The 57,671-nt window shown below is 67.6% G+C and carries 52 protein-coding genes (1 of these 52 cut by a window edge); 26 read left to right on the top strand and 26 right to left on the bottom strand.

Annotated elements, in window-relative coordinates; all coding sequences use genetic code 11:
• Both OO67_RS02040 and hisC read right to left on the bottom strand, forming a co-directional pair.
• A protein-coding gene (locus OO67_RS02040) for a cytochrome ubiquinol oxidase subunit I (RefSeq protein WP_033296808.1) crosses the window boundary here: on the bottom strand, nucleotides 1-352 show its 5' end (the start). Its footprint begins 1,157 nt before the window's first position; the window shows 352 of its 1,509 coding nt (coding positions 1-352); its start codon is at nucleotides 350-352; its stop codon lies beyond the left edge, outside the window.
• Between the two features lie 294 nt (nucleotides 353-646).
• Nucleotides 647-1,726 (bottom strand): histidinol-phosphate transaminase, encoded by a 1,080-nt coding sequence (gene hisC / locus OO67_RS02035; RefSeq protein ID WP_033296807.1) that lies wholly within the window; start codon nucleotides 1,724-1,726, stop codon nucleotides 647-649.
• Nucleotides 1,727-2,125: 399 nt separating this feature from the next.
• On the opposite strand from hisC, the gene OO67_RS02030 reads away from it, so the two are divergent.
• The 3 genes from OO67_RS02030 (at nucleotide 2,126) to OO67_RS02020 (ending at nucleotide 5,478) form a co-directional block, all read left to right on the top strand.
• Nucleotides 2,126-3,238, top strand: coding sequence for a LacI family DNA-binding transcriptional regulator (locus OO67_RS02030; RefSeq protein WP_063746127.1), 1,113 nt, complete (start codon nucleotides 2,126-2,128; stop codon nucleotides 3,236-3,238).
• A 174-nt stretch (nucleotides 3,239-3,412) separates the two neighbouring features.
• Nucleotides 3,413-4,468: a metallophosphoesterase gene (locus OO67_RS02025; protein WP_033296805.1), complete on the top strand. Its 1,056-nt coding sequence runs from the start codon at nucleotides 3,413-3,415 to the stop codon at nucleotides 4,466-4,468.
• A 185-nt stretch (nucleotides 4,469-4,653) separates the two neighbouring features.
• A complete protein-coding gene (locus tag OO67_RS02020) occupies nucleotides 4,654-5,478 on the top strand; it encodes a hypothetical protein (RefSeq protein WP_033296804.1) in 825 nt (274 codons plus the stop codon).
• Between the two features lie 90 nt (nucleotides 5,479-5,568).
• Here the strand turns inward: OO67_RS02020 and thiC are convergent, their stop codons facing one another.
• Entirely contained in the window at nucleotides 5,569-7,407 is a 1,839-nt protein-coding gene (gene thiC / locus OO67_RS02015) for a phosphomethylpyrimidine synthase ThiC (RefSeq protein WP_033296803.1), read from the bottom strand.
• Between the two features lie 197 nt (nucleotides 7,408-7,604).
• On the opposite strand from thiC, the gene OO67_RS02010 reads away from it, so the two are divergent.
• On the top strand, nucleotides 7,605-8,960 hold the full coding sequence (locus tag OO67_RS02010; RefSeq protein ID WP_033296802.1) for a YibE/F family protein: 1,356 nt from the start codon (nucleotides 7,605-7,607) through the stop codon (nucleotides 8,958-8,960).
• 63 nt (nucleotides 8,961-9,023) lie between these two features.
• Here the strand turns inward: OO67_RS02010 and OO67_RS02005 are convergent, their stop codons facing one another.
• From OO67_RS02005 to OO67_RS01990, 4 genes are all read right to left on the bottom strand, one after another.
• Complete coding sequence (locus tag OO67_RS02005; protein WP_033296801.1) at nucleotides 9,024-9,461, bottom strand: SsgA family sporulation/cell division regulator; 438 nt, start codon at nucleotides 9,459-9,461, stop codon at nucleotides 9,024-9,026.
• Nucleotides 9,462-9,562: 101 nt separating this feature from the next.
• Nucleotides 9,563-10,330, bottom strand: a complete 768-nt coding sequence (locus OO67_RS02000) for an IclR family transcriptional regulator (RefSeq protein WP_208860941.1) — start codon at nucleotides 10,328-10,330, stop codon at nucleotides 9,563-9,565.
• 287 nt (nucleotides 10,331-10,617) lie between these two features.
• Complete coding sequence (locus OO67_RS01995) at nucleotides 10,618-10,827, bottom strand: DUF5326 family protein (protein WP_033297010.1); 210 nt, start codon at nucleotides 10,825-10,827, stop codon at nucleotides 10,618-10,620.
• Between the two features lie 157 nt (nucleotides 10,828-10,984).
• Nucleotides 10,985-11,302: a cupin domain-containing protein gene (locus OO67_RS01990; protein WP_033296800.1), complete on the bottom strand. Its 318-nt coding sequence runs from the start codon at nucleotides 11,300-11,302 to the stop codon at nucleotides 10,985-10,987.
• Nucleotides 11,303-11,380: 78 nt separating this feature from the next.
• On the opposite strand from OO67_RS01990, the gene OO67_RS01985 reads away from it, so the two are divergent.
• The 4 genes from OO67_RS01985 to OO67_RS01970 all read left to right on the top strand — a co-directional run bounded on the left by OO67_RS01985 (nucleotide 11,381) and on the right by OO67_RS01970 (nucleotide 14,647).
• Entirely contained in the window at nucleotides 11,381-11,758 is a 378-nt protein-coding gene (locus OO67_RS01985) for a phage holin family protein (protein WP_033296799.1), read from the top strand.
• A 65-nt stretch (nucleotides 11,759-11,823) separates the two neighbouring features.
• The gene (locus OO67_RS01980; RefSeq protein WP_033297009.1) at nucleotides 11,824-12,948 is read left to right on the top strand and encodes a cystathionine gamma-lyase; all 1,125 of its coding nucleotides are present in this window, start codon (nucleotides 11,824-11,826) and stop codon (nucleotides 12,946-12,948) included.
• Nucleotides 12,949-13,218: 270 nt separating this feature from the next.
• Complete coding sequence (locus tag OO67_RS01975) at nucleotides 13,219-14,115, top strand: LysR family transcriptional regulator (protein WP_033296798.1); 897 nt, start codon at nucleotides 13,219-13,221, stop codon at nucleotides 14,113-14,115.
• Between the two features lie 52 nt (nucleotides 14,116-14,167).
• Entirely contained in the window at nucleotides 14,168-14,647 is a 480-nt protein-coding gene (locus OO67_RS01970) for an NUDIX domain-containing protein (protein WP_033296797.1), read from the top strand.
• 390 nt (nucleotides 14,648-15,037) lie between these two features.
• Here OO67_RS01970 and OO67_RS01965 read toward each other — a convergent pair whose 3' ends face one another.
• Nucleotides 15,038-16,276 (bottom strand): MFS transporter, encoded by a 1,239-nt coding sequence (locus OO67_RS01965; protein WP_033296796.1) that lies wholly within the window; start codon nucleotides 16,274-16,276, stop codon nucleotides 15,038-15,040.
• Nucleotides 16,277-16,416: 140 nt separating this feature from the next.
• Between OO67_RS01965 and OO67_RS01960 the strand changes: the two genes are divergently transcribed.
• The 3 genes from OO67_RS01960 to OO67_RS01950 are packed head-to-tail and all read left to right on the top strand — an operon-like array spanning nucleotide 16,417 to nucleotide 18,562.
• Entirely contained in the window at nucleotides 16,417-16,875 is a 459-nt protein-coding gene (locus tag OO67_RS01960; RefSeq protein ID WP_033296795.1) for a MarR family winged helix-turn-helix transcriptional regulator, read from the top strand.
• Nucleotides 16,876-16,903: 28 nt separating this feature from the next.
• Entirely contained in the window at nucleotides 16,904-17,356 is a 453-nt protein-coding gene (locus OO67_RS01955; protein WP_033296794.1) for a GNAT family N-acetyltransferase, read from the top strand.
• Between the two features lie 42 nt (nucleotides 17,357-17,398).
• Nucleotides 17,399-18,562: a winged helix DNA-binding domain-containing protein gene (locus OO67_RS01950; protein ID WP_033296793.1), complete on the top strand. Its 1,164-nt coding sequence runs from the start codon at nucleotides 17,399-17,401 to the stop codon at nucleotides 18,560-18,562.
• Nucleotides 18,563-18,628: 66 nt separating this feature from the next.
• On the opposite strand, the gene OO67_RS01945 is transcribed toward OO67_RS01950, so the two are convergent.
• Together OO67_RS01945 and dnaB are read right to left on the bottom strand one after the other, a co-directional pair.
• Nucleotides 18,629-20,008 carry a serine hydrolase domain-containing protein gene (locus OO67_RS01945; protein WP_033296792.1) on the bottom strand — a complete coding sequence of 460 codons (1,380 nt, stop codon included), beginning with the start codon at nucleotides 20,006-20,008 and terminating at the stop codon, nucleotides 18,629-18,631.
• A gap of 207 nt (nucleotides 20,009-20,215) precedes the next feature.
• On the bottom strand, nucleotides 20,216-21,694 hold the full coding sequence (gene dnaB / locus OO67_RS01940) for a replicative DNA helicase (protein WP_033296791.1): 1,479 nt from the start codon (nucleotides 21,692-21,694) through the stop codon (nucleotides 20,216-20,218).
• A 458-nt stretch (nucleotides 21,695-22,152) separates the two neighbouring features.
• Here dnaB and OO67_RS01935 point away from each other — a divergent pair, with 458 nt between their 5' ends.
• The gene (locus tag OO67_RS01935; RefSeq protein ID WP_033296790.1) at nucleotides 22,153-23,490 is read left to right on the top strand and encodes an MATE family efflux transporter; all 1,338 of its coding nucleotides are present in this window, start codon (nucleotides 22,153-22,155) and stop codon (nucleotides 23,488-23,490) included.
• A 104-nt stretch (nucleotides 23,491-23,594) separates the two neighbouring features.
• Here the strand turns inward: OO67_RS01935 and rplI are convergent, their stop codons facing one another.
• From rplI to rpsF, 4 genes are all read right to left on the bottom strand, one after another.
• Nucleotides 23,595-24,041: a 50S ribosomal protein L9 gene (gene rplI / locus OO67_RS01930; protein WP_028441692.1), complete on the bottom strand. Its 447-nt coding sequence runs from the start codon at nucleotides 24,039-24,041 to the stop codon at nucleotides 23,595-23,597.
• Between the two features lie 18 nt (nucleotides 24,042-24,059).
• Nucleotides 24,060-24,296, bottom strand: coding sequence for a 30S ribosomal protein S18 (rpsR, locus tag OO67_RS01925; protein WP_003967857.1), 237 nt, complete (start codon nucleotides 24,294-24,296; stop codon nucleotides 24,060-24,062).
• 42 nt (nucleotides 24,297-24,338) lie between these two features.
• Complete coding sequence (locus OO67_RS01920) at nucleotides 24,339-24,971, bottom strand: single-stranded DNA-binding protein (RefSeq protein ID WP_033296789.1); 633 nt, start codon at nucleotides 24,969-24,971, stop codon at nucleotides 24,339-24,341.
• A 71-nt stretch (nucleotides 24,972-25,042) separates the two neighbouring features.
• On the bottom strand, nucleotides 25,043-25,333 hold the full coding sequence (rpsF, locus tag OO67_RS01915; protein ID WP_006604399.1) for a 30S ribosomal protein S6: 291 nt from the start codon (nucleotides 25,331-25,333) through the stop codon (nucleotides 25,043-25,045).
• Between the two features lie 286 nt (nucleotides 25,334-25,619).
• Between rpsF and OO67_RS01910 the strand changes: the two genes are divergently transcribed.
• From OO67_RS01910 to OO67_RS01900, 3 genes are all read left to right on the top strand, one after another.
• Nucleotides 25,620-25,976 carry a hypothetical protein gene (locus tag OO67_RS01910; protein ID WP_033296788.1) on the top strand — a complete coding sequence of 119 codons (357 nt, stop codon included), beginning with the start codon at nucleotides 25,620-25,622 and terminating at the stop codon, nucleotides 25,974-25,976.
• A gap of 183 nt (nucleotides 25,977-26,159) precedes the next feature.
• Entirely contained in the window at nucleotides 26,160-27,278 is a 1,119-nt protein-coding gene (locus OO67_RS01905) for a lipid II:glycine glycyltransferase FemX (protein ID WP_033296787.1), read from the top strand.
• Nucleotides 27,279-27,358: 80 nt separating this feature from the next.
• Nucleotides 27,359-28,390 carry an alanine racemase gene (locus tag OO67_RS01900; protein ID WP_033296786.1) on the top strand — a complete coding sequence of 344 codons (1,032 nt, stop codon included), beginning with the start codon at nucleotides 27,359-27,361 and terminating at the stop codon, nucleotides 28,388-28,390.
• A gap of 9 nt (nucleotides 28,391-28,399) precedes the next feature.
• Here OO67_RS01900 and OO67_RS01895 read toward each other — a convergent pair whose 3' ends face one another.
• Nucleotides 28,400-29,905, bottom strand: a complete 1,506-nt coding sequence (locus OO67_RS01895; protein WP_033296785.1) for a glycosyltransferase family 87 protein — start codon at nucleotides 29,903-29,905, stop codon at nucleotides 28,400-28,402.
• A 167-nt stretch (nucleotides 29,906-30,072) separates the two neighbouring features.
• Complete coding sequence (locus OO67_RS01890; protein WP_033296784.1) at nucleotides 30,073-32,769, bottom strand: transglycosylase domain-containing protein; 2,697 nt, start codon at nucleotides 32,767-32,769, stop codon at nucleotides 30,073-30,075.
• A 386-nt stretch (nucleotides 32,770-33,155) separates the two neighbouring features.
• Between OO67_RS01890 and OO67_RS01885 the strand changes: the two genes are divergently transcribed.
• From OO67_RS01885 to OO67_RS01875, 3 genes are all read left to right on the top strand, one after another.
• Nucleotides 33,156-33,860 (top strand): PadR family transcriptional regulator, encoded by a 705-nt coding sequence (locus tag OO67_RS01885; RefSeq protein WP_033296783.1) that lies wholly within the window; start codon nucleotides 33,156-33,158, stop codon nucleotides 33,858-33,860.
• Nucleotides 33,861-33,922: 62 nt separating this feature from the next.
• Nucleotides 33,923-35,005, top strand: a complete 1,083-nt coding sequence (locus tag OO67_RS01880; protein WP_033296782.1) for an inositol-3-phosphate synthase — start codon at nucleotides 33,923-33,925, stop codon at nucleotides 35,003-35,005.
• A gap of 93 nt (nucleotides 35,006-35,098) precedes the next feature.
• Nucleotides 35,099-36,388, top strand: coding sequence for an MFS transporter (locus tag OO67_RS01875; RefSeq protein WP_033296781.1), 1,290 nt, complete (start codon nucleotides 35,099-35,101; stop codon nucleotides 36,386-36,388).
• Nucleotides 36,389-36,550: 162 nt separating this feature from the next.
• Here OO67_RS01875 and OO67_RS01870 read toward each other — a convergent pair whose 3' ends face one another.
• Complete coding sequence (locus OO67_RS01870) at nucleotides 36,551-37,993, bottom strand: CCA tRNA nucleotidyltransferase (protein WP_033296780.1); 1,443 nt, start codon at nucleotides 37,991-37,993, stop codon at nucleotides 36,551-36,553.
• Nucleotides 37,994-38,173: 180 nt separating this feature from the next.
• Between OO67_RS01870 and OO67_RS01865 the strand changes: the two genes are divergently transcribed.
• From OO67_RS01865 to trxA, 7 genes are all read left to right on the top strand, one after another.
• Complete coding sequence (locus OO67_RS01865) at nucleotides 38,174-40,471, top strand: DUF6049 family protein (protein ID WP_033296779.1); 2,298 nt, start codon at nucleotides 38,174-38,176, stop codon at nucleotides 40,469-40,471.
• 49 nt (nucleotides 40,472-40,520) lie between these two features.
• Complete coding sequence (murJ, locus tag OO67_RS01860) at nucleotides 40,521-42,680, top strand: murein biosynthesis integral membrane protein MurJ (protein WP_033296778.1); 2,160 nt, start codon at nucleotides 40,521-40,523, stop codon at nucleotides 42,678-42,680.
• Between the two features lie 129 nt (nucleotides 42,681-42,809).
• Entirely contained in the window at nucleotides 42,810-44,504 is a 1,695-nt protein-coding gene (locus tag OO67_RS01855) for a protein kinase family protein (protein ID WP_033296777.1), read from the top strand.
• A gap of 26 nt (nucleotides 44,505-44,530) precedes the next feature.
• On the top strand, nucleotides 44,531-45,235 hold the full coding sequence (gene sigM, locus OO67_RS36135; protein ID WP_078597550.1) for an RNA polymerase sigma factor SigM: 705 nt from the start codon (nucleotides 44,531-44,533) through the stop codon (nucleotides 45,233-45,235).
• Nucleotides 45,232-46,149 (top strand): anti-sigma factor family protein, encoded by a 918-nt coding sequence (locus tag OO67_RS01840; protein ID WP_033296774.1) that lies wholly within the window; start codon nucleotides 45,232-45,234, stop codon nucleotides 46,147-46,149. Before sigM ends, OO67_RS01840 begins: the two co-directional genes overlap by 4 nt.
• A 126-nt stretch (nucleotides 46,150-46,275) precedes the next feature.
• The gene (gene trxB / locus OO67_RS01835) at nucleotides 46,276-47,247 is read left to right on the top strand and encodes a thioredoxin-disulfide reductase (RefSeq protein ID WP_033296773.1); all 972 of its coding nucleotides are present in this window, start codon (nucleotides 46,276-46,278) and stop codon (nucleotides 47,245-47,247) included.
• A gap of 43 nt (nucleotides 47,248-47,290) precedes the next feature.
• Nucleotides 47,291-47,626 carry a thioredoxin gene (gene trxA / locus OO67_RS01830; protein ID WP_033296772.1) on the top strand — a complete coding sequence of 112 codons (336 nt, stop codon included), beginning with the start codon at nucleotides 47,291-47,293 and terminating at the stop codon, nucleotides 47,624-47,626.
• Nucleotides 47,627-47,706: 80 nt separating this feature from the next.
• Here trxA and OO67_RS01825 read toward each other — a convergent pair whose 3' ends face one another.
• The 9 genes from OO67_RS01825 to rpmH form a co-directional block, all read right to left on the bottom strand.
• Nucleotides 47,707-48,324, bottom strand: coding sequence for a GNAT family N-acetyltransferase (locus OO67_RS01825; RefSeq protein WP_033296771.1), 618 nt, complete (start codon nucleotides 48,322-48,324; stop codon nucleotides 47,707-47,709).
• A 305-nt stretch (nucleotides 48,325-48,629) separates the two neighbouring features.
• Nucleotides 48,630-49,730 carry a ParB/RepB/Spo0J family partition protein gene (locus OO67_RS01820; RefSeq protein ID WP_078597548.1) on the bottom strand — a complete coding sequence of 367 codons (1,101 nt, stop codon included), beginning with the start codon at nucleotides 49,728-49,730 and terminating at the stop codon, nucleotides 48,630-48,632.
• A complete protein-coding gene (locus OO67_RS01815) occupies nucleotides 49,727-50,821 on the bottom strand; it encodes a ParA family protein (RefSeq protein ID WP_078597546.1) in 1,095 nt (364 codons plus the stop codon). Before OO67_RS01815 ends, OO67_RS01820 begins: the two co-directional genes overlap by 4 nt.
• A gap of 306 nt (nucleotides 50,822-51,127) precedes the next feature.
• A complete protein-coding gene (gene rsmG / locus OO67_RS01810; protein WP_051709068.1) occupies nucleotides 51,128-51,844 on the bottom strand; it encodes a 16S rRNA (guanine(527)-N(7))-methyltransferase RsmG in 717 nt (238 codons plus the stop codon).
• 99 nt (nucleotides 51,845-51,943) lie between these two features.
• Nucleotides 51,944-52,453 carry a Jag family protein gene (locus OO67_RS01805; RefSeq protein ID WP_033296767.1) on the bottom strand — a complete coding sequence of 170 codons (510 nt, stop codon included), beginning with the start codon at nucleotides 52,451-52,453 and terminating at the stop codon, nucleotides 51,944-51,946.
• A 14-nt stretch (nucleotides 52,454-52,467) separates the two neighbouring features.
• On the bottom strand, nucleotides 52,468-53,736 hold the full coding sequence (yidC, locus tag OO67_RS01800) for a membrane protein insertase YidC (protein WP_033296766.1): 1,269 nt from the start codon (nucleotides 53,734-53,736) through the stop codon (nucleotides 52,468-52,470).
• Nucleotides 53,737-53,739: 3 nt separating this feature from the next.
• Nucleotides 53,740-54,099 (bottom strand): membrane protein insertion efficiency factor YidD, encoded by a 360-nt coding sequence (yidD, locus tag OO67_RS36130; protein WP_078597544.1) that lies wholly within the window; start codon nucleotides 54,097-54,099, stop codon nucleotides 53,740-53,742.
• Complete coding sequence (gene rnpA / locus OO67_RS36125) at nucleotides 54,096-54,467, bottom strand: ribonuclease P protein component (protein ID WP_078597541.1); 372 nt, start codon at nucleotides 54,465-54,467, stop codon at nucleotides 54,096-54,098. Before rnpA ends, yidD begins: the two co-directional genes overlap by 4 nt.
• 19 nt (nucleotides 54,468-54,486) lie before the next feature.
• Complete coding sequence (gene rpmH, locus OO67_RS36120) at nucleotides 54,487-54,624, bottom strand: 50S ribosomal protein L34 (RefSeq protein WP_003967884.1); 138 nt, start codon at nucleotides 54,622-54,624, stop codon at nucleotides 54,487-54,489.
• A gap of 381 nt (nucleotides 54,625-55,005) precedes the next feature.
• Here rpmH and dnaA point away from each other — a divergent pair, with 381 nt between their 5' ends.
• Entirely contained in the window at nucleotides 55,006-56,790 is a 1,785-nt protein-coding gene (gene dnaA / locus OO67_RS01795) for a chromosomal replication initiator protein DnaA (RefSeq protein ID WP_078597539.1), read from the top strand.
• Nucleotides 56,791-57,671: the final 881 nt, after the last annotated feature.

The raw sequence follows: 57,671 nt of genomic DNA, 5'->3' as shown, positions 1-57,671 counted from the left end.
TCCACAGGCCGATGAAGGTGGACTCGAAGAAGAACGCGATCAGCGCCTCGAAGGCGAGCGGGGCGCCGAAGACGTCACCCACGAACCGCGAGTAGTCGGACCAGTTCATCCCGAACTGGAACTCCTGGACGATGCCGGTGACCACGCCCATGGCGATGTTGATCAGGAACAGCTTTCCCCAGAACTTGGTGGCCCTGAGGTACTTCTCGTTGTCCGTGCGCACCCAGGCGGTCTGCAGGCCGGCGGTGAGCGCGGCGAGAGAGATCGTCAGGGGGACGAACAGGAAGTGGTAGACGGTGGTGATGCCGAACTGCCATCGCGCCAGGGTCTCTGGTGCCAGAGCCAGCTCCACGACTCTTCTCCTTACGTCGCCGTGATCACAGCCGCAGATGCCCAGTCAATCCACCCGATCATGGGAGGAAACGGGGCGCGCTTGTGAACGCGTTCACATTCACAAGCATTATGGCGCACAAGTCTTCGAAGGCATCGAGTGGGGGGTGCTTTCCGGCCGACCCGGCCGAGACAGCCGAAACCGGACAGGTCTCCGAGGCACGGGGCGGCACCGCCCCGCACTGAAAACAGGTGGCCCCGGACCTCGGTGATCGAGGTCCGGGGCCACCGGAAGTCCATCGGACGCGGACCGGGGCTACTGCTCCCTGCGGAAGGACTCCGCCACCTTCAGGAACACGTCGTTGGCCTCGGCCTCCCCGATCGTGACCCGCACACCCTCACCGGCGAACGGCCGCACGACCACACCCGCCCGCTCGCAGACCCCGGCGAAGTCGAGCGTACGGTCCCCGAGCCGCAGCCAGACGAAGTTCGCCTGGGACTCCGGAACGGTCCACCCCTGCCCCACGAGCCCGTCGTACACCCGGGCGCGCTCGCCGACCAGCGATCCGACCCGCCCGAGCAGCTCGTCCTCGGCGCGCAGCGAGGCGACCGCGGCGTCCTGGGCGACCTGGCTGACGCCGAAGGGGACGGCCGTCTTGCGCAGCGCCGCCGCCACGGGCTCGTGCGCCACGGCGAAGCCGACCCGCAGGCCCGCGAGGCCATAGGCCTTGGAGAAGGTCCGGAGCACCGCGACATTCGGCCGGTCCCGGTAGATCTCGATGCCGTCCGGCACATCGGCGTCCCGGATGAACTCCTTGTACGCCTCGTCGAGCACCACCAGGACATCGTCGGGGACGCGGTCAAGGAAGCGTTCCAGCTCCGCCCGGCGGACCACCGTGCCCGTCGGGTTGTTCGGATTGCAGACGAAGATCATGCGCGTCCGGTCGGTGACCGCGCCGGCCATGGCGTCGAGATCGTGCACCTCGCCGCCGGTCAGCGGGACCTTGACCGATGTGGCGCCGCTGATCTGCGTGATGATCGGATAGGCCTCGAACGAGCGCCAGGCGTAGATGACCTCGTCACCAGGGCCCGAGGTGGCCTGGAGCAACTGCTGGGCGACACCGACCGAGCCCGTACCGGTTGCGAGGTGGGAGACCGGCACGCCGAATCGGTCGGCCAGTTCGTTCATCAGACCGGTACAGGCCATGTCCGGGTACCGGTTGAAGGTGGCCGCCGCGCCGAGAACCGACTCCATGACACCGGGCAACGGGGGATACGGGTTCTCGTTGGAGGACAGCTTGAAGGCAACCGGTCCCTCCGCGGAGGCCGGCTTGCCCGGCACATACGCAGGGACGCCGTCCAGCTCGGCGCGCAGCTTGGGGCTCGTCTCGCTCACCGCAGGTCCTCCTCGACCGTCCGTACACATCAATACTGCTCACCTTATGAGGATTGGGCACCTGTGCGAATGTCAAGGTTCCGAAATCGCGGCCCGCCGGGAATCGTCCGCCGTGCCCCTCTCCGGCGGACCCGGAGAGGGGAGCGCCGCGCATCTCGCCGCGCGCCGGTCGCTCACTCCGTGGCGCGCATCCCTCGAACAGGTGAGTTGAGACCACTTCGAGACATGGACCATCCAGCAGGTTCGCGTGCGTCGATGCAGGGCACATTGACCTGGGCACCCTCAACGCCCTTGTTTTGCAAGGCATTTACACTCTTATGATCTTGCAGAAACGTGCCTGTCAACGGGCGCATATGCGTCCGTCCCGATCCGGCGTCGGAGCCCTACTATCGGCTCGCCATGACAGCAGCAGGGAAGCACCAGGTGAGCCGGACAGAGACCCCCCGGCGCGGCGGCCGACAGGGACGGGCGGGGATCCGGGACGTAGCCGCAGCGGCCGGGGTCTCCATCACGACCGTTTCCGACGCCCTCAACGGCAAGGGCAGGCTCCCGGACACCACCCGCCGCCATGTCCGCGAGGTCGCCGAGCGGCTGGGCTACCGCCCGTCCGCAGCGGCCCGGACCCTGCGGACCGGAAAGTCGGGGCTCATCGGCCTGACCGTGACCACATACGGGGATGAACCTTTCACCTTCACCGAATTCGCGTACTTCGCGGAGATGGCGAGAGCCGCCACTTCGGCCGCGCTCGCCCGTGGCTACGCCCTCGTGATCCTTCCCGCCACCTCACGACACGACGTCTGGTCCAACGTCGCCCTCGACGGGACGGTGGTCATCGACCCGTCCGACCAGGACCCCGTGGTCACCGAACTCGTACGCCAGGGCCTCCCGGTCGTCTCCGACGGACGGCCAGCGGGGACACTTCCGGTCACGGCCTGGGTCGACAACGATCACCGGGCGGCCGTCCTCGACCTCCTGGACCACCTCGCGGCCGCGGGAGCGCGCCGTATCGGGTTGCTCACCGGCACCACCACCGACACGTACACCCGCCTCTCCACCACCGCCTACCTCCACTGGTGCGAGCGGGTCGGCCAGGATCCGGTCTACGAGTCCTACCCGGCCCACGATCCCCGCGCCGGCGCGGTCGCCGCGGACCGCCTGCTCGCCCGTCCCGACCGCCCGGACGCCGTCTACGGGCTCTTCGACCCCAACGGCACCGATCTGCTCGCCGCCGCGCGCCGCTACGGCCTGCGGGTCCCTGAGGACCTCCTGCTCGTCTGCTGCAGCGAATCGACCGTCTACGCGTCGACCGAGCCCCCCATCACCACGCTCTCGCTGAAGCCCCGCAGAATCGGCACGGCGGTCGTCCAACTCCTCATCGACGCCATCGAGGGGGTCGAACACGACGGCCCGGTGGAGCAGGTGATACCTACGGAGCTCATCGTCCGGACGTCCTCGCAGCGGCGTCCGCCGCGCACCACGGTCAGCGCTCCGCGGTCCCCTGCCGGGGACTGATCGGATTAATCCGGACCAAACGGCCGACGAACCAGGTGTGCGCACGGATTCACCACCCCTGGTGCGTCACACAGGACGATCCGCATTCCTATGATGGGCGCACGACACCGCGGACCACCTCTACCAGGCAGGGCCCGTCAGGTGTACGGAGGCGCGACGGTGGTGGAGGGGTCGATGACTCAGGGGGCCGGTCAGGAACCCGTAGTGCGGACAGCGACGTTGCGTGACTTCCGCGTACCGCCGTATGCGCAGGTGCCGATGGACCCGCCCTTGCCGCACCCCGGCAACGTCGCGGTGGGCGACGAACCGCCGGAGGGGTACACCCCCACCGAGCGCGATCTGCCCGTGATCAACCGCGGCGACACCGTCCAGGTCCAGGCCGTCCCGGAGGGCCGTCCCTCAGGTGAATCCGGCCTCGGTCCGCTGTTCGTCGTCGGCGACGTCCACGGCTACCTGGACGAGCTCCTGGCCGCCCTGTGTGAGCAGGGCCTCGTCGACGCCGACGGACGGTGGGCGGCCGGGAACGCCAGACTCTGGTTCCTCGGCGACTTCACCGACCGCGGCCCGGACGGCATCGGTGTCATCGACCTCGTCATGCGCCTCTCCGCGGAGGCCGCGGCGGCCGGCGGGTACTGCAAGGCCCTCATGGGCAACCACGAACTGCTGTTGCTGGGCGCCAAGAGGTTCGGCGACACCCCGGTGAACTCCGGCGCCGGGACGGCCACCTTCCAGGCCGCATGGCTGCTCAACGGCGGCCAGAAGACGGACATGGAACGGCTCCAGGACGTCCACCTCCAGTGGATGGCCCGGCTCGACGCGGTCGTCGAGGAGGACGGGCACCTGCTGATGCACTCCGACACGACGGCCTACCTCGACTACGGATCCACCATCGAGGACGTCAACGACACGGTGCACGCCATCCTCACGCGGAACGACGCCGATGAGTGCTGGGACCTCTTCCGCAAACTCACCAAGCGGTTCGCCTTCCGCGACGAGGGCGGCGCACAGGCCGTTCGCGAACTGATGTCGACGTACGGCGGGCAGCGCGTCGTCCACGGTCACAGCCCCATCCCCTATCTGCTGGGCGAGGTCGGTCCCGAGGAGGGCGAGGACGCGGCACGGCCCGTGGTGGACGGCCCCCACGTCTACGCCGAAGGGCTCGCCATCGCCATGGACGGTGGTGTGACGATGGCCGGAAAGCTGCTGGTCGTCCAACTTCCCCTGCATTGACAGAGGGCCGGCGGGAAGGACGCATCAGGTCACGACACCGTCGACGGCCGGGCCTATTTCCGGAAACCCCCTGTCACGCCGTGCCGTAGGCGCTCTACCATCGGCGTATCAGTAGCAGGCTCTCCTCCGTTTCCGCCCGACCGCCCGGCCCGCACGGTCGGTCAGGCCCTACGGAGCATCGGGGGATGCACATGAAAAGCGCTCCGCACCTGCTGGCCGAGGACCGCCCCGAGTACGAGCGGATCCTTGCCGACGCACTGCGTCATGCTCACGAACGACCGGATCTGGACGGAGTCGGCGACCGTCTCAACACGGAACAGCTGCGGACGATGGCGCTCGACGCCACGCCCCTGATCACCGCGGCGGCCGCCACCGAGTACGACCACTACGTGAGGGCCCGCGGCGAGCTGCGCGGACCGGTCGACCCGGATGCGCACGCGTCGGTCCTCGGCCCCGCCGCCGGCGACGCCGACCCCACAGGCGCCGGCACCCTCGCGGTGATCGCCGTACTGGCACCCGTCCTCGCGGGCACGGCCGCTCTCATATTCCTGCTGATCGGCTATCCCCTCAAGGCGCTCGACCCCACCCCGGCCTTCGCCGGGACCATGGTCGCCGCGGGGTGGTTCTTCGCGGCCGTCGCCGCTGCGGCCATCCTCGTCGCCGCTGTGGGGCTCCTCGTCACCGCCCTGCGCAACGGTGCCACCGCGCTGCCCGCCCTGGACGAGGAGGAGGAGCTCCCGGAGGACGTGGCACGCGCCCGCGAGGCCTGGCGCCACGCCCTTCTGGAACGCGGCATCCTCCCGTTCCTCCGGGACGCGCTGGCCGACCCGACGGCGGGGCCCGCCTCGCGGACACCACACCGCTCGGCCCATCGGATCCCGAAGATCGGCTACAGCAGACCCGACTTCTCCGGGCCGGAGGACGGCTCCTCCGCCGGCCCGCGCCCGACCTTCACCAGCCCTGACTTCACCAGCCCGGATTTCGGCGGGCCCGAGCATCAGCCGGAATGAGCGACATCAGGACCCACCGGCCGGAGCGGGCGGCGTCGTCCCGGCCGGCCGGGGCCGGGACGACGCCGTGACCGCCGCGGGCCGCCGACGTCAGTCCGCGATCGGCAGATAGACCCTGTTGCCCGCCGCAGCGAACTCCTTGGACTTCTCGGCCATCCCCGCCTCGATCTCGGCCTGTTCGTCCCCGTGCTCCCGCCGGATGTCGTGGGAGATCTTCATCGAGCAGAACTTGGGACCGCACATCGAGCAGAAGTGAGCCGTCTTCGCCGGCTCGGCCGGCAGCGTCTCGTCGTGGAACTCCCGCGCCGTGTCCGGGTCGAGCGCCAGATTGAACTGGTCCTCCCAGCGGAACTCGAACCGGGCGTCCGACAGGGCGTCGTCCCACTCCTGCGCCCCGGGGTGCCCCTTGGCGAGGTCAGCCGCATGAGCGGCGATCTTGTACGTGATGACGCCCGTCTTCACGTCGTCACGGTTCGGCAGCCCCAGGTGCTCCTTGGGCGTGACGTAGCAGAGCATGGCCGTCCCCCACCAGGCGATCATCGCCGCACCGATGCCCGAGGTGATGTGGTCGTACGCGGGCGCGACATCAGTCGTGAGGGGGCCCAGCGTGTAGAACGGGGCCTCTTCGCAGATCTCCTGCTGGAGATCGATGTTCTCCTTGATCTTGTGCATCGGGACGTGCCCCGGACCCTCGATCATCGTCTGGACGCCGGCCCGCTTGGCGACTGTGTTGAGCTCACCGAGCGTGCGGAGTTCGGCGAACTGCGCCTCGTCGTTGGCATCGGCGATGGAACCGGGACGCAGCCCGTCGCCGAGCGAGTACGTGACGTCGTAGGCCGCGAGGATCTCGCACAGCTCCTCGAAGTGCTCGTAAAGGAACGACTCCTTGTGGTGGGCCAGGCACCAGGCCGCCATGATGGACCCACCGCGCGAGACGATGCCGGTCTTGCGGCGCGCCGTCAGCGGGACGTACGGCAGCCGCACTCCGGCGTGCACCGTCATGTAGTCGACGCCCTGCTCCGCCTGCTCGATGACGGTGTCCTTGTAGATCTCCCACGTCAGCTCCTCGGCCCGGCCGTCGACCTTCTCGAGTGCCTGGTAGAGGGGGACGGTGCCGATCGGCACGGGGGAGTTGCGCAGGACCCACTCCCGGGTGGTGTGGATGTTGCGGCCGGTGGAAAGGTCCATGACCGTGTCGGCGCCCCACTTGGTGGCCCAGGTCATCTTGTCCACCTCCTCCTCGATGGAGGAGGTCACGGCGGAGTTGCCGATGTTGGCGTTCACCTTCACCAGGAAGCGCTTGCCGATGATCATCGGCTCGATCTCCGGGTGGTTGACGTTGGCCGGCAGGACCGCCCTGCCCGCCGCGATCTCCTCGCGCACCACCTCGGGTTCGACGTTCTCCCGGATCGCGACGTACTCCATCTCCGGGGTGATCTCCCCCCGGCGGGCGTACGCGAGCTGTGTGACCGGCCGGCCGTCGCGGCTGCGACGGGGCTGTCGCGGGCGGCCCGGGAAGACCGCGTCGAGGTTGCGCAGGCCCCCGCGCGGCGAGGTGTGCCTGAGCCCGTCGTCCTCGGGGCGCGCGGGGCGGCCCGTGTACTCCTCGGTGTCGCCGCGGGCGATGATCCAGCCTTCCCGGAGCGGGGCGAGCCCTCGACGTACATCGGTGTCGGTGGCGGGGTCGGTGTACGGCCCGGACGTGTCGTACAGCGTCACGTCCTTGCCGTTGGTGAGGTGCACCTGACGGACCGGAACCCGGAGATCCGGGCGTGAGCCCTGGACGTACCCCTTGTGCCAGCCGATGGACTTCCCGGCCCCGTCGTTCCCCGCACTGGCGGTGGCCGCGGTGGCCGCCGTCTCAGCCGAGGGCTGCGCATTCTGCGCATTCCGTATCGAGGCAGGCGTGCGTGCGTCCGCTGTGGTCATGAGACCTACTCCCTACGCCGGCATTACCCGGTAACAGGTTCGGCGGTCGGCGCAGCGTGTCCCGTATCGACGTACGGAGGTCAGCGCCCTCTCAGCCCGGTGCTCCGAGCTCCCGCGTGTACAAATGTGCCTCCACGCTAGCCTCCCTTCTGGCGTGCTGACCAGAGGGCCTCCCCACTTCTTGGGATGATCGTGGGGTGACGTCCCCCGGAAGCGCCCCCGAACCCCACGGCCCCGCATCAGGCAGCACGCAGAGTCATGCGCACGGCCACTCCCACAGCCACGGTCCTGCCGCACCCGTGTCCCAACACCTGCGTAAGGTCATCGCGGCCGTGGTGATCCCCTTCGCGACCGCGGTCCTGGTCGGTCTCGTGGCGTTCTGGCCCGGTGGTGCCCCCGACCACGAGCGCACCGGTGTCGGCTTCGACCGGCAGACCCAGGACGGGCGGGTGACGAAGGTCCTGTCGGTCGACTGCGCCGACGTCAACGCCTCGCAGGTACCACCGACGGGTGACACCTCCACCCCTTCGGGCCGCGAGGCGGTCAACGAGCAGTCGGGCCAGTGCAAGAAGGCCACGGTCGAGGTCACGACCGGTAAGGACAAGGGCCGTACGTTCGTCGAGGTCGTCCAGCCCGACGCCCCCCGGCAACTGCGCGAGGGCCAGGGGGTCGTCGTCGCGTACGCGCCCGACGCGCCCCGGGACCTGCAGTACTCGGTGACCGACGTGGACCGTTCGGTCCCGATGGCGCTGCTCGCCGGAATCTTCGCCCTCGCGGTGGTCGTGGTGGGCAGACTGCGCGGGCTGATGGCGCTCATCGCTCTCGCCGTCTCCTTCGCCGTACTGACCCTGTTCATCCTGCCTGCGATCCTGCAGGGCTCGAATCCTCTGGTCGTGGCGGTGATCGGTGCCAGCGCCATCATGCTGATCGCCCTCTACACCTGTCACGGCCTGACGGCCCGCACCTCCGTGGCCGTCATCGGCACGCTCATCTCGCTGTTGCTGATCGGGCTCCTCGGCTCCCTCTTCATCGGCTGGGCCAGCCTGTCAGGCAACACGGACGACAACACCGGGCTCATCCATGGGCTGTACCCGGAGATCGACATGAGCGGCCTCCTACTGGCCGGTGTGATCATCGGCTCGCTCGGAGTCCTCGACGACGTGACCGTCACCCAGACGTCGGCGGTCTGGGAACTGCACCAGGCCGATCCGACGATGGGCGTGCGCGGGCTCTACCGGGCAGGCATCCGGATCGGGCGCGACCACATCGCCTCGGTCGTCAACACGCTCGTGCTCGCTTACGCGGGCGCGGCGCTCCCGCTGCTGCTGCTCTTCTCGATCGCTCAGAGCAGCGTGGGCACGGTGGCCAACAGCGAACTGGTCGCAGAAGAGATCGTCCGGACCCTGGTCGGGTCGATCGGGCTGGTCGCCTCGGTGCCGGTGACGACGGTGCTCGCGGCCCTGGTGGTCTCCGCGGACCGCACGGGGCTCGGCACGGAAGCCGGAGCTCCTGCACCCGTACGGACCGGGAGGGGCCGGCGCCGCAAGGCGTGAGCCAGGGCACCGGACGCATGGACGTGGACGGCCGGTGTTCGGTGTTCAGCCGGACCTTCCTGTTCAGCCGGCGTTCTGTTCCTTGGCGAGGATGCGGCCCAGCGCCTCTTCCAGGCTTCCGTCGAAGTCACCCAGCGTGTGCTCCTGCCCCAGTGGCACCAGCTTGTCCGTCCGGTCGAGAAAAGCCACGAGAGGTGCCGTGCCGGCCCTGAAGAGCGCACGGTCAGCGCCCACCTGAAGGCGGATATGCACGTCCGACAGACCTTCGGGCTCGGTCGGGCCGATGTGGACATCACCGTCACCACTGGGGCTGTTGAGGCCGTCGAGCAGCAGCTCACGGCCGAATGCCCAGGTGACGGGGGCGTCACCTGGCAGGTGGAAGGTCATCCGAATCGCATACGGATCGCTGACCTCGTACCGGAGCTCCACCGGAATACGGAAGGAAAGCTCCTCGGAGACGAGGAAGCTCATCATGACCTCTGCTTGAACCGACTCGCGCATCGTTCAACCCCGCAGTAGATGAATCTGGCCAGGAATGATCCCCCGTGGCCCTATTGACGCCATCGTGGTGCACGCGATAGCAGATCACAAGGAGTGATTTTTCAGATACTGATAGAGAACACGAACGAGCGCAAGAGGGTGGTCACTTCGCAGCGTAGTTGTTCGACTGCGGGGAGCAACCGTTCTTCTTGGTGCAGGGGGAGAGAAACAGCCATCGCCGCCACGGCGGAACCGACAGTGATCGGAATGGCGGCACAGACCGTCCCCAGGACGTACTCCTGCCGTTCGACGACAGGTTCCGTACGTTCCATCGATCTCAGCCGGTGCAGGAACGCCTGACGGTCTCTTACGGAGTAGCGCGTGAGCGGCCGGACAGGGTGCCGGTCCAGATGATCCTCACGCGCACGCTCGTCGAGCTGGCCGAGGAGACACTGCCCGAGGGCGTGGGCATGTCCGGTCTCACGGAACGACGCCCATTCGCGCACGGCGGGGACAGCGGGAGTCTCGGCCACCGCGACCATCTCGATCTCGCCGTCCTTGTACAGGGCGCAGTACACGGGCGCCCCGATGACGTCCGCCCAGTGGGCGAGCGACTCCACGATCACTCCGGGCCGCGGAGTCGCGGGACCTCCGCCCAGCCGCTCGGCTGCGGCTCCGAACAGGAAGACGCCGTTCTCCCTGCGGAGATACCCCTCATGGGTCAGGGTGCGCAACAGGTGATAGGCGGTGGGGAGGGGAAGCCCGGCCTCCCGGGCGAGCTGCTTCGCCGGGGCACCGTCCCGATGGGTGCCCACAGCCTCCATAAGTCGCAACGCCCGCTGAACCGATCCGATCAACGTCGGGACAGCGGTACTCGATGCCGTGGTCACAGGTCACCCCCAGGCATGGTGACGGGCTCTCAGCCCTCCCGAGGGGGCCGCCCCCACGGGCCCGCCGCGAGCCTGGGGTCCGGAGACCGGACGGTCGCACAAACCACTGGGCAGGATGGTGACGGACCGTCATTTCCAAGCTGGCGGCAGCGGTACGCCACTGTATCGGCACGTTCCGTCACGAGTGAGGTTTCGTCCTGGACTTAGCTCAGCTGGGCTAATCCGCGAAATCGCCGACCCTTCACGCGGGCCCCCGGACTCCGCGTGACCGGGCCCGCCCGCCATGACTACCAGTCGCTGCGCTCGGAGGAGGAGAGGAACTTCCGCACGACGAAGATCAGACCACCGACGAGGACGACGAACACCAGCACCTTGAACAGCAGTCCGATGACGAACCCGACCACGCTGGCGATCAGGCCGCCGAACACGACGATCGCGATCAGAGGCACCGCGACCCACTTCACCCACCAGGGCATCCCCGCGAAAATCTGCCGCACCGACATCGCCGTTACCTCGTCTCTATGAGTTCCTGCTTCGATGCTAGAGGCGTGGGGGTGCCCGACGGGCGCCCGGGATCCCTTGAAGTCCCCTGAGTGATCCCCTAGGGAACCCCGGGGGCCAGGTGAGTCCGGCGGCGGTGGAACCCCTGGGCGCTCAGCCCTCCGGCGGCGAGAAGATCACCATCACCCGGAGGTCCTCGGTGATGTGGTGGAACTTGTGGGCGGCCCCCGCCGGCACGTACACGACGCTCCCCCGCGCGACCTGTGTGGTCTCCGTGCCGACCGTGAGTGAGGCGCGACCGCTGACGACGAGGTACACCTCGTCCTGCTTGTGCGGCTGCTGGGGGTCGAGCGCGCCGGCGTCGAGGGCGTACAGCCCGACGGACATGTTGCGTTCCCGGATGAACTGCAGGTAAGCGCCGTCGTTGGCAGCGCGTTCCGCCTCCAGCTCGTCCAGTCTGAATGCCTTCATCGTCCGTCCGCCCCTCGCGCCCGTGCTGATCAGTCCCGCCGGTGACCGCCACCGGTCGTGTCTGCCACGATCAGACACATGAAGAATTTCGTAGTCAAGACGATCGCCAACGCGGGTGCGCTGGCCGTCGCCATCTGGTTGCTTCAGGACATCACGCTGACTGGTGACGACACCGGGCGCAAGGTGCTCACGCTGATCGTCGTGGCTTTGCTGTTCGGCGTGGTGAACTTCGTCGTCAAGCCGGTGGTGAAGCTGCTCACCCTGCCTCTGTTCATCCTGACGCTCGGGCTGATCACACTTGTGGTCAACGCTCTGATGCTGATGCTTACCTCCTGGCTGGCCGGGCTCTTCGACCTGGACTTCCATGTCGACGGCTTCTGGACCGCGGTCCTGGGCGGTCTGATCATCGCGGTCGTGTCCTGGGCGCTCAACGTGGTGCTCCCCGACGAGGACTGATCCGCCCCCTGATGACACAGTGCACAGCGGACCGGTGAACACCGGGGAGAGACGAGGGAATGAACATGAGCACCACGGGCGACGGGACACGGGCCGTACGGGCAGGCCTGCCCGAACCGGAGCAGTACGAGCCCACACTTCCCGGTCCGGTCTTCGCCGCGCACTTCCATCTGTCCGGCGAGCCCGTCGGTCCCTACACCTACGGCCGGGAGACGAATCCCACCTGGACCCATCTCGAGCGCGCCATCGGCGAGCTGGAGGCGCCGGGGGAGCAGGTCGAGACCACGGTCTTCGCCTCGGGTATGGCCGCCATCTCGGCGGTACTGCTGTCACAGGCACGCACGGGTGACACCGTGGTCCTGCCCGACGACGGCTATCAGGCGCTTCCTCTGGTGCGGGAGCAGCTGGAGGCGTACGGCGTCGAGGTACGGACCGCGCCGACCGGCGGCGACGCCCAGCTGGAGCTCCTCGACGGGGCGAAGCTGCTGTGGATCGAGACTCCCTCCAACCCCGGGCTCGACGTCTGTGATGTGCGCAGGCTCGTCGAGGCCGCGCACGCCGCGGGAGTCCTGGTCGCGGTCGACAACACCCTCGCCACCCCTCTCGGCCAGCGGCCCCTCGAGCTGGGGGCGGACTTCTCGGTGGCCAGCGACACGAAGGGCATGACCGGGCACGGGGACATCCTCCTCGGCCATGTGAGCTGCCTCGACCCGCGGCTCTCGGCCGGAGTGCGGCGCTGGCGCAAGGTGGTCGGAGCCATTCCGGGCCCCATGGAGGCCTGGCTGGCGCACCGTTCGCTGGCCACGCTGCAGCTGCGCATCGACCGCCAGTGCACGACCGCGCTGGCACTCGCCGAGGCCTTGGCCGAGCGCACGGACGTGACAGGGCTCCGGTATCCGGGGCTGCCCGACGACCCTTCGTACCCGACCGCGGTCCGGCAGATGCGGCGCTTCGGCTCCGTGGTCTCGTTCGTCCTGGCGGACAGGGCCACCGCGGAACGTTTTCTGGCGGGGCTGCGCCTCGTCGAGGAAGCGACGAGCTTCGGCGGCGTACGGTCCACGGCCGAGCGCCGGGCGCGCTGGGGCGGGGACGCGGTGCCGGAGGGTTTCGTCCGCTTCTCGGTCGGCGCCGAGGACCCCGAGGACCTGCTGGCAGACGTGATGCGGGCGCTGGACGCGTCCGGGCGCTGACCACTCCCCTACGGGCCTGGCAGGACCGGCCCGGGACGGGCGTCCCCGTCCACCGGGCCGGTCCTGCGCGGGACGAGCGGTCCGAGCCTCCCCCCTCATGACTCGGACCGCCCCGGTTCTTGCGCTGAGAACCGTCTGGACAAGGCTAGTTGACTCTGCGTCAGTGTCCAATCACAGTATCGACAGCGACCTATCGACATTTTTATCGTTGGGCGTTCACGAGGGGACGGTGCGGGACGGCGCATCGTCGCGGAGGTTAGGGGGCGAGCCGTGGACCTGGCCCTGCTGCGCACGTTCGTCACGGTGCACCGGGCCGGTTCATTCACCCGGGCCGCCGCCCTGCTCGGGCTCTCCCAGCCGGCCGTCACCTCGCAGATACGCACGCTGGAGCGGCAACTGGGCCGCCCGCTCTTCCTTCGCAGGGCCCGTGGAGTGACCCCGACCACCGTCGGCGACGAGCTCGCCCACCGAGCAGCCCCTCACCTGGACGCTCTGGTCGACATCGTCGAGGCGGGACTCGACGAGGGTTCGGGGACCAGGACACTGCACCTGGCCGGGCCCCCCGAGTTCACCTCCGTACGGGCGCTGCCCGCCCTCACCCCGCTGATCTCCCAAGGGCTGACGCTGCGCAGCACCTTCGCCGCGAACACCGAGGAATCGCTGGACGGGCTGGCCGCCGGACATCACGATCTGGCCATCACGACCGCCCGTCCGCGGGGTGGGCTCCTGATATCGACCACCCTCTGCGACGAGGAGCACGTCCTGGTCGCAGCCCCGCGCTGGGCGGGACGCCTGGGACCCGGGGCGCTGCGGCACAAGGGTTCCGTACTGCTGGAGCAACTGCCGGTGGTCGAGGTCCACGAAAGCCTTCCCCTGGTCTCCCGCTACTGGGCGACGGTCTTCGACAGCCGTCCGGCCGCTGCCGCCGCCGTGATCGCACCGGATCTCCGCGCGGTGCTGGAGTGCGCGGCAGCGGGCGCGGGCCTCGCCGTTCTTCCGCGCTACCTCTGCGAGAGCGCACTGGAGCGAGGCGAAGTAGTGGCGCTGCTCGACCCCCCGGTACCGCCGTTGCGCACGTACTTCCTCGTCGCGAGGACCGGCACACTCGGACTCCCGCACATTGCGCGGGCGCACGAGTGGCTGGTGCGTGCTGCGGTGGACTGGTGACCGGCCGGCCGCCACGCGTTTCAGATGGGGTTTCCCGGGCCACTCTCTTGCCATGACCGAACGCCCCGTGGTCAAGCGCACAGCACGCGCCGTCCTGCTCGACGGCGATGACCTCATCCTGATCAAGCGCACCAAGCCCGGAGTCGACCCGTACTGGATCACGCCGGGCGGTGGCGTCGAGCCGGAGGACGCCACCGTGGTCGACGCACTGCACCGGGAGGTCGACGAAGAGCTCGGTGCCAAGGTCGTCGATGTCGTGCCCTGCTTCGTCGACACCGTCGAGCACATCGCCGGCGGCGGCGTAAAAGGCGTGAAGGTGCAGCACTTCTTCGTCTGCCGACTCGCTTCGATGGACCTGACGCGTCGGCACGGGCCCGAGATCGACGAGCCCTGTGGCGAGTACGAGGTGGTCCGTGTGCCGTTCAGCCGCGTCGGAATCGCGGCCGTACACCTCGTCCCCCTGTCTCTTCGGCACTATCTGGATGCCAACATCGAGGGTGTACGCGCGATGCACGCGCCCGATCTGGGCTGACGCCTGTCCTCGGAGCGAGGCGATACGAGGAGCAGGCCCGGCACGCCGCGTACGCCGAGGCACAGGTAGCCGTGGTTACTCCCGCGGTCGGATGGCCGCGTCCTCCGTGGCCGCCATCGTGTTTCACGTGAAACCACTCAGGCGTCCTGTTCACCGAAGCATCCTCGCCGCTCACATAGTGCTTTCCCTTGCATCGGCCTGCCGCTGCCACTCGGCGCCCCGTGGGCCTGGTCAGGCACCGCTGGGTCTGGACGAAGCTCTGGCTGACCATGATCACCACTGGACTGTCGATCTTTTCGCTCCGACCGGGCATCGAGGCCGCGGCCCGGGGGACGACCCGCGTCGATCTGGTCGTCGCACCCTCGGTGGCCGCGGCCACGTACGTCTTCATCACCGCGATATCGGTGCTGAAGCCGTGGGGACCGACTCGCCGGGGCCGGCGCCTGAGGCAGGGCCGGGAGAGGCAACCGCCTGGTCACCGTTGACCGTCCGGCGCTCGAGCGCACCGGAGAGCACTGCCAGGAGCAGCGCGGAGGCTGCGAGTACGGCGCCGACCCAGTTGGGGGCGGTGTATCCGAGCCCGGCCGCGATGACGATGCCGCCGAGCCATGCGGAGAGCGCGTTCCCCAGGTTGAAGGCACCGATGTTGACGGCCGAGGCCAGGGTGGGCGCACCGGCTGCCTGGTCCAGGACCCGCTTCTGGAGCGGCGGCACGGTCGCGAAGCCAAGAGCTCCGATGAGGACGATGGTCACCGCGGCGGCGAGCTTGTTGTGCGCGGTCAGCGTGAACAGGGCCAGAACAGCGGCGAGTGCGCCGAGCGACACGTACAGCATCGGCATCAGATGTCGGTCGGCGAACTTGCCACCGAGCAGATTTCCGCCGACCATGCCGAGCCCGAAGAGGACCAGCAGCCACGTGACCGACGACGTCGCGAAGCCGGCGGTCTCCGTCATCATCGGGGTGATGTAGGTGATCGCCGCGAAAACGCCTCCGAAGCCGAGGACCGTCATCGCCATGGCGAGCAGGACCTGCACGTTGCGGAACGCTGCGAGCTCGTGACGGATCCGTACTCCCTCGGGCTTCGGCTGCTCGGGAACGAGCTTGGCCACACCGAGAAGCCCCAGGACCCCAAGTCCCGCGACGACGAAGAACGTGACGCGCCAGCCGAAGTTCTGGCCGACGAAGGTCCCCAGCGGGACCCCGACGACGTTGGCGACGGTGAGGCCGGTGAACATCATGGCGATGGCTCCCGCCTTCTTCTCCGGCGCGACGAGATCAGCGGCCACAACCGAGCCGATACCGAAGAACGCACCATGGGCGAGTGAGGCGATGACCCGTCCGGCAAGCATGACACCGAAGACGGGTGCCAGTGCGGAGACCACGTTCCCCACGATGAACAGCCCCATGAGGAGCATCAGCATCCGTTTTCTGGTCACGCGGGTACCCAGGACGGTCATCAGCGGAGCGCCGAGGACCACACCCAGGGCATAGCCCGTGACCAGGAACCCTGCGGCGGGGATCGAGACCTGGAAGTCCACCGCGACGTCGGGAAGCAATCCCATGATCACGAACTCGGTGGTGCCGATACCGAATGCCCCAATGGCAAGGGCGAGGAGCGCGAGTGGCATGGGTGTCACCTTCCCTAAAGGTTGCATCTGCGCCTTACGGGCGCCCACAATAATTGCAGACGCTTATTAAATGCAAGCGCGGGCTATTGCGTACGTGCCCTATCCTGGAGGCAAGCAGCTCCCGCACGGAGGAGAGACCTATGACAGCGACAGATCCCGCCCTCACCGCGCTCGCGCAGAGCTGGTGCGCCCTCTCCCTGCTCCACGGGAAGATCGAGGCCCGCATCGAACGTGCCCTTCAGTCCCGTCACGGCCTCAGCGCGCGTGAGTTCTCCCTGCTCGACGTCCTGAGCCGCCAGCACAGCGGCACGGGCGGCCACCTGCAGATGAAGCAGGTGGCGGACGCCGTGGTGCTGAGCCAGAGCGCCACCACCCGTCTGGTCACCCGCCTCGAGGACCGCGGGCTGCTCACCCGGTACCTGTGTGACACAGACCGGCGGGGCATCTACACGGACGTCACGGAAGCGGGTCTCACGCTGCTGAGCGAGGCAAGGCCGACCAACGACACCGCACTCCGCGCCGCTCTCGACGAGGCTGCCGAGAACCCCGAGCTGGCCCCCCTGGTGCGGACTGTCGAGGCTCTGAAGATCCCCGCCTGAGCCGGCGGGCTTGCGTAGTCTGCCGATCATGAGCGATCTCGACATACGTCCGGCAGCACTCGCCCACCTCCCCGCCATCGTGGCCATGCTCGCCGACGATCCGCTGGGTGCGCAGCGCGAGTCCCCAGGCGACCTCGCCCCGTATCAAGCCGCCTTCCGGCGGCTTGCCGACGACCCCAATCAGCACCTGGTCGTGGCCGTGCGCGAGGACCGTGTCGTGGGCAGCCTCCAGCTGACGATCATTCCTGGGCTGTCCCGGCGTGGTGCGACCCGTTCCGTCATCGAAGGCGTCCGTGTGCACGCGGATGAGCGCAGCAGCGGCCTCGGCACCCAGCTGATCCAGTGGGCGGTCGACGAATCCAGGCGTCAGGGTTGCCAGCTGGTGCAGCTGACGTCGGACGCCACGCGTACGGACGCCCACCGCTTCTACGAGCGACTCGGCTTCACCGCAAGCCATGTGGGGTTCAAACTCAGCCTCTGAACCGTGGAGGTCCGCACAACTCCGCACGACGGGAGGCATCACGTGTACCGCGTCGATGACGAGCAGCGCAGGACCAGGCTCGGCCGACGGCATCTGCTGGCCCCGTCCGTGCGGACCGCCTCCGCTGTCGCAGTGGCCGACGCCGTCGTCGCCCTGCACGCGACGGATGCCGCCACGGTCCACCTCTCCGTCTGCGCGCGGCTGACCGACCCCGGCGCCGCAACCGTGGAGCGAGCCCTCTACGAGGACGTTTCCCTGGTGCGGCTGCTCTCCATGCGGAACACGCTGTTCGTTGTGTCCAGGGACCTCGCACCTGCCGTCGACGCGTCGAACGCACGGGCCGTGGCAGCCAAGGAACGGCGGAAGCTCCTCAAGCATCTACGTGAGGACGGCAACGGCCTGGACGAGCGGTGGCTCGCCGATACCGAGCGGCAGACGCTCGCCGTTCTGACCGCTCGGGGTCACGCCACAGGGAGCGACCTTTCGGCCGTCGTGCCCGCGCTGCGCACGAAGATCACCGTATTCCCCGGGACGAAGCAGAAGGCGGTCCAGGGAGTCGCCTCCCGCGTGATCCGGGTACTGGCCGCTGAGGGGCACATCAGGCGGGGCCGGCCACGCGGTTCATGGACATCCAGCCAATTCCGCTGGACGGCCTCCGCTCCCTGGCCTGCGTCGGATCCCGCCGAAGCCCGGGCGGAGGTGGCCGGGCGCTGGCTCCACTCCTACGGCCCCGCCACGGAGGGCGACCTCGCATGGTGGACCGGCTGGGGCGTACGTGAGACGCGTGCGGCCCTGGCTGCCGTCGGCGCCGAGGAGGTGCTGCTCGACAGAGGGGCCGTCGGCTGGGCCGCCCCAGGGGATCTCGACGCTGAACCTCCCCCGGAGCCCTGGGCGGCCCTGCTGCCCGGTCTCGACCCGAGCGCTATGGGATGGAGGGACCGCGGCTTCCACCTGCCCGCCGATCACCGTGCCGCGCTCTTCGACCGCGCCGGAAACATCGGGCCCACAGTGTGGTGGAACGGCCGGATCGTCGGTGGCTGGGCACACCGCGCAGACGGCGAGCTCGTGTGGCGGCTGCTTTCCGACGTGGGCGATGACGCCACACAGCTCATCGAGGCGGAGGCGGCCCGGCTGTCGGCCTGGTTGGGCACCAGCCGGATAACCCCGCGCTTCCGTACGCCTCTGGAACGTGAACTGACGGCCTGATCAGTCTGGAGCGACATGGCTGGTGGGGCGGGTCGGCGTTTCACGTGAAACGCCGACCCGCCCCACTCAGGTGGCAAGCCCTCGCCATCCCCCCTCATCGACACCCCCGGGAGTAGCCGCGCTCCGGTCGTACGGTTCCCGGGTGAAGACGAATGACGCCAGCTCGAGATGGTCGACAGTTCCGTCAGCGGCACGCACGATCCGGAGGGTCTCCCCCGCGTAGTAACCGTTGAGCCCCGTCCAGGTCCCGTCGGAGCGTGCTCGGAACCGTGCCGCACGACCGGCGCCCCGCAATGGCTGGAACTCGAGGTCGCCGTCCGCGAGCAGCTTCACACCGTGGACCTGCGTGCCCCAGTACCAGGGCCCGGTCAGTGCCAGCAGCTCCTGATCGACCTCGGGAAGCGGGCGCCACGGCGCCGGGATCCTCGGCTCCGCGTCGGCAACGATCTCCAGGAGGTCCGCGGCGACGGTACCGGTCAGTGGGCCGGAGGTGGCATTCGAAAGCACCACGGCTGCCACGTCATCCTCGACGCTGAACAACAGCGTGGCCAGGAAGCCGGGAAGCGAACCCGAATGACCGATGAGCGTGCGGGTCCCGCGCCGCACGGCCTGAAGACCGAGGCCATACGTGCCGGACCAGTCACCTGTCTCGGGCGGGGCAGCGGGAACCCGCATCTCCGCGACCGAGGACCCACGGAGCACGCGTTCATCACCCTGCGCCAGGAAGCCCGCGAAGCGGAGAAGATCGGTGGTGGTAGACCAGAGCTGGCCGGCCGGCGCCATCAGCCCGAGGTCCTCAGCCGGCTCGGGCAGCATCACGTCGGCCCATGGATGGACGGCCCAGCCACCCGCATGAGGGGCGTGCGCCTGCGGAGTCGTGCGGTTCATCCCGAGGGGTTCCAGAAGCTCGCGGCGCAACACCTCGGTCCAGGAGTCACCGCGCACCTTCTCGACCAGCGAACCGAGCAGCGTATAACCGGGGTTCGAATAGTGGTGCCCGTGCCCGGAGGGATGGATCAACGGCCTCTCGCCGAGCACATCCGCAAGCTCCGGACGCACATCACCAGGGGTCCGCTCCCACCAAGGCGCCGGTGTCTCGGCTCCCAGACCCCCGCTGTGGCCGAGCAGTTGAAACACGGTCACCTGCCCGACGCCCGTGCCCGGCAGGTGCTTCTCCAGGGGGTCGTCCAGATCCAGCAGCCCTTCGTCGCGCAGACGCATCACCAGCACAGCGGTGAACGTCTTGGTGATGGACCCGATCCTGAACTGCGTATCACCATCGGGGTCATGGCCGTCCACACAACTGCGTGCGCCGCTCCATGCGATCCCGCCGTCCCGCTGTACCGCGGCTACGAGAGAGGGGGCCCGGCCTTCGGTCTGCGCGACGGCGATGCGGTGCAGCAGGGCGCGCCGGGTACTGGGGAGCAGAACTCCGGAATAGGTCATGCCCAAGGATGACCTGCGCGTCATCTGCCTGACGAACGCTTATCACCATCGCCTGCGCTCCGGACCCCGCGCCTCACACGGTGCACGGCCTTGCCCCCTGGGGCGCTTCTGAGTGGCATGGTTCCCAAGCCCGTGTCCTATGGGCCACGCAGTGGCCAACGCCGGTGGAAAGTGGCCACGGGCTCTGGAAACCTACACCTGGCCAGGTCAGGTCTGAGCCATGTCCACGAAGCGGGAGTAGTGGCCCTGGAACGCCACGGTGATCGTCGCCGTCGGTCCGTTACGGTGCTTCGCCACGATCAGGTCCGCCTCCCCGGCTCGCGGTGACTCCTTCTCGTACGCGTCCTCGCGGTGCAGAAGGATGACCATGTCGGCGTCCTGCTCGATGGAGCCGGACTCACGCAGGTCGGAGACCATCGGCTTCTTGTCCGTGCGCTGTTCGGGTCCACGGTTCAGCTGGGACAGGGCGATGACGGGAAGTTCGAGCTCCTTGGCAAGGAGCTTGAGGTTTCGGGACATGTCCGAGACCTCTTGCTGACGGCTCTCCGCCCGTTTGGCCCCGCCTGACTGCATCAGCTGGAGGTAGTCGATGACCACAAGCTTGAGGTCGTTGCGCTGTTTGAGGCGACGGCACTTGGCTCGGATCTCCATCATCGAGAGGTTCGGCGAATCGTCGATGTAGAGCGGAGCCGCCGACACGTCCGGCATCCGACGGGCCAGGCGAGTCCAGTCCTCGTCGGTCATGGTCCCGGAACGCATGTGGTGGAGAGCCACTCGGGCCTCGGCGGACAGCAGGCGCATCGCGATCTCGTTGCGCCCCATTTCCAGGGAGAAGATCACGCTCGGCAGGTTGCTCTTGATCGAGCAGGCGCGCGCGAAGTCCAGGGCGAGAGTGGACTTACCCATGGCGGGGCGGGCCGCGATGACGATCATCTGGCCGGGGTGCAGGCCGTTCGTCAGGGAGTCGAGGTCCGTGAACCCGGTCGGTACACCGGTCATCTCCCCGCTGCGGGACCCGATGGCCTCGATCTCGTCGAGAGCGCCTTCCATGATGTCGCCGAGCGGCAGGTAGTCCTCGCTGGTGCGCTGCTCCGTGACCGCGTAGATCTCGGCTTGCGCCGAGTTGACGATCTCGTCGACGTCGCCGTCGGCCGCGTATCCCATCTGGGTGATCTTCGTGCCGGCCTCGACCAGGCGCCTGAGCACCGCCCGCTCGTGGACGATCTCCGCGTAGTACGAAGCGTTGGCCGCGGTGGGCACGGACTGGACGAGCGTGTGCAGATACGGGGCTCCACCGACCTTGGTGATCTCTCCGCGCTTGACCAGCTCGGCCGCCACCGTGATCGGGTCGGCCGGCTCGCCCTTGGCGTACAGATCGAGGATCGCCGTGTAGACGGTCTCGTGGGCCGGGCGGTAGAAGTCGTGGCCCTTGATGATCTCCACGACGTCCGCGATGGCGTCCTTGGACAGCAGCATGCCGCCGAGCACGGACTGCTCGGCGTCAAGGTCCTGCGGGGGCACCCGCTCGAAGCCGGACGGCCCACCGCCTTCCCAGCTGCTTTCCCGGCCACGCTCGTGCTGCTCGTCGCGGGCCTTGCCCTCTCCGCGGCGCTGACGGGAGACGGGCAGACGGTCGCTGGGACCGACATCGGCCCAGGGATCGTCCAAAGGCTCGGGAATGCTCACCGGGCCACCTCCTCCCGTCCGCTTCGCGGACCTAGCCGTGCCACTCTTTCTTACGGCACAGCACCGACAAACAAGACGCCCGACTCCGGTTCCGGCGCGTCTAGTTCTGCGGGCTTCCAAGCCGGAACGGAGTGCGGGCGCCGCACCACGGTAGGCCGGTCCGCACCGTCAGCCAATCTGGTTATCCACAGGGCATGTGGACGACGGGCCAGATGCTGTGGACAACCCATCCGATCCTGTGCACGGACCGGGGGACAGCACTGTGGACAAACTCATACCCACCTACCGGCGAAGCCTGTGACCTGGCATTTCTCGTTCCAGGGGCTGTGGGGAAGAAAAACTTTTGCCCTCAGCTCGAGATCTGCGGAAACACCCTCCCCCCGAGCACGGCAAGCCGATCTCGGTAAGGGCTGCTGACACCTTGCATCTCTTACCTGTGGAAGATTAGATTGGCCCTCATGACCAAGGCGCCCACGGCCCAACCGCCATCCCGCCGTCGGCACGACCGCGAGATCATCGCACTGGCTGTCCCAGCCTTCGGCGCGCTCGTAGCCGAGCCGCTCTTCGTGATGGTCGACAGTGCCGTCGTCGGCCATCTCGGCACGCCGCAACTGGCCGGCCTGGCGGTGGCGGCGGCCCTGCTGACGACAGCGGTGAGCATCTTCGTCTTCCTCGCCTACGCCACCACAGCCGCGGTCGCCCGCCAAGTCGGTGCGGGAGATCTGGCATCCGCCATCCGCCAGGGAATGGACGGCATCTGGCTCGCTCTGCTGATCGGCGCCGCTGTCGTCGCCGTCACACTCCCTCTTGCCCCATGGCTGGTCGACATCTTCGGAGCGTCCGACACAGCAAGCCCGTACGCCACCACGTATCTGCGCATCTCCAGCCTGGGCATCCCCGCGATGCTTGTGGTTCTCGCAGCTACGGGGGTACTGCGCGGACTGCAGGACACTCGTACGCCGCTCTATGTCGCCATCGGCGGCTTCACGGTCAACGGCGCCCTCAACGTCGGACTCGTCTACGGTGCGGGGCTGGGTATCGCAGGATCCGCTTGGGGGACCGTCATCGCCCAGATGGGCATGGCGCTTGTCTATCTGATCGTTGTGGTGCGCGGGGCCCGTCGGCACGGCGCATCGCTGCGGCCCGACGCTGCGGGCATCCGGGCCAGTGCTCAGGCAGGCGTGCCCTTGCTGGTCCGCACGCTCTCCCTGAGGGCGGTCCTGATGATCGCCACTGCCGTGGCCGCCCGGCTCGGCGACACGGATATCGCCGCACACCAGATCATCCTGTCGCTCTGGAGCCTCACGGCCTTCGCCCTGGACGCGATCGCTATCGCGGGACAGGCCATCATCGGCCGCTACCTGGGGGCTGACGACACCAAGGGCGCCCGCGAGGCATGTCGCCGGATGGTTCAGTGGGGCATCGCGTCCGGGATGGTTCTCGGGGTGGTGATCGTGCTCGCGAGACCGCTGTTCGTCCCGCTGTTCACAAGCGACACGTCCGTGCAGGACACCCTGCTGCCGGCTCTGCTGGTCGTGGCGCTCTCCCAGCCGATCTCCGGTGTGGTCTTCGTCCTCGACGGGGTCTTGATGGGGGCAGGAGACGGCCGCTATCTCGCCTGGGCCATGATCCTCACCCTGGCCGTCTTCGCCCCGGTCGCTCTCCTCGTGCCCAGCCTCGGAGGAGGCCTCACAGCCCTCTGGGCCGCGATGACGCTGATGATGATTGTCCGTCTGGTGACGCTGTGGATACGCATGCGATCCGGCCGCTGGCTCGTGACCGGAGCCACGCGCTGAGGTGCTGTGCCCGCCGGCCCCCACTGGCTTCCCGGTTTCACGTGAAACGACGAAGGGCCGCACCAGAGGTGCGGCCCCTCACCTAGCTCTGCTGAGCTGTGCCCTTAGGCAGCAACGACCTCGATACCGAGCTTCGCGGCAACCTCAGGGTGCAGACGGACGGACACCTGGTATCCGCCGAGCGTCTTGATCGGCGAACCGAGCTCCACGCGACGCTTGTCGACGTCCGGACCACCGGCAGACTTGATCGCCGAGGCGATGTCAGCCGGGGTGACGGACCCGAAGAGGCGGCCGGCGTCGCCGGAGCGAACAGCCAGACGAACCTTCACGGCTTCGAGCTTGGCCTTGATCTCGTTGGCCTGCTCGATCGTCGCGATCTCGTGGATCTTGCGGGCGCGGCGGATCTGCGCCACGTCCTTCTCGCCACCCTTGGTCCAGCGAATGGCAAAGCCACGCGGAACCAGGTAGTTACGGGCGTACCCGTCCTTGACGTCCACGACGTCGCCGGCGGCACCGAGGCCAGTGACCTCGTGGGTGAGGATGATCTTCATGATTCGGTCACCCTTCCCTTATCGCGCGGTGGACGTGTAGGGCAGCAGCGCCATCTCACGGCTGTTCTTGACTGCCGTGGCGACGTCACGCTGGTGCTGCGTGCAGTTGCCGGTGACGCGGCGGGCACGGATCTTGCCGCGGTCGGAAATGAACTTCCGCAGCATGTTCGTGTCCTTGTAGTCCACGTACTGGGTCTTGTCCTTGCAGAACGCGCAGACCTTCTTCTTAGGCTTGCGCACAGGCGGCTTCGCCATGGTGTTTCTCCTGTGTGATCAAGAAGTGGGGTACGAGCAGCCCTAGAAGGGAGGCTCGTCCGAGTAGCCGCCGCCGGAGCCGCCGGAACTGCCGGAGCTTCCGCCCCAGCCGCCCCCGCCGCCCTGCTGGCCCCCGCCCTGCTGGCCACCGGCCTGCTGGCCGCCGGCCGGAGCGTTGGTGGCCCACGGGTCGTCGGCGGGAGCACCGCCGCCGCCCTGCTGACCGCCGGCACCGGGACCGCCGCCCCAGTTGCCGCCGCCCTGCTGGCCACCGCCGTATCCACCCTGGCCACCGCCCTGGCCACCGCGACCTGTGGTCTTGGTGACCTTGGCCGTGGCGTTCTTCAGGCTGGGGCCGACTTCCTCGACGTCCAGCTCGTAGACCGTGCGCTTGACGCCCTCACGGTCCTCGTAGGACCGCTGCTTCAGCCGGCCCTGCACGACGACGCGCATGCCTCGCTGGAGCGACTCCGCGACGTTCTCCGCCGCCTGACGCCAGACCGAGCAGGTGAGGAACAGGCCTTCGCCGTCCTTCCACTCATTGGTCTGCCGGTCGAAGATGCGGGGAGTGGACGCGACACGGAACTTCGCGACCGCCGCACCGGACGGGGTGAAGCGCAGCTCGGGGTCGTCGACGAGATTGCCGACGACCGTGATGACGGTCTCGCCTGCCATGGGTGAACCTCTCGGCGGGGATTGCTTCTGGCTGCTTGCTACTCGAACCCGATGACCGCTGAGCTAGATGCTCAGTGGGTCTCGGGACGGAGGACCTTGGTCCGGAGGACCGACTCGTTCAGGTTCATCTGTCGGTCGAGCTCCTTGACGACTGCAGGCTCGGCCTGCAGGTCGATGACCGAGTAGATGCCCTCAGGCTTCTTCTTGATCTCGTAAGAGAGACGACGACGGCCCCAGGTGTCGACCTTCTCGACCTTTCCGTTGCCCTCACGGACGACGGAGAGGAAGTTCTCAATCAACGGGGAGACTGCTCGCTCCTCGAGATCGGGGTCGAGGATGACCATCACTTCGTAGTGACGCATGTGGAACCCACCTCCTTTGGACTCAGCGGCCACGGTCGTTCCGTGGCAGGAGGGTCGTGATGCGTAAGCAACAGTGTCTCCGAGTAAAACAGCCGCCACTGACAACGCCTCTCTTCGAGAGTCGAGGGGAGCTGCAGTGCTGGCTCAGGGCAGACACCGGTGCAGACCGTACAGAGTACCCGCAGACCGGCTTCCGGTTGAAATCCGGTGTTCAGGGCGCACAATCGAGACAGACGCGGTGTGAGAGGCGCTACATTGCGCCGCCCTTCCCGCCAGGAGGTGCTCCATGGCACAGACAGTCCGACCCGCCGGCAGCCGACCCGCCACCCACAGGACATCCGGCGCCCGCCCGGCCAACGGTTCTCTCTTCGCGACGGACGGCAAGCCGCATCCGCTCCAGGACGTGCTGATGGTGGTGACCGGGGTCCTCGGCGTCCTCGCGTTCGTGACGGCGATGTTCCACAGCCTGCACCTGATCAGCTCGTGGGCGGGGCTGATCGGCATCCTGACCGGCGCCTACGGGCAGTACATCTCCAGGACCACCTGGGAGCGGTTCGGCCTGATCATGGGCATCGGCTCGTCCGCGGTCGGCTTCTATCTCGGCATGGCGCACGGGGGTCTCTTCGGCGGCGTACTCACCTGACCGGCAGAGCCGTGACCGACGGGGCCGGACGCCCCACGCGGTGCACAGACGGGCAGTCCCGGGCGGGCGGCGCCCGGTCCGGTCCAGACGGGCCAGACCGGGCGCCCCTCGGTCACAGTAGGCTTCGGCGCGAGAGCCGGAGCCCCTGACCGATGGGGACACACCTGCCGAGGAGCGCCCCGCATGAGCCTGACCCTGAGGACCATCAGCCGAGAACAGCATCTGGCGTACATCCAGAGTCTGCCCTCGGCCAGTCACTGCCAGGTCCCGGCGTGGGCTGATGTGAAAACCGAATGGCGCTCGGAGAACCTGGGATGGTTCGACAAGAACGGCGAGATGGTCGGCGCCGGCCTGGTGTTGTACCGCCAGCTGCCCAAGATCAAGCGTTATCTGGCGTACCTCCCCGAGGGACCGGTCATCAACTGGTACGCCCCGAATCTGGACGAGTGGCTCCAGCCGATGCTCGCCCATCTGAAGCAGCAGGGTGCCTTCTCCGTGAAGATGGGCCCTCCCGTGGTCATTCGCCGCTGGGACTCGGCCGCCATCAAGTCGGGGATCCAGGACCCGGACGTGAAGCGACTGAGGGACGTCGAGGCCAGCCACATCGAACCGCGCGCCTTCGAGGTCTCGGACCGCCTGCGGAAGATGGGATGGCAGCAGGGCGAGGACGGCGGCGCCGGCTTCGGCGACGTGCAGCCCCGCTACGTCTTCCAGGTACCGCTGGCCAACCGCTCCCTCGAAGACGTGCTCAAGGGCTTCAACCAGCTCTGGCGGCGCAACATCAAGAAGGCCGACAAGGCCGGCGTCGAGGTCGTCCAGGGCGGCTACGAGGACCTCGCCGAATGGCAGCGGCTGTACGAGATCACCGCCGTGCGCGACCACTTCAGGCCGCGCCCGCTCTCGTACTTCCAGCGCATGTGGTCGGTACTCAACTCCGAGGACCCCAACCGCATGCGGCTGTACTTCGCCCGGCACAACGGCGTGAATCTGTCGGCTGCCACGATGCTCGTCGTCGGCGGGCACGTCTGGTACTCCTACGGCGCCTCGGACAACATCGGGCGCGAGGTCCGTCCCTCCAACGCCATGCAGTGGCGGATGCTCCGCGACTCGTATGCGATGGGCGCGACCGTCTACGACCTCCGCGGCATCAGCGACTCGCTCGACGAGACCGACCACCTCTTCGGCCTGATCCAGTTCAAGGTGGGCACCGGCGGCGAAGCCGTCGAATACGTCGGCGAGTGGGACTTCCCCCTCAACAAGTTGCTGCACAAGGCGCTCGATATGTACATGTCGCGCCGCTGACCGCATCCCGACCACCATCCATCAGCTCCTCTCCTCTCTCTCACTTACACCGCAGCCACCAGAAAGGTTCCGGGCCGGCCATGGCGCTCTCCCTCTACGTCGACACCGCGCGCTGGCGGGCGCACCAGAAGTCCGTCCTCGACCAGTTCCCCGGTCTTGTCCCCGTCTGCAAGGGCAACGGATACGGCTTCGGACACGAGCGGCTGGCCGACGAGGCGATCCGCTTCGGGTCCGACACGCTGGCCGTCGGGACCACGTACGAGGCCGCGCGCATCAAGGACTGGTTCAGCGGCGATCTCCTGGTGCTCACGCCCTTCCGCCGGGGCGAGGAACCGGTACCGCTGCCCGACCGTGTCATCCGTTCCGTCTCGTCCGTGGACGGTGTGCACGCTCTGGTGGGCGCGCGCGTGGTCATCGAGTGCATGAGCTCGATGAAGCGCCACGGTGTGAAGGAGGAGGAGCTCGGCCAGTTGCACGCGGCGATCGAGGACGTGCGCCTCGAGGGCTTCGCACTGCACCTGCCGCTGGACCGCACCGACGGTTCGGACGCCGTCGAGGAGGTCATCACCTGGATGGACCGTCTACGGGCCGCCCGGCTGCCGCTGCACACGATGTTCGTCAGCCACCTGCGGTCCGAGGAGCTCGCGCGGCTGCGGCAGCAGTTCCCGCAGACCCGCTTCCGCGCACGCATCGGCACGCGGCTCTGGCTCGGCGACCACGAGGCGACGGAGTACCGCGGCGCGGTCCTCGACGTCACGCGCGTCGTGAAGGGGGACCGTTTCGGCTACCGCCAGCAGAAGGCCGCGTCGGACGGGTGGCTGGTGGTCGTCGCCGGGGGGACCTCCCACGGCGTGGGCCTGGAGGCGCCGAAAGCCCTGCACGGGGTGATGCCGCGCGCCAAGGGCGTCGCGCGTGCCGGGCTGGCCACGGTCAACCGGAACCTGTCGCCGTTCGTCTGGGCGGGCAAGCAGCGCTGGTTCGCCGAGCCGCCTCACATGCAGGTGTCGATCCTCTTCGTACCCTCGGACGCGCAGGAGCCGAAGGTCGGCGACGAACTGGTGGCCCATCTGCGCCACACCACCACCCAGTTCGACCGTCTCGTGGACCGGTAGGCCCGCCCCTCAGTCGGAGACCGTTCTGCCGGTCGTACCCCACTCCACCCGCGGTCCTTCGACCGCGGGTGGAGTGTGCCGGGCCGGAACAGGGTGCACCTGCAGGAGCGCCGTCCGGTCCGGCGCCGAGTCGAGCACCCCGCCCGAAGGGTCGTCGGACCCGTCACGCCGTACGGGATCGCGTTCGGGCATCAGGATGTCCCTGACGATCACGGCGCAGATGTAGAGCGTTCCCAGCAGGTGAAGGGCGATCGCGACCTGGTAGCCCTCCTGGGGAAGCCCCTGGTGCTTGTCGCCGCTCGTCGTGTACGCGAGGTAGAACCAGATCCCCAGGAAGTACATGACCTCGCAGGCCTGCCAGACGAGGAAGTCCCGCCAGCGGGGCCTGGCCAGTGCGGCCAGCGGGATGAGCCAGAGCACGTACTGCGGTGAGTAGACCTTGTTCGTCAGGATGAAGGCGGCCACCACGAGGAACGCCAGCTGGGCGAAACGCGGCCGGTGCCGGGCGGTCAGCGCCAGCCCGGCGATGCCCGCACACAGGACGATCATCAGCAGCACCGAGGCCGTGTTCACCGTGCCCACGTCGATGGGCCGGCCCGTGCGCTGGGTGATGACCAGCCAGAACGACCCGTAGTCGATCTGCCGTTCCTGGCTGAACGTGTAGAACTTCTTCCAGCCCTCCGGGGCGTACAGCATCACCGGAAGGTTCACCGCGAGCCAGGCCGCCGCCGCGCCGAGGAGTGCCGACCCGTACTCCCGCCACTTCCCGGCCCGCCAGCACAGCACCAGCAGGGGCCCGAGCAGCAGTACGGGGTAGAGCTTGGCAGCGGTCGCCAGACCGATGAGGATGCCGAAGGCCAGGTTCCTTCCGCGGGACCACATGAGCATCGCGGCGGCCGTCAGCGCGACGGCGAGCAGATCCCAGTTGATCGTCGCGGTGAGCGCGAGCGCCGGGGCGAGCGCGACCAGCAGGGCGTCCCAGGGGCGGCGCCGGTGCGTACGGGCGACACACACCGCGATGATCACGGCGCAGATCATCAGCATGCCCGCGTTGACCATCCAATACATCTGCTCGCGCTGCTGCACGGGGTCCGAGGACGGGGTCAGCGTCAGCCAGGACGCGATCTGCATGAACAGGCCGGTCAGGACGGGGTACTCGAGGTACGCCATGTCGCCGCTGAGCCGGTCGACGTACGGCACCAGGCCGTCGGCGAAGCCACGGCCGACGAAGAGGTGCGGGATGTCGGAGTAGCACGCGTGCGCGTACTGCGAACTGGTGCCGCGGAACCACGCCCAGTTGTAGCAGGGCAACTTCTGCACCATGCCGAGCGCGAACATCCCGATCGCCACGAGCGCGACGACCCGCACCGGTGTGAGCGGCCCCGACCCGAACCGTGCCCAGCGGCCCGCGGGGCCCCCGATCAGCTCGCTCCCCGCTGCGGCGATGTCGTCATGCCGCGTGGGCGGTACGACGGACGGCTCCTGGTGCACGCTCGTGTCTTCTGCGCTTGGCATGCCGCACATCCTGCCGTACCGCGCTGTGTGCGGGCGTGGCCCGTGCCCGGGACACACGAAGGGCCGCCGGCACCTGCCAGGTGCCGGCGGCCCTCGTCACGCGTGTCCGGCAGACCCCTCGCGGGGTTTCCGGAGGGCGGTGGGATCACCCGCGCCGCCCTGGAGTGCTAGCCGCCGCCGCCGAAGATCCCGCCGCGGTCGTTCTCCTCGCCCTCGGTCGTTCCCTCGGTCGTTCCCTCGGTGGTTCCTGTGTCCGTCCCGCCTTCCGACGTTCCGGCGTCCGCCCCACCGTCGGTGGCCCCCTCGGTGGTGCCACCGTTGTCGTTGCCGTCGGTCGCACCCCCGCCGTTCTGGTTGCCGTTCTTGCACTCCCAGTCGAGCGGAGCACACGTTGTCGCGCTCGGCGAAGGGGTCGGGGACGAAGGAGTGGGAGACGGCGTCTCGGGCTCCTCGCTGGACTCGGACGGCGAAGGCGTCGGGCTCGGCGTCGGGCTGGGGCTGACCGCGCCACCGCCGAAGAACATGTCGCCGTACGGTTCCGGCTTCGGGAACCTGACGACCTTCGTGCCCTTCACCGCCTCGGTCATGTAGTCGTGCCAGATCTGCGCGGGGAACGAGGCACCGTGGATCGACCGCTCGCCGCCGGTTCCGTACATTTCCAGGAACTCGCGGTTCTTCTTCGTCTCGTCGTCGTCCATCCGGAACATGCTGACGGCCGTCGACAGCTGGGGGGTGTAGCCGACGAACCAGGCTGACTTGTTGCCGTCGGTGGTGCCCGTCTTGCCGGCCACGTCACGTCCCGGAATCTGGGCGGGCGTGCCCGTTCCGTTCTCGACGACGTTCTTCAGCACGTCGGTGACGTTGTCCGCGACGATGCTCGGGAACGCCGTTTTCTCCTCCGTCTTGTGCCGGTAGATCACGTCACCCCTGTGCTTGACCTCGGTGACCGAGAAGGGCTCCCGCTGCTTGCCACTGGTGGCGAAGGTGGCGTACGAGCCCGCCATCCGGATGGCGCTCGGCGAGGACGTACCGATGGAGAACGAGGGAACGCTCGAGTTCGCCATGTAGCGGTCGTCACGCAGGCCGGCGGCAATCGCGGCCTCCTTCACCTTGTCGGTGCCGACATCCATGCCGAGCTGGACGAACGGGGAGTTGGCGGACTCCTGCATGGCGTAGCGGAGGTCGATGTCCCCGTAGTCCTTGTCCCCGTCGTTGGTCTGGAGCCACTCCTTGCCTTCCTCGTTCTGCCAGACCGCGCCGTTGTATTTGCTGATCTTCAGCTCGTTGTCGCCGTTGTAGATGCTCTTCGGCGACACCGGGGTCCGCTCTTCCTTGCTCTGCTCGGGGCCGAGCTCGGGATCGCGCTTCCCGTACTCCATGGCTGCCGCCAGCACGAACGGCTTCCACGTCGAACCGACCTGCGCACCCGTCGCGTCGGCGTTGTTCGTGTAGTGCTGCGTCGCGTCCTGACCGCCGTACGTGGCGACGATGGCGCCCGTCTTGGTGTCCACCGACGCGCCGCCGAACTCGACGTGTGTGTCCTTGTCAGGACGCTTCTCGGGGTCGATCTTGGCCTTGTACACCTCTGTGATCGACTTCTCGAGCTCCTCGACCTTCTTCTTCTCGAAGGTCGTGTGGATCTCGTAACCGCCCCGGGCCAGTTCCTTCTCGGTGACGCCCTCATCGTTGTGCGCGACGAAGTACTTCGTCGCGAGGTCGACCAGGTATCCGGTCTGGCCACCGAGCTTGGCGTCCTTCTTCGGCTTGGCCGGCTCAGGGAAGTCCTTGAAGGTCGCGCGCTCGGCCGCGCTCAGCCTGCCGTCCTTCACCTGCTCGTCGAGGATCCAGCGCCAGCGCTCGACGGCCCGCTTGCGGTTCTTCTCGGGCGTGGCATTCACCGGATCGACCTCGGGGGCACCCGCGGGATCGTAGTAGCTCGCGCCCTTGAGCAGTGTCGCGAGGAAGGCACACTCACTCGCGTTCAGCTCCGCGGCGTCCTTGCCGTAGTACGCACGTGCCGCCGCCTGCAGACCTGACGCGCCCCGGCCGTAGTAGGAGACGTTGAGGTACCCCTCCATGACCTTCTCCTTGCTCTCCGTCTCACCGACCTTGAGCGTGATGAAGAGTTCCTTGACCTTGCGGGTCAGGGTCTGGTCCTGGGTGAGCATCGAGTTCTTCACGTACTGCTGGGTGATCGTCGAACCGCCCTGGGTGTCACCTCCCCGGGCCATGTTCCAGAAGGCGCGGGCGATGCCCATGGGGTCGATGCCCCTGTCGGTCTCGAACGACTTGTTCTCGGCCGAGATGACGGCGTTCCGCATCGCTACGGGGATCTGTGCGTACTCGAGGGACTGACGGTTGACGGAACCGCCGGTGGCGACCATCTGTGTGTCGTCGGCCCAGTAGTAGACGTTGTTCTGTGCCGTGGCGAGGTCCTTGGGCTCGGGCGGCACCACCAGCGCGTACGCGATGCCGGCGGCACCCATCATGAGACCCAGGAAGCCCAGGCACAGACCGGAGACCAGCCTCCACGACGGCACCCAGCGGCGGAAGCCGTACTTACCGGCCCGCGGGTAGTCGATGAAGCGCTTCTTGCCCGAACCCTCACGGCCCCGACCGCGGCCTTCGTGACCGCTGCTGTCGCCACCCCCGCGGCGTCTGCCTCCGCCTCCGCCACGCTGCGCGCGTCGGGCCTCGGCACGGCCGCTGTACGACGGCTCCTCGCCGTGCGCTCCGGAAGGTGACTCTGACGTTGCTCTGCGTGACGCATCGGTGCGACGTCCAGCAGGCTGTTGCGCGGCTCGTCTGGCCGCTGCGCGCCCGCCACCTTGCGGTTGCGGCGCTTTGCGACGGTGCTCGCTCATCGAACGACTACTCCTCGGGCAGGCGAGAGCGCCTGGAAGCGGCAGTTGAGATCCGGTCCCCCCGAATTACGGACAAGCCCTGCGGAAGGCTCACCCGCAGTACATCCGGCAGTCCGCGATTACTGACGCTCGACGGCGCCTCACGGTTCCCGGTGGTCTGCATGCCGCACAGACTACGCACGGTCAAAAACCTCCACGGACCGAACTTCACCCCAAATTACGCAAGTCGCTCCCTATGAATCGGGGATGTGACGCCGCTCACGAAACGCCCCCTTGTCGAACATCACGAGTCGATCTATCGTGCTGATGTATCGAGTCGATACATCAGCGCGGCATAAGATGGGTCCAGTGACCCCACGGAAGCACCGGCGGAAGAGGAGGCGAAGGTGAGCAGACGCTCCGGCATCCTCGAATTCGCCGTACTCGGCCTGCTCCGCGAGTCCCCCATGCACGGGTACGAGCTGCGCAAGCGCCTCAATACCTCGCTGGGGATCTTCCGTGCCTTCAGCTACGGCACCCTCTACCCCTGCCTCAAGACGCTGGTCGCCAACGGCTGGTTGATCGAGGAACCGGGAAGTGTTCCCGCCCTGCCACCCACGACAGGCCGCGGGGTCGCCCCCGCATCCTCGCTGGCCGGGCGCCGCGCGAAAATCGTCTACCGGTTGACGGCGGAAGGTAAGGAGCACTTCGAGGAGCTGCTCTCCCACACCGGTCCGGATTCCTGGGAGGACGAGCACTTCGCCGCACGGTTCGCCTTCTTCGGGCAGACCGAGCGCGAGGTGCGGATGCGCGTGCTCGAAGGCCGCCGCAGCAGGCTGGAGGAGCGCCTCGAGAAGATGCGCGCCTCCCTTGCCCGCACCCGCGAACGACTCGACGACTACACGCTTGAGCTGCAGCGACACGGCATGGAATCCGTGGAGCGCGAAGTGCGCTGGCTGAACGAGCTCATCGAGAGCGAGCGGTCGGGACGGGATCAGCGACGATCCTCGCCCGAGAGCTCCACTCAGCACGACACATCAGGAGAGACGGGCGGCCTGCCCCGGCACAGGGACGACAACTCCCGGCCGGATCCGTCCGACGACACGAAGTGACATCCCCGCAGACCCGCAAGGCGACATCGGGGAACACCGAGAACACACAGGGAGCAATCGGCATGGGTTCGGTTCGCGTAGCCATCGTCGGCGTGGGCAACTGCGCCGCCTCGCTGGTGCAGGGCGTCGAGTACTACAAGGACGCCGATCCGGCCGGCAAGGTGCCCGGTCTGATGCACGTTCAGTTCGGCGAGTACCACGTGAGTGACGTCGAGTTCGTCGCCGCCTTCGACGTCGACGCGAAGAAGGTCGGCCTCGACCTCGCGGACGCCATCGGCGCCAGCGAGAACAACACCATCAAGATCGCCGACGTGCCGAACACCGGGGTGACCGTTCAGCGCGGCCACACCCACGACGGCCTGGGCAAGTACTACCGCGAGACGATCGAGGAGTCCTCCGAGGCCCCCGTCGACATCGTTCAGATCCTCAAGGACAAGCAGGTCGACGTCCTCGTCTGCTACCTGCCGGTCGGTTCCGAGGTGGCTGCGAAGTTCTACGCGCAGTGCGCCATCGACGCCAAGGTCGCATTCGTCAACGCCCTCCCGGTGTTCATCGCCGGCACCAAGGAGTGGGCCGACAAGTTCACCGAGGCCGGGGTCCCGATCGTCGGCGACGACATCAAGTCCCAGGTCGGCGCCACCATCACGCACCGCGTGATGGCCAAGCTCTTCGAGGACCGCGGCGTCATCCTGGACCGCACGATGCAGCTGAACGTCGGCGGCAACATGGACTTCAAGAACATGCTCGAGCGTGAGCGCCTGGAGTCCAAGAAGATCTCGAAGACGCAGGCCGTCACCTCGCAGATCCGTGACCGCGAGCTCGGTGCGGACAACGTCCACATCGGCCCGTCGGACTACGTGGCCTGGCTCGACGACCGCAAGTGGGCGTACGTGCGCCTCGAGGGCCGCGCGTTCGGCGACGTTCCGCTGAACCTGGAGTACAAGCTCGAGGTCTGGGACTCCCCGAACTCCGCCGGTGTCATCATCGACGCCGTGCGCGCTGCGAAGATCGCCAAGGACCGCGGCATCGGTGGCCCGATCCTCTCGGCGTCCTCGTACTTCATGAAGTCCCCGCCGGTCCAGTACTTCGACGACGAGGCCCGCGAGAACGTCGAGAAGTTCATCAGCGGCGACGTCGAGCGCTGATCCAAGCGGTCACTGCTTCACTGTCGCTTCTTCATACGGGGGGTCCCCGGGCAATCCGCCCGGAGGCCCCCCGCGTGTGTGACCCTTGCACACATGTCTGTCGTGCGTGATCTGGGCGTGCTCCTGCGCCTTCGGAACTTCCGTCGCCTGCTCGCCGTACGACTTCTCTCCCAGTCGGCCGACGGCGTCTACCAGGTCGCGCTCGCCACCTACGTCGTCTTCTCGCCGGAGAACCAGACGACGCCGGGCGCCATCGCCTCCGCCATGGCTGTGCTGCTGCTCCCGTACTCGCTGATCGGCCCGTTCGCCGGAGTGCTGCTGGACCGCTGGCCCCGCCGCCAGGTATTCCTCTATGGGAACCTGCTGCGCGCCGCGCTGGCCTGCTGCACGGCCCTGCTGCTCCTGAGCTCTGTGCCGGACTGGCTGTTCTACGCTTCCGCCCTCTGCGTCACGGCCGTCAACCGCTTCGTGCTGGCCGGCCTGTCGGCTGCCCTTCCGCGCGTCGTCGACACCGAGCGGCTCGTCCTCGCCAACTCCCTCTCCCCGACGGCCGGCACTCTGGCAGCTACGGCGGGGGGTGGCCTCGCCCTGGCGATCCGGCTGCTGACAGACGGGTCCGACGCCGCCGTGGTGCTGCTGGGCGCAGCCCTCTACCTTCTCTCGGCGCTGGTCTCCCTGAGCTTGCCCCGCACTCTCCTCGGACCGGATCGCGCCCTGCACCACGTGCGACTACGGGAGGCACTCACCACCACCTCACGAGGGCTCGTCGAGGGTTTGAATCACCTGGCCGAGCGAAGGGACGCGGCACACGCGCTGGCCGCCATCACGGTGCTCCGCTTCTGCTACGGCGCGCTGACGGTGATGGTGCTGATGCTGTGCCGCTATGCCTGGTCCGACAACGAGTCCGACGGCCTGGCCCTCCTGGGCCTCGCACTCGGCGCTTCCGCCGCCGGCTATTTCGTAGCCGCCGTGATGTCCCCCTGGGCGGTCGGCCACTTCGGGCGATACGGCTGGCTGGCCGGGTGTGCCGGCGGAGCCGCCCTCCTGGAGCCGGCACTGGGGCTTCCGTTCGCCCTTGCCCCGATGCTGGCAGCAGCCTTCATTCTCGGTCTCGTGACCCAAGGAGCGAAGATCGCGACGGATACCGAGGTACAGACCTCCGTGGACGACGCCTACCGAGGTCGGGTCTTCTCGCTCTACGACGTGCTCTTCAATGTCGCCTTCGTCGCCGCCGCGGGAATGTCCGCCCTGGTACTTCCCTCTGACGGACGATCCGTCGTCGTGGTGCTCACCGTCGCCGCGCTCTACGCCATCGTCTCGGTGGCCATGCTTCGCCGCCGCCGTGTGAGCATCGCGCTTCAGCGCACCCGCATCAAGGAATGAGCTTGGGGCGTTGTTTCACGTGAAACAACGCCCCTCACCGATTGCACCGGATCACCTTCTCGGCCATGTTCGACGTTTCACGTGAAACATGACGGGCCCCTCAGCCGCGGTGCCGCCATGAACGAAGCACGCCTTGAGTCACAACCCGGCAGCCGGCCCGACTCAGTCCTGCGCGGCCCACCATTCCTTCAGGGCTGCGACTGCGACGTCACGCTCCATCGGACCGTTCTCCAGTCGCAGCTCCAGCAGGAACGCGTAAGCCTTGCCGATCACAGGTCCGGGTCCCACGTCCAGGATCTGCATGATCTCGTTGCCGTCCAGGTCAGGCCGGATCGCCTCCAGCTCCTCCTGCTCCTGCAACTGCGCGATGCGCTCCTCGAGTCCGTCATAGGTCCGCGAGAGTGCATTCGCCTTGCGCTTGTTCCGCGTCGTGCAGTCGGAGCGCGTCAGTTTGTGCAAGCGGTCCAGCAGTGGCCCCGCGTCCCGCACGTACCTGCGCACCGCCGAGTCGGTCCACTCCCCGTCGCCGTATCCGTGGAAGCGCAGGTGCAGCTCCACCAGCTTCGAGACGTCCTTGACCATGTCGTTGGAGTACTTGAGCTCGGTCATCCGCTTCCTGGCCATCTTGGCTCCCACCACTTCGTGGTGGTGGAACGAGACCCGGCCGTCGCTCTCGAAGCGGCGCGTCCTCGGCTTCCCGATGTCGTGAAGCAGCGCCGCGAGGCGCAGCACCAGGTCCGCGCCGTCCTCCTCCAGATCGATGGCCTGCTCCAGGACTGTCAGGGAGTGCTCGTAGACGTCCTTGTGGCGGTGATGCTCATCACTTTCCAGACGCAGCGCGGGCAGCTCGGGCAGCACCTTGTCGGCCAGACCCGTGTCCACGAGAAGCCCCAGCCCCTTACGGGGGTGTGCGGAGACGAGCAGCTTGTTCAGCTCCTCACGAACCCGCTCGGCGGAGACGATCTCGATGCGTCCCGCCATATCCGTCATCGCCTTGACGACGTCAGGAGCGACCTCGAAGTCCAGCTGCGCGGCAAAACGTGCGGCGCGCAGCATGCGCAGCGGATCGTCCGAGAAGGATTCTTCGGGCGTACCCGGCGTACGCAGAACACGCTGAGCCAGATCATCGAGGCCGCCGTGCGGGTCGATGAACTCCTTCCGCGGCAGAGCGACGGCCATGGCGTTGACCGTGAAGTCACGGCGCACGAGATCTTCCTCGATCGAGTCGCCGTAGGAGACCTCGGGCTTGCGTGAGGTCCTGTCGTACGCCTCCGACCGGTAGGTCGTGACCTCGATCTGGTAGCCGTCCTTCTGCGAGCCGACGGTGCCGAACGCGATGCCGACCTCCCAGACCGAATCGGCCCAGGGCCGGACGATCTTGAGTACGTCCTCCGGGCGGGCGTCGGTCGTGAAGTCGAGGTCGTTTCCGAGTCTGCCGAGCAACGCGTCGCGGACCGACCCGCCGACCAGAGCGAGGCCGAAGCCGGCCTCCTGAAATCGGAGGGCGAGGTCATCGGCGACGGGGGACACCCGCAGCAGTTCGCTCACTGCGCGGTGCTGCACCTGACTCAGTGCACGGGGGCTGTCTTCGTTGGCGTTCGGCACAACAGAAAAGGGTACGTGCACCGACCGGCCCGGGCGTCATCGTTTCTCGCCGCCCTGCGAGACTCTCCCGATCATGGGGCACGGTCCCCGGCACGCAGGCGTCGGGCACATCGTTACCATGCGGGGACGCAGAGACCGGCAGAGCCGGCACCAGCTGACGACGACGAGGGACGGATACGCGTGGCCGAGGCGGCAGACTTTCAGGGGATGAATCCCTCCCCTGCCCGCCGGTGGCTCCGGCGCACGGCCTCCTTGATCGTCGGGGTGCCGATGGTCGCCGGCCTCCTGGCCGGGCCCGCAGCGCCCTCGGCACAGGCTGAGGCAGCGACCAAGGCCCCGGCCGGCTCACGCACCGTCGATGTGTCTCTGGACACCCTCGCCCCCAGCGCACCGGTCGAAGGCGACACCCTGACCGTCTCGGGCACCCTGACCAACAAGGGCAAGAAGACTGTCACGGACGCCGAGGTCGATCTGCGCGTCGGGCCGCGACTGTCCGGCAGGGGAGCGATCGACGAGGCCGCCAAGCGCACCGGCTACCAGCCCGGCAGCGACCCGGCAAAGCTCGGTGGCTCGTACACGCTGAAGGTCCCCGAGCTCGCGTCCGGGGTCAGCCAGGACTTCACGCTCGCCGTTCCGGTGAACAAGCTGGACCTGGACGCCGAGGGCGTCTACCAGCTGGGGGTGTCCCTGACGGGCCGCACGGCCGATTACGCCTACGACCAGGTGCTCGGAATCCAGCGGACCTTCTTGCCGTGGCAGCCGGAGGACACCAAGAGCAAGACCAAGCTCACGTTTCTCTGGCCCTTGATCGCTTCGGCCCATCTCACGGCCGAGACGGGCTCGGACGAGCAGCAGACCCCCGTGTTCGCCAATGACGACCTGGCACTGGAGCTGGCCCCCGGCGGCCGCCTGGAACAGTTGGTGTCACTCGGGCGCCAGCTGCCCGTGACCTGGGTGATCGACCCCGACCTGCTGGCATCTGCCGATGCCATGACGAAGAACTACCGGGTCAAGGTAGGGGACACCACAGTCGCGGGGACCAATCAGGCCATCGCCAAGAAATGGCTCACGGACCTGCAAGCAGCCGTGAAGGACGGGAAGGTGGTGGCTCTGCCGTTCGCCGACCCCGACCTCGCCTCCATCGCACACCGCGGCAAGAACGTCTCGGGCGCCCTCAGCCACCTGCAGACGGCGACCGAGGTCGCCGGCACGACAGTGGAAACCGTCCTTCATGTGAAACCGTCCACCGACTTCGCCTGGCCTGTGGACGGCGCGATCGATCCTTCGGTCGTCGACGTCGCCACCTCGGCCGGCGCCCACAAGGTGATCGCACGCAGCGACAGCCTCGAGGAGACCGGCGGGCTGCCCTACACACCGACGTCGGCCCGCCCCATCGGCGGGGGCACCACCGCTGTCGTCGCCGACCACCGGCTCTCCACGGCTTTCACCGGCGACATGTCCAAGGCAGGCGCCTCCACACTCGCCGTCCAGAAATTCCTGGCACAGACGCTGGCAGTGACGGAGCAGGCCCCGGACAACGAACGCAGCATCGTCGTCGCCCCGCAGCGGACGCCGACCGCCGCACAGGCCCAGACCATGGCCCGGGCTCTGCAGGCCCTGACGGCCGAACACTGGACACAACCCCTGGACCTGACGGCGGCAGCCGACCAGGAGCCTGACGCGCAGGCCACCACCAAGGTGCCCAGGGCATCTCAGTACCCGAAGAAGCTTCGAAGCCAGGAGCTGCCCACCCAGGCGTTCCAGGACATCAGGACGACACAGAACTCGCTCAACAGCTTCCAGGTCATCCTCACGCAGCCCGACCGGGTGGTGACCCCCTTCGGGAACGCGATCAACCGCTCCGTGTCGTCCTCGTGGCGCGGCAGGCCGCTCGAAGCGCAGCGGTACCGCGATGCGGTGCACACCTATCTCCAGGGCCTCACCACCGAGGTCCAGCTGATCACGAAGACGGATGTGACTCTCTCGGGACGCAGCGCGACCATCCCGGTGACCGTGCAGAACAAGCTGGTCCAGGGTGTCGATCACCTCGTACTCCGCCTGACGTCGAACAACGCCACCCGGCTCAAGCTCAACGACGGCAAAGCAGTGGCCCAGGAACCCGTCGAGATCGCGGGCGGGCACAGCCAGTCCGTGAAGTTCGACGCCTCTGCCAACGCCAACGGACAGGCACAGGTCACTGCGCGGCTGTTCACCACGGACGGCGCACCCTACGGCGAAGAGATGACCTTCACGGTGAAGGTCTCGGAAGTCACACCGACGGTGCTCCTGGTGATCGCCGGCGGACTGCTGCTGCTGGTCCTGGCGGGCATCAGGATGTACACCCACCGCAAGCGCACCGTCGCGGGCGCCGTGGTGGACGGCGACGGCGGCGAACCCGAGCAGCCGAGTGACCCGGCACCGGACACCGGTCCGGAAAGCGGTAACCCATCGGGCCCGGGTGAGAAAGTGGACCGTTGAGCGATGTCTGTCGGGGCCTGTCGGCCGGGGACAATGAGGTGGGGTTTCGATGAACGCGCCGTACGACGGTGACCGCGGCCAAGGCGCGGGCGGAGCTGGGTCTTCCGGCGGTCCGCCGGTGCCACCGGGCACCGGCCAGGAAGGGGAGGCACCCGATCCCTACCTGCAGCACGCGTACGAGCACGATCCGTACCGTGCCCAGGATCTCGCCTCACAGGACCCGGTGGCCGAGGCGCTCTACGACCGCGCCTCGCACCCCCCGCCGCCACCCGGCACCTACCAGGAGCCACAGGGCCTCTACCAGCAGCCTCCCGCTGCCCAGTACGCCCCGGACCCCCACATCTGGGCCCAGACACCGCCACCGGAGCCGGCAGGCCCCTCCAGGCACCTTCCTTACGGCGACAACGCCCGGACCACCCAGTACGTAGGGGTGGACGACCTGGTCACGCAGGCTGCCGACGACCGTGGGGAGCAGGACGCCTTCGCGTACCTCTTCCGCGACCAGGAGGGGTCGGGACGGCCGCCCGGTCCTCCCGCCGAGCCTGAGGCGGCTCCCGCCCCGGCGCCGGCGAAGTCCGGCGGTCGCGCCGCCGGAATACTGAAGTCCAGTGCGCTGATGGCCGCGGGCACCCTGGTGTCCCGGCTCACCGGTTTCGTCCGCAGCCTCGTGATCACTGCAGCGCTGGGCGCGGCGGTGCTCGGTGACAGCTTCACCATCGCGTACACCCTGCCGACGATGATCTACATCCTCACCGTGGGCGGCGGGCTGAACTCCGTCTTCGTGCCTCAGCTCGTCCGGTCCATGAAGGACGACGAGGACGGCGGCGAGGCGTTCGCCAACCGGCTGCTGACACTCGTCATGGTCGCGCTCGGCCTGATCGTCGTGATCGCCGTATTCGCAGCACCACAGCTGGTGCACCTCATGTCGAGCACGATCGCGAACGATCCCGCCGCGGACACGGTGGCGGTCACCTTCGCCCGTTACTGCCTGCCGACCATCTTCTTCATGGGCGTCCACGTGGTGATGGGCCAGATCCTCAACGCCCGTGGAAAATTCGGCGCGATGATGTGGACCCCGGTCCTCAACAACATCGTCATGATCTTCACGTTCGGCCTGTTCATCTGGGTCTACGGCACCTCCGCCGAATCCCGGATGGGCGTGGAGACGATCCCGCCGGAGGGCATCCGGCTCCTCGGTATCGGCACACTGCTCGGTCTGGTCGTCCAGGCCCTGGCGATGATTCCGTACCTCCGTGAGGCGGGCTTCCGCTTCCGTCCCCGTTTCGACTGGAAGGGCCACGGGCTCGGAAAGACGATCAAGCTCGCCAAGTGGACGGTCCTGTTCGTGCTCGCCAACCAGGCGGGCGTGCTGGTCGTCACCCAGCTGGCCACCTCCGCGGGCAAGCTTGCGGACAAGGACGGCTCGGGCTTCCTCGCCTACTCCAACGCCCAGCTGATCTGGGGCATGCCCCAGGCCATCATCACCGTGTCGGTCATGGCGGCCCTGCTGCCCCGCATCTCCCGCGCCGCCCATGACAACGACCCCGGGGCCGTCCGCGACGACATCTCGCAGGGTCTGCGCAACTCGGCAGTGGCCATCGTGCCCGTCGCCTTCACCTTCCTGGCGCTCGGCCTGCCGATGTGCACCCTGCTCTACGCCTCCAGCGGCACCGAGGCCGCGCGGTCCATGGGCTTCATCCTGATGGCGTTCGGCCTCGGCCTCATCCCGTACTCCGTGCAGTACGTCGTACTGCGCGGCTTCTACGCGTACGAGGACACCCGCACCCCCTTCTACAACACGGTCATCGTCGCAGCGGTCAATGCTGCGGCCTCCGCCCTCTGCTACGTGATTCTTCCGGCCCAATGGGCAGTCGTGGGAATGGCGGCGTCCTACGGGCTGGCCTACGCGGTCGGCGTCGGCATCGCCTGGCGACGCCTGAGCAGCCGGCTCGGCGGCGACCTCGACGGCGCCCGTGTGGTGCGCACCTACGCCCGTCTCTGCCTCGCCGCGATCCCTGCGGCCGTGGTCGGCGGGGGTGTGGGCTTCGCGCTCCTGAAGGCCCTCGGCGATGGAGCCGGCGGGTCGGTGGTGGCTCTGGTCTGTGGCAGCGTCGTCCTGCTGGGCATCTTCTTCGTCGCCGCGAAGAAGATGCGCATCGAGGAGCTCAACGGCATGGTCGGCATGGTCCGGGGACGACTCGGACGCTGAACACACTTCGGGCCGCACAACCATCGCCGGACACCGCGTGTCGTGCATAGCGCCGGAGTGTGGGCACAATTGGCGTGACTGTGCAGAGCTGGCTGGCATCGCGCAACGGATGGGGAGGCAGGAACGACGGTGGCGGAACGTAGCACGGCTGCTGTCGACGTGGCCGACAACGGCGGCGACGAGCCGCTGACCGCCAAGGCGGACGCGGCCACGACCGACGGGACGGCACAAACCAAGGACAAAGAGGGCGCAAGCTCGCAGAGCGACGCGAGCGGGCGTGACGGCTCGGAAGCCGTGCCGGCGTCACCCGATCTGCACAGCGGTCACAAACTGGCCAGACGTTACCGCCTCGAAGAATGCGTCACCCGGCTGGACGGATTCAGCAGCTGGCGAGCCGTCGACGAGAAGCTGCGGCGCGCGGTGGGTGTTCATCTGCTGCCTGCCGATCATCCGCGCGCCCGTTCGGTGCTGGCCGCGGCCCGCTCCTCCGCGCTGCTCGGGGACCCGCGCTTCGTCCAGGTCCTGGACGCCGTGGAGGAGGGCGACCTCGTCTACGTCGTCCACGAATGGCTCCCCGATGCCACCGAGCTCACGGCTCTGCTGGCAGCCGGCCCCCTGGAAGCCCACGACGCCTACCAGCTCGTGAGCCAGATCTCCCAGGCCATGGCCGCGGCACACCGCGAAGGGCTCGCGCACCTACGTCTCACGCCCGGCGCCGTGCTGCGCAGCTCGACCGGCCAGTACCGGATCCGCGGGCTGGCGGTGAATGCCGCTCTGCGCGGAATCACCGCCGATCAGCCGCTCCGCACGGACACCGAAGCCATCGGCGCACTCCTCTACGCCGCCCTGACCCGCCGGTGGCCGTATGAGAGCGACGCATACGGACTCTCCGGGCTCCCCAAGGACCTGGGTCTGATCCCCCCGGACCAGGTACGGGCAGGCGTCCACCGAGGCCTGTCGGAACTGGCCATGCGCGCGCTCGCCAACGACGGCGCCACCGCCTCCCGGCAGGAACAGCCATGCACCACACCGGACGAGCTGGCGAAGGCCGTCGCGGCCATGCCGCGCGTCCTCCCGCCGGAACCCGTCTTCGCCGCCCCGCCGGAGTACCAGCGCACGACGTATCAGCAGGGCACCTACGGGCGCCCGTCGGCGCGCCCCACCTCCGCCACCCAGCCTGTGATCGTGGCCCCGCCACCGCCTCTCCAGAGCCGCACGGGCAGGGCGCTCAAGTGGGCAGTGTCCGCTCTGCTCATCGCCGCTCTGGGCCTCGGCAGCTGGCAACTGGCGGAAACGGTCCTCGACCGGGACAACGACTCCGGGGACCCGACCCCCACCCGGAGCACCCAGGGCGGAAGCGACGACAACAACGCCGTCGAGCCCAGCAAGCCGGTCACCATCGTGGGGGCCCAGGACTACGATCCGCTCGGCGACGGTTCCGAGAAGCCCGCCTCGACGCAGAACGTCCACGACGGGGACGCAAGCTCCTACTGGAACACGGACGGTTATTTCAGCGCCGATTTCGGACGGCTCAAAGAAGGCGTCGGCCTCGTGCTCGACCTCGGCAAGGTCCAACAAGTGGGCAACGTCGAGGTGTCCTTCACCGGCGGCAGTACCTCCGTCGAGCTGCGGACCACCGAGGGCTCGTCCATCCCTCAGCTGCCCGGCGGTTTCACCAAGGTCGCGAAGGGAACGGGAACGAAGGTGTCCCTGAAGCCCGACAAGCCGGCGCAGGCGCGATACCTTCTGGTCTGGCTGACCCAGCTGCCGAGTGATGGCGGTAACTACAGAGGCAAGATCACGGATATCAAGGTCACCAGCTGACGACACCAGGGGGAGGGGGCTCACCGTTGGACGACGCCGGATTCGCCGACGCCAGCGACCAGGATCTCCTGGCCCAGCACGTCGCAGGCGACCCTGACGCCTTCGGTGAGATCGTGCGGCGGCATCGCGACCGGCTCTGGGCCGTGGCCCTGCGGACACTGGGCGACCGCGAGGAGGCTGCGGACGCCGTGCAGGACGCTCTTGTCTCCGCCTTCCGTGCCGCCCACACCTTCCGTGGCCAGTCCGCCGTCACCACGTGGCTGCACAGGATCACTGTCAATGCCTGCCTCGACCGTGCCCGCAAGACGGCCTCACGCAAGACCGCGCCGGTCGACGACACCGAGCGGCTCGATCAGCTCATGGAGCCCCACGAATCCGCCGAAGCTCCTGCCGAACGGCAGGATCTGCACCGCGAACTTCTGGCAGCACTTGCCACTCTGCCCGCAGAACAGCGCGCTGCCCTCGTCCTCGTGGACATGCAGGCCTACCCCGTTGCCGAAGCTGCGCGCATCCTCGACGTCCCCACCGGCACCGTGAAAAGCCGCTGCGCGCGAGGCAGAGCCAGACTGCTCCCCTTGCTGACCCATCTACGCAGCAACAGAGGGGACAGCGAGGACGGCTCCGTGGAAAGGAACCGGACGCGGGGGCCATCCGTCCCACCGGCAACAGGACCAAGAGACGCAGGCGACGGCGACCCTGCTGCTGTACAGGGTGGAGGTGGGCTCGTATGACAGCCGACACGGCTCAGCACCCGGACGTCTCGGAGATCTCCGACCTCACCGAAGGTCTCCTTCCACCGCCCCGCGAGGCAGCGCTCCGCCGCCATATCGACGCCTGCGCCGAGTGCGGCCACATCCAGGCCTCGTTGGAAGAGATCCGCTCGCTGCTGGGAGCGGCACTGCCCCTTCCCGGGCGCATGCCCGACGACATCGCCAACCGCATCGACGCGGCGCTGTCAGCGGAAGCCGCTACCCCCGACGCGCCCGCCACAGCGAATCCCGTTTCACGTGAAACATTCGGCCTCCCGGCACAGGGCACGGTCGCGCCTCCGCCGGCGGGCCGCCCTCGCGGTGGCACTGGCCCCGGCCGGGGGTCGACCCGTCGCCGACGGCGAACAGTGATCCTCGGGACGGCCTTCGGTGCGGCGGCCGTCGGCATGAGTGTCCTGCTGCTCCAGTCTCTCCAGTCGTCCCAGGGGTCGTCCGGCACGATGGCCGATCGTGGAGTCAGCGCTGCGAAGAAGAGCCAGGGGGACTTCTCGGAAGGCACGCTGGAAGGTCGCGTCCATACGCTCCTGACCGAGGCAAGGGAAGCTCGGACTCCGGGCCACGACTCGGGCAAGCCTTCTCTGGACACCAAGGCGTCGCCGGGGAGCATGTTCCCCGGCGACGCCTCCCCCCGTACCCCGCTGCGCACACCGGTCGTGGTCGTTCCGCCCTGCGTCCTTCAGGGAACCGGCCGGGACGCTCCCGCCCTGGCCTTGGAGAAGGGCAGCTACGAGGGGACCGCTGCCTTCCTTGTCGTGCTGCCTCACTCGACGGACTCGAGCCGCGTCCAGGCCTACGTCGTCGACGCTGCCTGCGTCGATTCCACGCCCGCGACAAAGGGACAGCTGCTGCTCACGCACTCCTACACGCGGCCCTGAGCACCTTGCCGGGAGCTGGACCGGTATTTCGGGAATGCAGGCCCCGTAGGATCCGTTGGGTGGGGTGAGAGTCGTGGAACCGACCCCAGTAGGCAGTAGGCAGTCTGCAGAGACGAGGAAGAACCCGTGAGCGACGTCCGTAATGTGATCATCATCGGCTCCGGGCCGGCTGGTTACACCGCCGCCCTGTACACCGCTCGCGCGTCGCTGAAGCCGCTGGTGTTCGAGGGAGCCGTCACCGCTGGCGGTGCACTGATGAACACCACCGACGTGGAGAACTTCCCGGGCTTCCAGGACGGAATCATGGGCCCCGAGCTCATGGACAACATGCGCGCCCAGGCCGAGCGCTTCGGTGCGGAGCTCATCCCCGATGACGTGGTCTCCGTCGATCTCGCCGGTGACATCAAGACCGTCACGGACACTGCGGGCACGGTGCACCGCGCCAAGGCCGTCATCGTCACCACGGGATCTCAGCACCGCAAGCTCGGCCTGCCCAACGAGGACGCTCTCTCCGGACGCGGTGTCTCCTGGTGCGCCACCTGCGACGGCTTCTTCTTCAAGGACCAGGACATCGCCGTGGTCGGTGGAGGTGACACCGCCATGGAAGAGGCGACCTTCCTCTCCCGGTTCGCCAAGTCCGTCACGATCGTCCACCGCCGTGACTCCCTGCGTGCCTCCAAGGCCATGCAGGAGCGAGCCTTCGCCGACCCGAAGATCAAGTTCGCGTGGGACAGCGAGGTCGCCACGGTCCACGGTGACCAGAAGCTCTCCAGCCTCACCCTGCGCAACACCAAGAACGGCGAGACCTCCGAGCTTCCGGTGACGGGCCTGTTCATCGCTGTCGGCCACGATCCCCGCACGGAGCTTTTCAAGGGGCAGCTCGACCTCGATGACGAGGGTTACCTCAAGGTCGAGGCCCCCTCGACGCGCACCAACCTGAAGGGCGTCTTCGGCGCCGGCGACGTCGTCGACCACACCTACCGGCAGGCCATCACAGCCGCCGGGACCGGATGCTCGGCTGCTCTCGACGCAGAGCGATTCCTCGCTGCCCTCTCGGACGAGCAGCTCGCCGAGCCGGAGAAGACCCCGGCAGTCTGACTTGCTCCCCTGAACCCACACCCGCGAAGTTAAGGAGGCCGCCGTGGCCGGCGCGCTGAAGAACGTAACCGACGACTCATTCGATGAGGACGTCCTGAAGAACAACAAGCCTGTCCTGGTGGACTTCTGGGCCGCCTGGTGCGGTCCGTGCCGCCAGATCGCGCCTTCGCTGGAGGCCATTGCGGCTGAGTACGGCGACGAGATCGAGATCGTCAAGCTCAACATCGACGAGAACCCTGCCACCGCGGCGAAGTACGGCGTGATGTCCATCCCCACACTCAACGTGTACCAGGGTGGCGAGGTCGCCAAGACCATCGTCGGGGCCAAGCCGAAGGCCGCCATTCTCCGCGACCTCGAAGGCTTCATCGCCCAGAAGTAGCGGTTGACTGTTTCACGTGAAACGGGCCCACCCCGCGGGGTGGGCCCGTTTGCACGTTCTTACGCCGCCGGTCGCGGCAGTCAGAGAGGCCGCAGCGCCGGCTCCTTCTGTACGGCGCCGAGCAGTCTGTCCAGTGCCAGCTCGACGTCTTCCTTCCAGGAGAGCGTCGTACGAAGCTCAAGCCTCAGGCGCGGATGCACGGGATGAGGTCGCACCGTCTTGAAGCCGACCGCAAGCAAGTGATCCGCCGGTAGCACGCACGCCGGTTCCTTCCACCGCGCATCGCCGAAGGCCTCGATCGCCTTGAAGCCACGCCGCAGCAAGTCCTTGGCGACCGTCTGCACCATCACGCGTCCAAGCCCTTGCCCCTGGAAACCCGGCATGATCAAGGCAGTCATCAACTGCACGGCGTCGGGGGAGACGGGGCTGGTGGGGAATGCCGTGGACCGGGGAACGTACGCAGGCGGTGCATAGAGAACGAAGCCGGCCGCGACATCATCCACATAGACGACCCGCCCGCAGGAGCCCCACTCCAGCAGCACAGCGGAGATCCAGGCTTCCTTCTCGAGATCAGGTCTTCCTGCCTTTACCGCAGCTTCCCCGCTGACCGGATCAAGCTCCCAGAAGACACACGAGCGGCAGCGCCTGGGGAGATCCGGAAGGTTGTCCAATGTGAGCGGTACGAGCCGACGCCCCATGTAGGCGGTTCCTCACTTCCTTCGCCCGCCGCATCCCGTGCGGCTGCCAGCGCGCTCCGCTCTCGGAACAGGCTGCCGACGAAACCCCCGACAGCACCAAGCCCCAACCCGACTGACACCAGGTGGCTGCGATTCACTGATCGCACGGCCCCCGCCTCCTCTGAGGTGGATCACGGTGGTGGATACGCCATACCAGAACGCATCGTATCCACCCAGAGGTGATGGGGACACCGAGAGACGGCAAAGGGCGGGTCGAGTTCCCGAGAACTTCCCGGAACTCGACCCGCCCTTTGCCGTCCAGCGGCTCAGGCCTCGTCGGCTTCAGCCTGCTCGTCTTCGACGCTCCGCTCCAGCACACGCCCCTCACCCGGGGCAAGACTGCCGAGAATACGGTCCAGGTCCTCCATCGAGGCGAACTCGACGACGATCTTTCCCTTCTTCTGGCCCAGGTCGACCTTCACCCGCGTCTCGAAACGATCGGAGAGACGTGAAGCAAGATCGGTCAGTGCCGGTGAGACCCGGCCGCCCGCCCTGGGTCCCCGGGGCTTCGCGGAACTCGTGGGCTCGGATCCGAGTAGATTGACGATCTCCTCGACCGCACGCACCGACAGCCCCTCAGCCACGATGCGATGAGCCAGCCGGTCCTGTTCCTCGGAATCGTCCACCGACAGCAGAGCCCTTGCATGCCCGGCTGAGAGCACGCCTGCCGCGACCCTGCGCTGCACGGGCGGAGACAACCGCAGCAGACGCAGCGTGTTCGACACCTGTGGACGTGACCGGCCGATCCGGTCCGCAAGCTGATCATGCGTGCACTTGAAGTCCTTCAGCAGCTGGTCATACGCCGCTGCTTCTTCCAAGGGATTCAGCTGAGCACGGTGCAAGTTCTCCAGGAGTGCATCGAGAAGCAGCTTCTCGTCATCCGTCGCACGGACAATGGCGGGGATGCGTTCCAGACCGGCTTCGCCGCACGCCCTCCAGCGGCGCTCACCCATGATGAGCTCGTAGCGGCCCTCTGCTGCCTTGCGCACTACGACGGGCTGGAGGAGACCTACCTCCTTGATGGAGGTGACAAGCTCTGCCAGCGCATCCTCGTCGAAGACCTCGCGAGGCTGCTTGGGGTTGGGCGTGATCGATGCAAGGGGGATCTCGGCGAAGTACGCCCCTGCGGAGTCGGCCTGCTCGAAGGCGGGCTCCGGCTCCCCCACCGGAGAACTCGGCTCCGGGACCCGCGTGCCGGAGGGAAGCCCAGCCAACTTGGCAGCAGCCACCCCACGCTCGGCGGTCAGCACGGAGGGCGTGCCCGCCCCGCCCGCACCGGAAGCAGGACTCGCTACCTGCTTCTCCTGCGGAGCCGCGGGAATCAGTGCACCAAGTCCACGCCCAAGCCCTCTACGACGCTCACTCACTGCATGCCCTCCGAATGACTCTGCTGGCTGTTCTGGGTGCCCGTGTGGGCAGGCTCGCCCGCCGAGCCGTGCTGGGCTTCGTAATGCACTCCGACGCCTCTCAGCGCGATTTCACGGGCCGCCTCGAGGTAGGACAGGGACCCGCTGGAGCCCGGATCGTACGTCAGCACGGTCTGGCCGTAGCTCGGCGCCTCCGAAATGCGCACGGACCGAGGAATGCTGGTCCGCAGCACCTCCTTGCCGAAGTGGGTGCGCACCTCCTCCGCGACCTGGGAAGCGAGCCTGGTCCTGCCGTCGTACATGGTGAGCAGGATCGTCGACACATGGAGGTCGGGGTTCAGATGCCCTCGGACCAGGTCGACGTTACGGAGGAGCTGGCCGAGGCCTTCCAGTGCGTAGTACTCACATTGAATCGGGATGAGTACCTCGGCTCCGGCCACAAGGGCGTTGACCGTCAGCAGGCCGAGCGACGGCGGGCAGTCGATGAGGATGTAGTCCAGCGGCTGGTCATAGGCCTGGATCGCCCGCTGCAGCCGGCTCTCCCGCGCCACCAGCGACACCAGTTCGATCTCAGCACCGGCGAGATCGATGGTCGCCGGCGCACAGAAGAGACCTTCGACGTCCGGGACCGGTTGAACCACCTCGGAGAGCGGCATGCTCTCCACCAGAACGTCGTAGATGGAGGGGACTTCTGCGTGGTGGTCGATACCCAATGCTGTGGAGGCATTTCCCTGCGGGTCGAGGTCCACCACCAGGACTCGCGCACCATGCAGTGCGAGCGAGGCGGCAAGGTTGACCGTGGAGGTCGTCTTGCCGACGCCACCCTTCTGGTTGGCCACGACCATGACGCGTGTCCGGTCTGGACGCGGTAGCCCCTCGCCGGCGCGGCCAAGGGCCTCGACCGCCAGCTGGGCCGCACGGCCAATGGGTGTGTCGTCCATCGGCGGCGGTGTTTCACGTGAAACACCGTCCCCAAGGGACTCGGTACGGGGACCGGGGACCGGGTCGGTCATCGGTCCCGCGATGTTGGCGTCGGACCGCAAGGATTCACTCTCCTCGACTTCAGGCTCGCAATGAACAGAGCCTGCCATGCTTTCGGGGTCGCGAACCAGCGAGGCCGACTGTTCTGTGGATGAATCCGGTTCTGTGGACAACTCGGTAGCCCGTACGGGCTTGCGGTCGCGCGGCGCGGCAGCCGCACGACCACGGCCGATGATTCCCTGCAGCAGAGAGCGACGTTTCACGTGAAACACGATGCCCCTGCAGCACAGTGGCGGGCTCCCGACACTCCGCACGCGGCACATATCGCTGCTTGCTTGGAGCATCAGCGCAAAGTTGCCTCAACCGCCCAGAATGAGCACGAATCGGCAGTCACGGAGCCCATGATCGGCCAGCGCTCATCGACGTCGGCGCGTACGGCTCACCCTCGCGGCCTTGGCCCGCTTTGCGGCGAACCTCACACCGCCCGGACTCTCTCCGACCACCACGCGTACCACCGTGGAAGCAGGCTCGACCAAGCCCTCGCCGACGTGCAGCACCTCGGTCTCCACCACTCCGAGCTTGCTCAGAGCGGCACGAGCTCCCTGGATCTCCTCTTCGGCCGTCCCTCCCTTGAGCGCCAGCATCTCTCCGTACGGGCGGAGGAGGGGCACGCCCCATCCTGCGAGCCTGTCGAGCGGTGCAACTGCCCGCGCCGTGACCACATGAACGGGCTGCAGCGTGCCGAGTACCTCTTCGGCTCGCCCGCGGACGACCGTTACGTGATCCAGCCCCAGGAGCTCGACGACCTCCTGAAGGAAATTCGTACGGCGCAGCAGCGGCTCGAGCAGCGTGATCTTGAGGTCGGGCCGGACCAGTGCCAGCGGAATGCCAGGAAGCCCGGCCCCCGACCCCACATCGCACACCGTGACGCCCTCGGGAACCACCTCGGAGAGCACCGCGCAGTTCAGCAGATGGCGTTCCCACAGGCGCGGCACCTCGCGAGGACCGATCAGGCCTCTCTTGACGCCGGCGTCCGCGAGGAGCTCCGCGTACCTGACAGCCTCTGGAAAGAACTCACCGAATACCGCCTGCGCCTCTGTGGGCGCCTGAGGGAGCTCTGCTTCCTCCGTCACGGGGACCGTCCTTCCGTACCGCATTAGCACGCTGACTATCAGGCTGACAAAGATCGGCCCCGCCTGCGAACAGACGGGGCCGACAGTACAAGGATCCGGTCAGGCCGGGAGAACGACGACGAAGCGCTGGGGCTCCTCGCCCTCGGACTCGCTGCGGAGACCTGCCGCGGCGACCGCGTCGTGGACGACCTTGCGCTCGAACGGCGTCATCGGCTCCAGCTTCACCGGCTCGCCCGAGCTCTTGACCTCATCCGCGGCCTTGGCACCCAGTGCGGCGAGTACTTCACGCTTCTTGGCACGGAAGCCGCCGATGTCCAGCATCAACCGGCTCCGGTCACCGGTCTCACGGTGGACGGCCAGACGCGTCAGCTCCTGGAGCGCCTCCAGCACCTCACCGTCACGCCCCACAAGCTTCTGGAGGTCACGCGCGGAGTCGCTGATGATCGAGACCGCGGCCCGGTCCGCCTCCACGTCCATGTCGATGTCGCCGTCGAGGTCGGCGATGTCGAGCAGGCCTTCGAGGTAGTCAGCCGCGATCTCCCCCTCCTGCTCAAGGCGGGTCAGAGTGTCGCTGCCCTCAGCGGCCGGGGTGATGGTGCCTTCCGTCACGGATGGACTCCTTCTTACTTCTTGGACGGGTGCTTGGGCCGCTGCGGGCCCTTGCGCTGTCCGGACTTGGCTTGGCGTGAGGAGCCGGAAGCGGCGGACTTGCCCGACGCCTTCGGCTTGTCGTCCTGCGATGCGTCGTGCTTCTCCAGCGAGGTCTTGGACTCCGAGCCGGTGGAGCCGGAGCCCTTCGCCGTGCCGGCATGCGTGGCAGCGGTGTGACGCTTCGCCTTGGGCTGGCGCTTGGGCTGCTGACGCTTGGGCGCAGCACCGCCCTCGGCCTCGAGAACGGCCGCGTCGCTCTTCGCCACCGTCCCGTCCTCCTGGGCGGCGAGACCCAGCTTGGCCAGGCCGGTGATGAACTTGCGCTCGATGTCGTTGCGGTCGGGTCCCTTGGCGACGATCGCCTTCACGGTGTTACGCCGCGTCCTGCCCCGCACCTGACCATGAGAGTTCACGCTCTTCAGCACTCGGCCCAGGTACTGGTCCTGCGCCTTGCTGCCCGGAGTCGGGTTCTGGTTGATCACGTACATCTGCTGACCCATGGTCCAGACGTTGGTGGTCAGCCAGTACACGAGGACACCGACGGGGAAGTTGATGCCCATGACCGCGAAGATCACCGGGAAGATGTACATCAGCATCTTCTGCTGCTGCATGTACGGGGTCTTCACCGTCAGGTCGACGTTCTTCGTCATCAGCTGGCGCTGGGTGAAGAACTGCGACGCGGACATCATCACGATCATGATCGCGGTGACTACACGGACGTCGGTCAGCGAGGCGCCGAGCGCCGCGACCTTCTCTTCGCTGTCCATGAACTTCGCTGCCAGCGGGGCACCGAAGATGTGTGCCTGCCGTGCGCTGTCCAGCAGGGGCTGGTCGATGACGCCGATCGTCTTGCCCGAGGCGATGGACGACAGCACGTGGTACAGGGCGAAGAAGAACGGGGACTGCGCCAGGATGGGAAGGCACGAGGAGAGCGGGTTGGTGCCCGTCTCCTTGTACAGCTTCATCATCTCTTCGGACTGACGCTGCTTGTCGTTCTTGTAGCGCTCCTGGATCGCCTTCATCTTCGGCTGGAGCACCTGCATGTTCCGGGTGGACTTGATCTGCTTGACGAAAAGCGGGATCAGACAGATCCGGATCAGGACCACCAGGGACACGATGGACAGGCCCCAGGCCCACCCCGTGTCATCGCCGAAGAGCGCTCCGTACAGCTTGTGGAACTGGACGATGACCCACGAAACAGGTGTGGTGATAAAGCTGAACAGACTGGCAATCGTGTCCACTAATCAGGCTCCTTGAGCTTTGGGCGAGGTCTCTGTGGCCGGGCTCAGGGGTTCGGAGACCGACCCCCCGGAAGGCACATCGGCGGCTGGGTCCCCGCCCTTGCCGCCACGCACACAGCTGCGCAGCAGTTCGTGCCAACGCGGACGTCTGCGTGGCGGTACGTGATCCACGCCGCCGGGTGACCACGGATTGCACCGCAGGATGCGCCATGCGGTCAGCGCGGTTCCCTTGATCGCACCGTGCCGGTCGATCGCCGTATATCCATAGTGGGAACACGACGGGTAGTAACGGCAGACAGGCCCGAGGAGCGGGCTGATCGTCCACTGGTACAGCTTGATGAGAGCCAGCAGCGGGTACTTCATCGCGCACCCCCTCCCAGCAGCCGCTGAAGGGCGGCGTCCAGGTCTCGGGCCAGCTGTGCATGGTCGGCGTCACCCGATCCGGGTAGCGCTCGTACGACAACAAGGCTACCGGGGGGCAGCTGAGCGAGCCGATCGCGGACCAGATGGCGAAGCTTCCGCTTCACCGCGGTGCGAACGACCGCTCCACCCACTGCTTTGCTGACAACGAAACCCGCACGTGGCGGGGGAAGGCTCTCCCCTGTCACGTGCGGGTCCGTAACACCGCTGCGTAGATGGACGACGAGTAGCGGACGCCCGGCTCGGCGTCCTCGTCGTACCGCGGTCGCGAAGTCCTCGCGCCGCCTCAGCCGATTCTCGGTAGGCAGCACGTCATGGACCTGTAAGCGATCAGGCGGACAGGCTGCTGCGGCCCTTGCCACGGCGGTTCGCGAGAATCGCGCGGCCGGCACGGGTACGCATACGCAGTCGGAAGCCATGGGTCTTGGCGCGACGACGATTGTTCGGCTGGAAGGTGCGCTTGCTCACTCGGGGGCTCCAGAAATGATTCGTGTGTTGGCGGGACATCGCCTGGCTGTCACCGTGCGCCCACGAGGAACTCGCGTAAACGCCTTAGTGCACCGCTTCACAATCACAGATCGTGATCTTTGCCCATCGGAGGCAGGCGGCAGCAGCCATCGACAACTCGACCTGGTCACGGTACGCGCGGCTGCGCCATCCGGTCAAACCGGCTCCGCACCACCCCGCGCTGTGCACAGCCTGTGGACAACAACTTGAACCTCGCGGGTCGGCCTGACTACCGTGGCTGAACTCCGGTTCTTTTCCTTCCTGCCTGCCGGGCCTCACCCGACCCGACCCATCCCGTCCCGAGAAGCACACATTCGTGGGACATGCGAGAGAGCGTGCCTTGTGGCTGACGTACCTGCCGATCTTGCCGCAGTGTGGCCACGAGTGCTGGAACAACTCCTCGGGGAGGGCCAGCAGGGCATCCAGCCGAAGGACAAACAGTGGATCGAGCGCTGTCAGCCCCTGGCACTCGTCGCCGACACCGCGCTGCTGGCCGTACCCAACGGTTATGCCAAGGGGGTCGTGGAGGGCCGGCTCGCACCGCTGATCAGCGAAACACTCACCCGTGAGTGCGGGCGACTGATCCGGATCGCGATCACCGTGGACGATTCGGCGGGCGAGCCTCCCGCTCCGCCCGCGCCCCCGATGCGCCAGCCCCACCAAGGGCAGCAGTCCCACCGCTACCAGGGCCCCCAGCACGACGAGCCCTCGCGCAACGACGGGTACGACAGCTACGGCTCCGGCCCGTCGGACGACGGCATGCCGACGGCCCGCCCCGCCTACCCCGACTACCAGCAGCACCGCCCCCAACCCGGTGCGTGGCCCCGCGCGCAGGAGGATCTCTCCTGGCAGCCCCGGCACGGCGGGTACCAGGACCGCGACCCGTACGCGAGCCCGCGCTCGCAGCAGCCGCAGCACGACTACCGTCCGCAGCCGCCCGAACGCCAGGGGTACGAGCAGCCGAGGGACAGCCGCGACCGCCACGATCCGCAGGACCAGCAGCCCCAGCACCGCCAGGGCGGGCCCGGCACCGGAAGGAGCGGCGGCGGCCCCATGGGTACGCAGTCGGCGCCCCCGCCGGGGACCGGGGAGCCGCACGCCCGGCTGAACCCGAAGTACCTCTTCGACACCTTCGTGATCGGCGCGTCCAACCGCTTCGCGCACGCGGCCGCGGTCGCCGTCGCCGAGGCCCCCGCGAAGGCGTACAACCCCCTCTTCATCTACGGGGAGTCGGGGCTCGGCAAGACCCATCTGCTGCACGCCATCGGGCACTACGCGCGGAGCCTGTACCCGGGCACCCGGGTGCGGTACGTGAGCTCCGAGGAATTCACCAACGAGTTCATCAACTCGATCCGCGACGGCAAGGGCGACACCTTCCGCAAGCGCTACCGGGACGTGGACATCCTCCTGGTCGACGACATCCAGTTCCTGGCGAGCAAGGAGTCGACGCAGGAGGAGTTCTTCCACACCTTCAACACGCTCCACAACGCCAACAAGCAGATCGTGCTGTCCTCGGACCGTCCGCCCAAGCAGCTGGTGACCCTCGAGGACCGGCTGCGGAACCGGTTCGAGTGGGGTCTCACCACCGACGTGCAGCCCCCGGAGCTGGAGACGCGTATCGCGATCCTCCGCAAGAAGGCCGTGCAGGAGCAGCTCAACGCCCCGCCCGAGGTACTCGAGTTCATCGCCTCCCGCATCTCGCGCAACATCCGCGAGCTGGAGGGCGCTCTCATCCGCGTGACCGCCTTCGCGAGTCTGAACCGGCAGCCGGTGGACCTCGGCCTGACCGAGATCGTGCTCAAGGATCTGATCCCGGGCGGCGAGGACTCGGCGCCCGAGATCACCGCGCCGGCCATCATGGCGGCGACCGCGGACTACTTCGGGCTGACGGTGGAGGACCTCTGCGGATCGTCGCGAAGCCGCGTCCTGGTGACGGCGCGACAGATCGCCATGTACCTCTGCCGGGAGCTGACGGACCTCTCCCTGCCCAAGATCGGGGCCCAGTTCGGCGGGCGCGACCACACCACGGTGATGCACGCCGACCGGAAGATCCGCGCCCTGATGGCGGAACGGCGCTCCATCTACAACCAGGTCACCGAGCTCACCAACCGCATCAAGAACGGCTGACGCGCCGGCTCCGCAGCCAGGTACGCAGCGCGCCCCGGGCGCCCCTGCGAGGACCTTACGACGTCCTCGCAGGGGCGCCCTTCGTCGTCATCAGCCTCAGTAACGGCTCCAGGAACGGCTCCAGAAACGGTCGAGGGAGCACGCGGAGGCGGGTCGAAGAACGGCCCTGAGGGCTTCCTGGACCGCTTCGGACACCCGCTTCCGTTCAGATCGGCGGCGTGCGGGGCGACGGATCCAGGTCGGTGTGTTCGATTTCGAGCCGCTGACCGGCTCTTCTCCACAGAAGAACGAGGAATCCGGCATCCACAGCCTGGGGACTGTGAAGTTGTCCAGATTGCGTCCACAGGGGCTGCGGCCGATACTCCATCAGGCCTGGTCACGTGGTTGGGGATTTGTGGTCAACCGTGATCCACAGCCTGTGGACAGAAATTTCGTCCACAGGGTCGCAATGAGGTTGTCCACCGTCGGCCCACAGGCACGGCCCCGTTGTCCCCAGCTTCTCCACACCCCTGTCCACTGTTCGGCAACCCGACACCGCCTTTCACTGCCGAGAGTGAAAGGCGTCACACGAGGGGCCTCGGTTGAGCTGTGGGGAACGTGGGTAAAGCTGGGGACAGCCCTGGGGAGAAGTCACTCCGCCCTGTGCATCGGGTGTGCAGAACTTTCGCCTGTCCACAGAAACGCCTGGTTGTCCACCGGTGCCACCCACAGGGTCGGTGGACAAAAAATGGCGGCTGACCTGCGAAAACGACGTTATCCACGGTTTCCACAGGGCCTACTACTACTACCACTCAGAGTTAGCCAGGAATCAGCTTCGAAGTGGGGCCTGTGCACAACTCGAGCGGCGAGCTCGGCGAACCTCTTGGCTCGACTTGACCCCG

The organism is Streptomyces atroolivaceus, assembly GCF_000717025.1.
In the GTDB taxonomy this organism is placed as follows: domain Bacteria; phylum Actinomycetota; class Actinomycetes; order Streptomycetales; family Streptomycetaceae; genus Streptomyces; species Streptomyces atroolivaceus.
This window is presented reverse-complemented; position numbering and strand designations above follow the sequence as displayed.

Excerpts from the sequence above, each read along its gene's own strand:
- OO67_RS02030 (WP_063746127.1), top strand. The coding sequence starts at position 2,126 with ATGACAGCAGCAGGGAAGCACCAGGTGAGCCGGACAGAGACCCCCCGG.
- OO67_RS02025 (WP_033296805.1), top strand. The coding sequence starts at position 3,413 with ATGACTCAGGGGGCCGGTCAGGAACCCGTAGTGCGGACAGCGACGTTG.
- OO67_RS02020 (WP_033296804.1), top strand. The coding sequence starts at position 4,654 with ATGCACATGAAAAGCGCTCCGCACCTGCTGGCCGAGGACCGCCCCGAG.
- thiC (WP_033296803.1), bottom strand. The coding sequence starts at position 7,407 with ATGACCACAGCGGACGCACGCACGCCTGCCTCGATACGGAATGCGCAG.
- OO67_RS02005 (WP_033296801.1), bottom strand. The coding sequence starts at position 9,461 with ATGCGCGAGTCGGTTCAAGCAGAGGTCATGATGAGCTTCCTCGTCTCC.
- OO67_RS01990 (WP_033296800.1), bottom strand. The coding sequence starts at position 11,302 with ATGAAGGCATTCAGACTGGACGAGCTGGAGGCGGAACGCGCTGCCAAC.
- OO67_RS01985 (WP_033296799.1), top strand. The coding sequence starts at position 11,381 with ATGAAGAATTTCGTAGTCAAGACGATCGCCAACGCGGGTGCGCTGGCC.
- OO67_RS01980 (WP_033297009.1), top strand. The coding sequence starts at position 11,824 with ATGAGCACCACGGGCGACGGGACACGGGCCGTACGGGCAGGCCTGCCC.
- OO67_RS01970 (WP_033296797.1), top strand. The coding sequence starts at position 14,168 with ATGACCGAACGCCCCGTGGTCAAGCGCACAGCACGCGCCGTCCTGCTC.
- OO67_RS01965 (WP_033296796.1), bottom strand. The coding sequence starts at position 16,276 with ATGCCACTCGCGCTCCTCGCCCTTGCCATTGGGGCATTCGGTATCGGC.
- OO67_RS01960 (WP_033296795.1), top strand. The coding sequence starts at position 16,417 with ATGACAGCGACAGATCCCGCCCTCACCGCGCTCGCGCAGAGCTGGTGC.
- OO67_RS01955 (WP_033296794.1), top strand. The coding sequence starts at position 16,904 with ATGAGCGATCTCGACATACGTCCGGCAGCACTCGCCCACCTCCCCGCC.
- OO67_RS01945 (WP_033296792.1), bottom strand. The coding sequence starts at position 20,008 with ATGACCTATTCCGGAGTTCTGCTCCCCAGTACCCGGCGCGCCCTGCTG.
- OO67_RS01935 (WP_033296790.1), top strand. The coding sequence starts at position 22,153 with ATGACCAAGGCGCCCACGGCCCAACCGCCATCCCGCCGTCGGCACGAC.
- rplI (WP_028441692.1), bottom strand. The coding sequence starts at position 24,041 with ATGAAGATCATCCTCACCCACGAGGTCACTGGCCTCGGTGCCGCCGGC.
- rpsR (WP_003967857.1), bottom strand. The coding sequence starts at position 24,296 with ATGGCGAAGCCGCCTGTGCGCAAGCCTAAGAAGAAGGTCTGCGCGTTC.
- OO67_RS01920 (WP_033296789.1), bottom strand. The coding sequence starts at position 24,971 with ATGGCAGGCGAGACCGTCATCACGGTCGTCGGCAATCTCGTCGACGAC.
- rpsF (WP_006604399.1), bottom strand. The coding sequence starts at position 25,333 with ATGCGTCACTACGAAGTGATGGTCATCCTCGACCCCGATCTCGAGGAG.
- OO67_RS01910 (WP_033296788.1), top strand. The coding sequence starts at position 25,620 with ATGGCACAGACAGTCCGACCCGCCGGCAGCCGACCCGCCACCCACAGG.
- OO67_RS01905 (WP_033296787.1), top strand. The coding sequence starts at position 26,160 with ATGAGCCTGACCCTGAGGACCATCAGCCGAGAACAGCATCTGGCGTAC.
- OO67_RS01900 (WP_033296786.1), top strand. The coding sequence starts at position 27,359 with ATGGCGCTCTCCCTCTACGTCGACACCGCGCGCTGGCGGGCGCACCAG.
- OO67_RS01895 (WP_033296785.1), bottom strand. The coding sequence starts at position 29,905 with ATGCCAAGCGCAGAAGACACGAGCGTGCACCAGGAGCCGTCCGTCGTA.
- OO67_RS01890 (WP_033296784.1), bottom strand. The coding sequence starts at position 32,769 with ATGAGCGAGCACCGTCGCAAAGCGCCGCAACCGCAAGGTGGCGGGCGC.
- OO67_RS01880 (WP_033296782.1), top strand. The coding sequence starts at position 33,923 with ATGGGTTCGGTTCGCGTAGCCATCGTCGGCGTGGGCAACTGCGCCGCC.
- OO67_RS01875 (WP_033296781.1), top strand. The coding sequence starts at position 35,099 with ATGTCTGTCGTGCGTGATCTGGGCGTGCTCCTGCGCCTTCGGAACTTC.
- murJ (WP_033296778.1), top strand. The coding sequence starts at position 40,521 with ATGAACGCGCCGTACGACGGTGACCGCGGCCAAGGCGCGGGCGGAGCT.
- OO67_RS01840 (WP_033296774.1), top strand. The coding sequence starts at position 45,232 with ATGACAGCCGACACGGCTCAGCACCCGGACGTCTCGGAGATCTCCGAC.
- OO67_RS01825 (WP_033296771.1), bottom strand. The coding sequence starts at position 48,324 with ATGGGGCGTCGGCTCGTACCGCTCACATTGGACAACCTTCCGGATCTC.
- OO67_RS01815 (WP_078597546.1), bottom strand. The coding sequence starts at position 50,821 with ATGGCAGGCTCTGTTCATTGCGAGCCTGAAGTCGAGGAGAGTGAATCC.
- yidD (WP_078597544.1), bottom strand. The coding sequence starts at position 54,099 with ATGAAGTACCCGCTGCTGGCTCTCATCAAGCTGTACCAGTGGACGATC.